This is a genomic window from Gluconobacter morbifer G707, assembly GCF_000234355.1.
Taxonomy (GTDB): Bacteria; Pseudomonadota; Alphaproteobacteria; order Acetobacterales; family Acetobacteraceae; genus Gluconobacter; species Gluconobacter morbifer.
On sequence record NZ_AGQV01000012.1, the window covers coordinates 1 to 48,414 of the forward strand.

At 60.3% G+C, this 48,414-nt stretch carries 53 protein-coding genes and 1 pseudogene; 18 read left to right on the forward strand and 36 right to left on the reverse strand.

Annotated elements, in window-relative coordinates:
- The first annotated feature begins 34 nt into the window (after positions 1-34).
- From GMO_RS14780 to GMO_RS12015, 6 genes are all read left to right on the forward strand, one after another.
- Positions 35-298, forward strand: a complete 264-nt coding sequence (locus GMO_RS14780; protein WP_082086091.1) for a transposase — start codon at positions 35-37, stop codon at positions 296-298.
- Between the two features lie 351 nt (positions 299-649).
- Positions 650-1,393, forward strand: coding sequence for an IclR family transcriptional regulator (locus GMO_RS13640; RefSeq protein WP_008852690.1), 744 nt, complete (start codon positions 650-652; stop codon positions 1,391-1,393).
- Positions 1,390-1,677, forward strand: coding sequence for a YtcA family lipoprotein (locus GMO_RS12000; RefSeq protein WP_048851986.1), 288 nt, complete (start codon positions 1,390-1,392; stop codon positions 1,675-1,677). Before GMO_RS13640 ends, GMO_RS12000 begins: the two co-directional genes overlap by 4 nt.
- On the forward strand, positions 1,677-2,696 hold the full coding sequence (locus GMO_RS12005; RefSeq protein WP_008852691.1) for an efflux RND transporter periplasmic adaptor subunit: 1,020 nt from the start codon (positions 1,677-1,679) through the stop codon (positions 2,694-2,696). Before GMO_RS12000 ends, GMO_RS12005 begins: the two co-directional genes overlap by 1 nt.
- 5 nt (positions 2,697-2,701) lie before the next feature.
- The gene (locus GMO_RS13645) at positions 2,702-4,927 is read left to right on the forward strand and encodes an FUSC family protein (RefSeq protein ID WP_082086093.1); all 2,226 of its coding nucleotides are present in this window, start codon (positions 2,702-2,704) and stop codon (positions 4,925-4,927) included.
- A complete protein-coding gene (locus GMO_RS12015; protein WP_050801482.1) occupies positions 4,884-6,464 on the forward strand; it encodes a TolC family protein in 1,581 nt (526 codons plus the stop codon). The genes GMO_RS13645 and GMO_RS12015 overlap by 44 nt, the downstream gene beginning before the upstream one ends.
- A gap of 31 nt (positions 6,465-6,495) precedes the next feature.
- Here the strand turns inward: GMO_RS12015 and GMO_RS12020 are convergent, their stop codons facing one another.
- Complete coding sequence (locus tag GMO_RS12020; protein WP_040509583.1) at positions 6,496-7,512, reverse strand: zinc-dependent alcohol dehydrogenase family protein; 1,017 nt, start codon at positions 7,510-7,512, stop codon at positions 6,496-6,498.
- A gap of 71 nt (positions 7,513-7,583) precedes the next feature.
- Between GMO_RS12020 and GMO_RS12025 the strand changes: the two genes are divergently transcribed.
- Complete coding sequence (locus GMO_RS12025) at positions 7,584-7,934, forward strand: MerR family transcriptional regulator (RefSeq protein WP_008852695.1); 351 nt, start codon at positions 7,584-7,586, stop codon at positions 7,932-7,934.
- Between the two features lie 136 nt (positions 7,935-8,070).
- Here GMO_RS12025 and GMO_RS12030 read toward each other — a convergent pair whose 3' ends face one another.
- Both GMO_RS12030 and GMO_RS12035 read right to left on the reverse strand, forming a co-directional pair.
- Positions 8,071-8,640, reverse strand: a complete 570-nt coding sequence (locus GMO_RS12030; protein WP_008852696.1) for a glutathione binding-like protein — start codon at positions 8,638-8,640, stop codon at positions 8,071-8,073.
- A 129-nt stretch (positions 8,641-8,769) separates the two neighbouring features.
- Positions 8,770-9,351, reverse strand: coding sequence for a TetR/AcrR family transcriptional regulator (locus tag GMO_RS12035; RefSeq protein ID WP_040509586.1), 582 nt, complete (start codon positions 9,349-9,351; stop codon positions 8,770-8,772).
- Between the two features lie 88 nt (positions 9,352-9,439).
- Between GMO_RS12035 and GMO_RS12040 the strand changes: the two genes are divergently transcribed.
- Complete coding sequence (locus tag GMO_RS12040) at positions 9,440-10,036, forward strand: glutathione S-transferase family protein (RefSeq protein ID WP_008852698.1); 597 nt, start codon at positions 9,440-9,442, stop codon at positions 10,034-10,036.
- Positions 10,037-10,099: 63 nt separating this feature from the next.
- The gene (locus GMO_RS12045) at positions 10,100-11,020 is read left to right on the forward strand and encodes a LysR family transcriptional regulator (protein ID WP_048851989.1); all 921 of its coding nucleotides are present in this window, start codon (positions 10,100-10,102) and stop codon (positions 11,018-11,020) included.
- Here GMO_RS12045 and GMO_RS12050 read toward each other — a convergent pair.
- The 12 genes from GMO_RS12050 to GMO_RS12105 form a co-directional block, all read right to left on the reverse strand.
- Positions 11,017-11,241 carry a DUF2274 domain-containing protein gene (locus GMO_RS12050; protein ID WP_139064472.1) on the reverse strand — a complete coding sequence of 75 codons (225 nt, stop codon included), beginning with the start codon at positions 11,239-11,241 and terminating at the stop codon, positions 11,017-11,019. The genes GMO_RS12045 and GMO_RS12050 overlap by 4 nt on opposite strands.
- A gap of 2 nt (positions 11,242-11,243) precedes the next feature.
- Positions 11,244-12,446: a TrbI/VirB10 family protein gene (locus GMO_RS12055; protein WP_008852701.1), complete on the reverse strand. Its 1,203-nt coding sequence runs from the start codon at positions 12,444-12,446 to the stop codon at positions 11,244-11,246.
- Complete coding sequence (trbG, locus tag GMO_RS12060) at positions 12,443-13,444, reverse strand: P-type conjugative transfer protein TrbG (protein ID WP_008852702.1); 1,002 nt, start codon at positions 13,442-13,444, stop codon at positions 12,443-12,445. Before trbG ends, GMO_RS12055 begins: the two co-directional genes overlap by 4 nt.
- Positions 13,441-14,124, reverse strand: a complete 684-nt coding sequence (gene trbF / locus GMO_RS12065; protein WP_008852703.1) for a conjugal transfer protein TrbF — start codon at positions 14,122-14,124, stop codon at positions 13,441-13,443. The genes trbG and trbF overlap by 4 nt, the downstream gene beginning before the upstream one ends.
- A gap of 5 nt (positions 14,125-14,129) precedes the next feature.
- Positions 14,130-15,515 (reverse strand): P-type conjugative transfer protein TrbL, encoded by a 1,386-nt coding sequence (gene trbL / locus GMO_RS12070; protein WP_008852704.1) that lies wholly within the window; start codon positions 15,513-15,515, stop codon positions 14,130-14,132.
- A 5-nt stretch (positions 15,516-15,520) separates the two neighbouring features.
- Positions 15,521-16,294, reverse strand: a complete 774-nt coding sequence (gene trbJ, locus GMO_RS12075; protein WP_008852705.1) for a P-type conjugative transfer protein TrbJ — start codon at positions 16,292-16,294, stop codon at positions 15,521-15,523.
- Positions 16,291-18,744, reverse strand: a complete 2,454-nt coding sequence (trbE, locus tag GMO_RS12080; RefSeq protein ID WP_008852706.1) for a conjugal transfer protein TrbE — start codon at positions 18,742-18,744, stop codon at positions 16,291-16,293. The genes trbJ and trbE overlap by 4 nt, the downstream gene beginning before the upstream one ends.
- Positions 18,745-18,753: 9 nt before the next feature.
- Positions 18,754-19,038 carry a VirB3 family type IV secretion system protein gene (locus tag GMO_RS12085; RefSeq protein ID WP_008852707.1) on the reverse strand — a complete coding sequence of 95 codons (285 nt, stop codon included), beginning with the start codon at positions 19,036-19,038 and terminating at the stop codon, positions 18,754-18,756.
- Positions 19,038-19,406 carry a TrbC/VirB2 family protein gene (locus tag GMO_RS12090; protein ID WP_083813681.1) on the reverse strand — a complete coding sequence of 123 codons (369 nt, stop codon included), beginning with the start codon at positions 19,404-19,406 and terminating at the stop codon, positions 19,038-19,040. The genes GMO_RS12085 and GMO_RS12090 overlap by 1 nt, the downstream gene beginning before the upstream one ends.
- Positions 19,403-20,407, reverse strand: a complete 1,005-nt coding sequence (gene trbB / locus GMO_RS12095) for a P-type conjugative transfer ATPase TrbB (protein WP_175282623.1) — start codon at positions 20,405-20,407, stop codon at positions 19,403-19,405. Before trbB ends, GMO_RS12090 begins: the two co-directional genes overlap by 4 nt.
- Positions 20,408-20,555: 148 nt before the next feature.
- Positions 20,556-20,987, reverse strand: coding sequence for a ribbon-helix-helix protein, CopG family (locus tag GMO_RS12100; protein ID WP_008852710.1), 432 nt, complete (start codon positions 20,985-20,987; stop codon positions 20,556-20,558).
- 7 nt (positions 20,988-20,994) lie between these two features.
- The gene (locus GMO_RS12105; protein ID WP_008852711.1) at positions 20,995-22,992 is read right to left on the reverse strand and encodes a conjugal transfer protein TraG; all 1,998 of its coding nucleotides are present in this window, start codon (positions 22,990-22,992) and stop codon (positions 20,995-20,997) included.
- 171 nt (positions 22,993-23,163) lie between these two features.
- Here GMO_RS12105 and GMO_RS14450 point away from each other — a divergent pair, with 171 nt between their 5' ends.
- From GMO_RS14450 to GMO_RS12120, 3 genes are all read left to right on the forward strand, one after another.
- Complete coding sequence (locus GMO_RS14450) at positions 23,164-23,316, forward strand: hypothetical protein (protein WP_007396835.1); 153 nt, start codon at positions 23,164-23,166, stop codon at positions 23,314-23,316.
- A gap of 189 nt (positions 23,317-23,505) precedes the next feature.
- Complete coding sequence (locus tag GMO_RS12115) at positions 23,506-24,168, forward strand: hypothetical protein (protein WP_040509591.1); 663 nt, start codon at positions 23,506-23,508, stop codon at positions 24,166-24,168.
- On the forward strand, positions 24,093-25,061 hold the full coding sequence (locus GMO_RS12120) for an abortive infection family protein (RefSeq protein WP_245528494.1): 969 nt from the start codon (positions 24,093-24,095) through the stop codon (positions 25,059-25,061). Before GMO_RS12115 ends, GMO_RS12120 begins: the two co-directional genes overlap by 76 nt.
- Positions 25,062-25,072: 11 nt before the next feature.
- Here the strand turns inward: GMO_RS12120 and GMO_RS12125 are convergent, their stop codons facing one another.
- The 9 genes from GMO_RS12125 to GMO_RS12165 form a co-directional block, all read right to left on the reverse strand.
- The gene (locus tag GMO_RS12125) at positions 25,073-26,815 is read right to left on the reverse strand and encodes a relaxase/mobilization nuclease domain-containing protein (RefSeq protein WP_040509632.1); all 1,743 of its coding nucleotides are present in this window, start codon (positions 26,813-26,815) and stop codon (positions 25,073-25,075) included.
- 147 nt (positions 26,816-26,962) lie between these two features.
- Positions 26,963-27,673 (reverse strand): lytic transglycosylase domain-containing protein, encoded by a 711-nt coding sequence (locus GMO_RS12130; protein ID WP_050801483.1) that lies wholly within the window; start codon positions 27,671-27,673, stop codon positions 26,963-26,965.
- Between the two features lie 106 nt (positions 27,674-27,779).
- The gene (locus tag GMO_RS12135) at positions 27,780-28,118 is read right to left on the reverse strand and encodes a DUF736 domain-containing protein (RefSeq protein ID WP_008852717.1); all 339 of its coding nucleotides are present in this window, start codon (positions 28,116-28,118) and stop codon (positions 27,780-27,782) included.
- A gap of 43 nt (positions 28,119-28,161) precedes the next feature.
- Positions 28,162-28,749, reverse strand: coding sequence for a S26 family signal peptidase (locus GMO_RS12140; RefSeq protein ID WP_040509637.1), 588 nt, complete (start codon positions 28,747-28,749; stop codon positions 28,162-28,164).
- Positions 28,746-29,222 carry a DUF2840 domain-containing protein gene (locus GMO_RS12145; protein ID WP_008852719.1) on the reverse strand — a complete coding sequence of 159 codons (477 nt, stop codon included), beginning with the start codon at positions 29,220-29,222 and terminating at the stop codon, positions 28,746-28,748. The genes GMO_RS12140 and GMO_RS12145 overlap by 4 nt, the downstream gene beginning before the upstream one ends.
- A complete protein-coding gene (locus tag GMO_RS12150) occupies positions 29,219-30,268 on the reverse strand; it encodes a replication initiator protein A (protein ID WP_008852720.1) in 1,050 nt (349 codons plus the stop codon). The genes GMO_RS12145 and GMO_RS12150 overlap by 4 nt, the downstream gene beginning before the upstream one ends.
- Positions 30,265-30,561: a helix-turn-helix transcriptional regulator gene (locus tag GMO_RS12155; protein ID WP_040509639.1), complete on the reverse strand. Its 297-nt coding sequence runs from the start codon at positions 30,559-30,561 to the stop codon at positions 30,265-30,267. Before GMO_RS12155 ends, GMO_RS12150 begins: the two co-directional genes overlap by 4 nt.
- Positions 30,562-30,658: 97 nt before the next feature.
- The gene (locus tag GMO_RS12160; protein ID WP_040509593.1) at positions 30,659-31,144 is read right to left on the reverse strand and encodes a DUF2285 domain-containing protein; all 486 of its coding nucleotides are present in this window, start codon (positions 31,142-31,144) and stop codon (positions 30,659-30,661) included.
- A gap of 97 nt (positions 31,145-31,241) precedes the next feature.
- The gene (locus tag GMO_RS12165; RefSeq protein ID WP_008852723.1) at positions 31,242-31,442 is read right to left on the reverse strand and encodes a transcriptional regulator domain-containing protein; all 201 of its coding nucleotides are present in this window, start codon (positions 31,440-31,442) and stop codon (positions 31,242-31,244) included.
- Positions 31,443-31,767: 325 nt separating this feature from the next.
- Between GMO_RS12165 and GMO_RS12170 the strand changes: the two genes are divergently transcribed.
- Positions 31,768-32,001 carry a helix-turn-helix domain-containing protein gene (locus tag GMO_RS12170; RefSeq protein ID WP_008852725.1) on the forward strand — a complete coding sequence of 78 codons (234 nt, stop codon included), beginning with the start codon at positions 31,768-31,770 and terminating at the stop codon, positions 31,999-32,001.
- A 26-nt stretch (positions 32,002-32,027) separates the two neighbouring features.
- Here GMO_RS12170 and GMO_RS14455 read toward each other — a convergent pair whose 3' ends face one another.
- The 5 genes from GMO_RS14455 to GMO_RS12190 form a co-directional block, all read right to left on the reverse strand.
- Positions 32,028-32,183, reverse strand: a complete 156-nt coding sequence (locus tag GMO_RS14455; protein WP_008852726.1) for a hypothetical protein — start codon at positions 32,181-32,183, stop codon at positions 32,028-32,030.
- A gap of 339 nt (positions 32,184-32,522) precedes the next feature.
- A complete protein-coding gene (locus GMO_RS12175) occupies positions 32,523-32,846 on the reverse strand; it encodes a DUF736 domain-containing protein (RefSeq protein WP_006560122.1) in 324 nt (107 codons plus the stop codon).
- Between the two features lie 800 nt (positions 32,847-33,646).
- Positions 33,647-34,069, reverse strand: coding sequence for a VOC family protein (locus GMO_RS12180; protein ID WP_040509640.1), 423 nt, complete (start codon positions 34,067-34,069; stop codon positions 33,647-33,649).
- A 132-nt stretch (positions 34,070-34,201) separates the two neighbouring features.
- Positions 34,202-35,137 carry a DUF2493 domain-containing protein gene (locus tag GMO_RS12185; protein ID WP_008852729.1) on the reverse strand — a complete coding sequence of 312 codons (936 nt, stop codon included), beginning with the start codon at positions 35,135-35,137 and terminating at the stop codon, positions 34,202-34,204.
- Positions 35,138-35,456: 319 nt separating this feature from the next.
- Positions 35,457-36,536, reverse strand: coding sequence for a DUF7146 domain-containing protein (locus GMO_RS12190; RefSeq protein WP_008852730.1), 1,080 nt, complete (start codon positions 36,534-36,536; stop codon positions 35,457-35,459).
- An 89-nt stretch (positions 36,537-36,625) separates the two neighbouring features.
- Here GMO_RS12190 and GMO_RS12195 point away from each other — a divergent pair, with 89 nt between their 5' ends.
- Positions 36,626-36,901, forward strand: coding sequence for an HU family DNA-binding protein (locus GMO_RS12195; RefSeq protein ID WP_040509599.1), 276 nt, complete (start codon positions 36,626-36,628; stop codon positions 36,899-36,901).
- A gap of 77 nt (positions 36,902-36,978) precedes the next feature.
- On the opposite strand, the gene GMO_RS12200 is transcribed toward GMO_RS12195, so the two are convergent.
- From GMO_RS12200 to pdxA, 6 genes and pseudogenes are all read right to left on the reverse strand, one after another.
- Entirely contained in the window at positions 36,979-38,181 is a 1,203-nt protein-coding gene (locus GMO_RS12200) for a hypothetical protein (RefSeq protein ID WP_008852732.1), read from the reverse strand.
- A gap of 159 nt (positions 38,182-38,340) precedes the next feature.
- A pseudogene (locus GMO_RS12205) lies at positions 38,341-39,295 on the reverse strand (IS701 family transposase); the annotation flags it as partial.
- A 277-nt stretch (positions 39,296-39,572) separates the two neighbouring features.
- Positions 39,573-40,361: a hypothetical protein gene (locus GMO_RS12210; protein ID WP_139064473.1), complete on the reverse strand. Its 789-nt coding sequence runs from the start codon at positions 40,359-40,361 to the stop codon at positions 39,573-39,575.
- Between the two features lie 392 nt (positions 40,362-40,753).
- Positions 40,754-41,056, reverse strand: a complete 303-nt coding sequence (locus GMO_RS12215) for a cupin domain-containing protein (protein WP_008852734.1) — start codon at positions 41,054-41,056, stop codon at positions 40,754-40,756.
- A 73-nt stretch (positions 41,057-41,129) separates the two neighbouring features.
- A complete protein-coding gene (locus tag GMO_RS12220) occupies positions 41,130-41,810 on the reverse strand; it encodes a beta/alpha barrel domain-containing protein (RefSeq protein WP_008852735.1) in 681 nt (226 codons plus the stop codon).
- Positions 41,807-42,841 carry a 4-hydroxythreonine-4-phosphate dehydrogenase PdxA gene (pdxA, locus tag GMO_RS12225; protein WP_008852736.1) on the reverse strand — a complete coding sequence of 345 codons (1,035 nt, stop codon included), beginning with the start codon at positions 42,839-42,841 and terminating at the stop codon, positions 41,807-41,809. Before pdxA ends, GMO_RS12220 begins: the two co-directional genes overlap by 4 nt.
- Before the next feature lie 48 nt (positions 42,842-42,889).
- Between pdxA and GMO_RS12230 the strand changes: the two genes are divergently transcribed.
- Entirely contained in the window at positions 42,890-43,753 is an 864-nt protein-coding gene (locus tag GMO_RS12230) for a LysR substrate-binding domain-containing protein (protein ID WP_008852737.1), read from the forward strand.
- A gap of 133 nt (positions 43,754-43,886) precedes the next feature.
- Here GMO_RS12230 and GMO_RS12235 read toward each other — a convergent pair whose 3' ends face one another.
- Entirely contained in the window at positions 43,887-44,864 is a 978-nt protein-coding gene (locus GMO_RS12235) for a LysR family transcriptional regulator (RefSeq protein ID WP_040509605.1), read from the reverse strand.
- 190 nt (positions 44,865-45,054) lie between these two features.
- Between GMO_RS12235 and GMO_RS12240 the strand changes: the two genes are divergently transcribed.
- From GMO_RS12240 to GMO_RS12250, 3 genes are all read left to right on the forward strand, one after another.
- Positions 45,055-46,164 (forward strand): MFS transporter, encoded by a 1,110-nt coding sequence (locus GMO_RS12240; protein ID WP_008852740.1) that lies wholly within the window; start codon positions 45,055-45,057, stop codon positions 46,162-46,164.
- 429 nt (positions 46,165-46,593) lie between these two features.
- Positions 46,594-46,788, forward strand: coding sequence for a hypothetical protein (locus GMO_RS12245; RefSeq protein WP_040509610.1), 195 nt, complete (start codon positions 46,594-46,596; stop codon positions 46,786-46,788).
- A gap of 12 nt (positions 46,789-46,800) precedes the next feature.
- The coding region (locus GMO_RS12250; protein ID WP_040509612.1) for a recombinase family protein at positions 46,801-48,414 on the forward strand (1,614 nt) is incomplete at its 3' end.

Below are 48,414 nucleotides of genomic sequence, written 5' to 3' on the forward strand. Positions count from 1 at the left end.
CTTAAGACTTGTCTTATGAAATCCTGGTCGCTGTATGCCACAAAGACAGCAGTCAAGAGCGAGCCACCTCCTCGCTGCTGAAGAGAGCGACTGTTCGCCGCATACGTTGAACAAATGGGTCAAAAAGGCGGAAGTCGAGACGGGCAAGCGTGCCACCGTCCCAACGAAAATTGCCGATCGACCCAAGGCGCTGGAGCGGGAAGTGCGCGGGCTACGCCAGGGCGTCATTCGTGGTAAGCCGAAACGCGCAATGATCAAGGACAGAAGCGCACCGTGCCCGCTCGACAAAGTAAACTGACAGTTCAAGGTGCTTGCACCTAACCGGCGCTCCCATTCTGCCCGATGAGAAATAGCCAGAACGAGCAGGCACACACGCATTCCTGTCAGCAACCTATGTGATCCAGAAATGGACCACAGGGCATTCAATGAGTCCAATTTTTGTCATCACTCCTTTATAAAGAAAAATTATTTTAAGTTCCCATATGAGAACAATGTAAATGTTGACGAGGCACATAACGAATAATAACATAATAAATACAACTTGTGTTCTCATACAAGAACTAACATTGATCGTCGCTAACGGTTGCCTTCCACTTGCGACAGGAACGCAGTCCCCAGTCAGGACGCGGAGATACCGGGATATTTATCAGTGCGAACAGACGTCAAATCGGCGCTCAGGACCATCAGCCTGCTGGAACTCCTGTCCCGGCCGGGAGCAGAACTGACACATACGCAGATCGTGGAGTGTCTCGATGTTCCGAAAAGCAGCCTGACGCCGTTGCTCCAGACCCTTGTCGACCATGGATACATCTCTCGGGACAGGATCACACATACCTATAGTCTGGGAGAGGCGATCGACCATCTCATGACCCCCGCCCGGCACCTGATTTTCCTGCGCGAGCGTCTGGCTCCTGTTGTCATCCAGTTGGCGGAAGATACGGACGAGACAGCGCTGTTCGGGATCCGACAGGGCCTTGAGGTCCGCGTCATCAACATGGCTCAGGGCAACACGCGTACACCCTATCAGATTCATGAGGGAGAGCACCTTCCCCTGAAGGCCAGTTCCGCCGGCAAGACAATCTGGGCACATGAGACGCGTACGGTCCGGGTCGCACTGTTCCAGGCGATCGAAGCTAATGAAGAAAACAGTCCCAGCCGTGCGGCCTTCGACCGCGACATGAAGGACGTGGCGCAACGTGGCATCGCCATCATGCGTGACAAGCTGGCGGTGGGCGTGACCAGTGTTTCCACACCGCTTTTCACTTCCGATGGACGCCTGCTCGGCGCATTGAGCGTGGGTCTGCTCAGTGCGCGTTATACCGAGGCGATGCACGAGAAAATCGTGTCCGCGCTGCAGCGCGCGGTGACTGCAGCGCAGGAACGCCTCGCATGAGCGCGCCATCCCTGTTTCGGCTCGGTCGGGTGATTAGTGGCTTGGGCCTGTGCGTCATTCCCTTTCTGACGGCGTGTACAGCCGCCCCGGCCCAGAACATCGCTGGCTCATTCTTCCCGTCATGGCTGCTTTGCGCTGCTGGTGGCGCACTCGGAGCCGTCGCCACGCGCGCAGCCCTCGGTGCGACAGGGATTGGGACAGGCGTGCCTTTCCCGTTGCTTACCTATCCAGCCATAGCGGGCAGTATCACCTTGGCGCTCTGGCTCGTGCTCTTCGGTCACTGATGATGAACGGACGGAAAACCGCTGGTATTGCGATCAGCGTAGCCGCATTCCTGTCATTGGGCGGCCTGTCCCTGCTGGCGGCAGAACGCCTGCACCACCGGCCCCGTACCGACGATGCTTACCTGTGGGCCGATGTCATACACATGGCGCCAGACGTCAGCGGTCGGGTCACGAAACTGGCGGTACGCGATAACCAGCGCGTCCATCGCAACGAGGTGCTCTACGTCATTGATCAGGAGCCATATCAGTACGCCCGTGACCAGGCGCTCGCACAGTTGCATAACCTTCAGGCCCAGCTTGCGATCGAGACTACACAGGTGGAATCCCAGGTTTCACATGCCGATGCAAGCCGAAGCGGTGTTCCGGGCGCTCAGGCGCGTCTGGATCTCGCGCAACGCACGCTGGCGCGTCTGGCACCACTGGAACGAAACGGCTTCGTAACGGTCGAGCAACTCGACCAGGCGCGTACCGAGGTCGCGACCGCAAAGGCGGCCCTTGACGAAGCGCAACAGGCCGCAACGGGCGCGCGGCAGGCGGTGCGCAGCATTGCGCCGCTTGAAGCGGCTGTGGCCGGTGCTCGCTCTGCCCTGTCCCTGGCCGAACGCAATCTCCGGGTCACGGTAGTACGGGCGCCCTGCGACGGAATCGTGACGGCGCTCGATGTCTCGGCCGGCGAATATGCCGTCGCAGGCCATCCCCTTTTCACCATCGTCAATACGGAAGAATGGTGGGCTGTCGGGAATTTCCGTGAAACCCAGCTCGCTGGAACGCAGACGGGACAGAATGCCGAGGTCTATCTGGTCGGCATGACCGGCCGCCATGTCCACGGGATCGTTGACAGCCTCAACGCCGGCGTTCTTCCCGATGAAGGCACAACCGCCGACGGCCTGCCCCGTGTTCCGCGAAGCCTGAACTGGGTCCGGATTGCCCAGCGTTTCCCTGTGCGTGTCAAACTGATTGATCCGCCGCCTGATCTTGTCCGTATCGGCGAGACCGTCAGCGTTGTCATCGACCGATAGACACCATGAGTACAGCCGACATCCGGCGGCACTTTGTGCCACCAGCATTTGATCAGGGTGATCCTCCATCAGGACTCCGCGCACTCTGGCATGAAATGAAATCCGTGCCCGGACGCGGAAAAAATACGGCCCGACTTGTGATCATTACCCTGCTCTGCACCGTTATCGGGGAAGTTTTCCGTGTCCCGTTCATCGCGGTCTTTCCCTGGATCGCCTTCCTTCTGGCAGGCAACGATCAGGGGACAACGCTAGCCGTAGCGCCCATGGGCACCGTCATGCTGGTCATTGGTATTGGCGTTACCATCCTGATCTTCATGGTGAGCCTGTCCCAGCCAGCCGTCCGACTGCCCCTGATGGTGCTCATGGCATTCGCCGCGGGCTTCCTGGGACAAGCCACTACCTTGGGCCCCTTCCTGAACATCCTGTGCTTCTGGGTCTTTTTCAATGTGACGCTCGGGGATTCGGCTATCGGGCTGGCGCTCACAACGCCAGTTTTCATCGGTGATACGACCGATTCCCTGGTTCCCGATCTGTTGCTCATGCCACCGGAAGAGGCCCTGGTGCGGATTACGCTCTGGGTCGGCCTGCTCTTCGTCATCGCGGTCACGGTCCTGGTTCTGGGAGATCGGCTGATGGGGCGAGATCCGGCGCTAGCTGTCAGGGAGGGTCTTTCGTCACGGCTGCTTGCCTGCTCAGCCTTCTGCGCTGGCAAGCCCGATGCCTATCGGGCACTTTTCATGCAGGCGCAGGCAGGGGCTGGCGGTCTGACCCGACTGCATGCCCTGTCCGTGAAGGTTCACGGCATGGCACCCTATCATGCCGCAGGACGCGCCCTGATCCGCGATGTCAGCCAGTTGGGCCTGCTCCTGCTGGCCTGGCGCCGCATCATGCCCCGGACGCCCGAAACCGAACCATACCTCGCCAGAATGGCTGCATTCTGCGAGGCCGCTGCGGCGGCGATCCGTGAAAATCGGCCGGTGAACGGTCTGACAGATACCATGCCAGACGGTCAGGCTGACGCTCCCGGTGTCGAACCGCTAACCCGTGAGCTGCACCGCGTCCTGACACTGATCGCGATGGTTCTGGCGCGCCCTGACCAGCCAGATCCAGCCATTCTCCCCGAAGTCGTCAGCAGGCCCCGCAGTCTGTTCAAGGCGGATGCCTTTACCAATCCCGCCTATGTCCGATACGCGCTCCGCCTGACGCTGGCGGTCTGCATCTGCTACGCCGTGGAACGCCTGACTGACTGGGAAGGCATCCATACCGCCATCCTCACCTGCTTTGTCGTGTCGCTGGAGACCCTGGGCGACACGCTGCACAAGATGGTGCTGCGGATATGCGGATGCCTGCTCGGCGCTGCCGCAGGGATCGGGTCGATCCTGCTGCTCATGCCTTATCTGACCGATATTGGTGACCTGCTTCTTCTCCTGCTGCCCGTCGTGACGCTGGGGGCATGGATCAAGTCGGGCAGCCTGCGCATCTCCTATGCCGGAACACAGCTCGTTCTCGCGTTCTTCATGTGCGTTCTGCAAAACTACGGCCCGACCCTGAACATGGAGGCCGGACGGAACCGTGTCGTCGGCATGCTGCTGGCCAACGTTGTCCTGTTCATGTGCAACGCCCTGATCTGGCCCCGCAGTGTCGGCAGCATCGCGCGGCGCCAGATGACAGTTGCGGCTGACCGCCTGGCTGACCTCGCCGTTCATGAAAGCCCCGCAGGTTCTCTCGTCGACCACACCCGTGAACGCCTGCTGGGCGCATTTTCAGCAGCCTCCGGAGCGGCCCGTGGCGCGCTGGTCAATGACATTCTTGAACCGGGCAAGGCACAGCATCATGCCGGACAGCCACTCGACAGCGATCTCGTCACCCGATTGCAGTTCCTCTCGGTCCCCATCCTGATGACCGCGTCCCTTCCATTCGGCACCCGCACGGACGACAGGGTACGGACGGTTTTCCATCATTATCAGACAGAGGTCGCCAACTGGCTCAGGCAGTTCGGCCACTGGATCGCAACCGGAGAGGACAGGCTCGGCTTATGGGCGACCCTCCCCATGATCCCATCTGTGATGACGGATGGCATGTCTTCCGAAGATAAGGGCCTATGCACCAGCCTGGCCGTCTGGTCGCGTGTCTTCAGCGAGGAGGCAAGGGACCTGCTGCGCTCTGTGCTTCCCCTGGCACCGGAAGATGCTGTTCCTCCCTATCCCGAAGAAAGCCACGCCCATGCGTAACAGGCTTCAGCCGTTCCTGTGCCTTCTTGGCATCATGGCGACCGCGCCTATTCTGGGCGGCTGCAACGATACGCTGGATCTGGCGCCGGATGCGCCCGATCACGCCTGGCATTCAGACGTCAGCACGCAACAGGCATCCGGCCATCATGGTCTCGTCATACCGAAGGATATAGCAGATCACGATTATTCGCTGCCAGCCGATCCTGACCTGCCTGTCCGGCAGACTGATATCCTGCCTGACAAAGGCCATCCTTATTCACTGCCCGAACTGATCGATCTGGCTGAACGCAACAACAAGCAGACCCGTATCGCCTGGGAGCAGGCCCGGCAGGCCGCGATTGGTGTCGGTCTTTCGCAGGCGTCCTACCTGCCACAGATCTCGGCCAGCATCCTGGGTGGTTACAATCGCCTTGCGCTTCCGTTGCCTTCCTATCTGTCGCAACGCGGATACATGACGTCTGATTCCGAAGCGATCTATCCCAAGCTTACGTTGAGCTACCTCCTGTTCGATTTCGGAGCGCGCGACGCCGGCGTGCGCGAAGCCCGCAATGAATCCTATGCCAGCAACGTCATGTTCAATGCCGCCCATCAGCGCCTTCTGCTCGGTGTCGCGCGCGCCTATTATGCACTTGACGCCGCGACGGCCAATCTCGCTTCCGCCCGTCAGGCCCTGGACAATGCGAACCTGCTGCTAAGGGCCGCGCAGGCCCGACGGGATAACGGGGAAAGCACCATTGTCGATCTGGAAGTCGCCCGTCGCAATGCGGCACAGACCGATTACCAGCTGCAGCAGGCCGTCGCCATGGAGCATTCGGCACATTATGAGCTGCTCGACGCAATGGGACTGCCGGCGACCACGGCGCTTACGGTCAGTGGAAGTGCCGAAAAGACACTTCCACCGGCCATACCCGGTCATATCCACCAGCTCATGGAGGAGGCGCTGAGGCAGCGTCCGGATATTCAGGCCGGTCTTGCCCGCCTGCGCGCTGCAAACGCCGCCGTGGACGTGGCCCATGCCTCGCTGATGCCCAGGATTTCCATAGGCGCGAATGTCGAAGGCTATATCGGCCAGATGCGAACGCGGGGGACCGATCTGCTCGGCACACCGACGCCTTCTCCCAACGCGGGAATCGTGCAACCGGAAGGCGGAGCTTTCATGCAGTTCGACTGGCCGATTTTCATGGGCGGCCAACGTACGAATGAAATCCGCCTTTCCGAATCCCGGGCAGCGCAGGCGAAAGACACTCTGGAGCAACAGACGGATACTGCGACACGCGAAGTTGCCACGACGGAAGACGCGCTTCAGACAAGCCTGTCACAGGTGAACGCCGCCATGGCCCTGCGCGCGGCGGCTGACCGCGCCTTTCGGGCTGCAGCACAGGCTTATGCCCATGGTGTCGGCACCCTGACTGATGCATCGAGCACAGCCAGCGCGCTACGACAGGCGCAGGCAGCCTATGCGCAGAGTCATGCTCAGGCCCTGACCAATGCCGTGGCCCTTGCATTCGTGACAGGTTCACTCACGGGCACGCCCTGAATTTCCGAATAGAGTAACTGAGAAAGACATTTTATGAAGAGACGTTGACCACGATCTTTCCAAAGTGATTCGCGCTCTGAAGATAGTCATAGGCCTCCCCTGCCTGTTCGAAAGGAAAGATCCTGTCGATGACAGGATGGATCTCCTGCTGAGTCAAAAACGCATTCATTTCCCGAAAGTGGTCACCAGAGCCCACAGTAATCCCGTCAATGCTGGCATTGGTGCTGCGGATACGATCGATATCCGGGCGCGGTCCAAAGCCGGTCAGCACACCAATCTGGGCAATGTGGCCACCGGCCCCGATCGATTTGATGGATCGGGGGTAGGTCTCCGGTCCGCCCAGTTCCAGGACATGGCTGACACCGTCTCCATGGGTAACCGTGTTGACAGCTTCATCCCAGTCCGGCGTCCTGACATAATTGATCAGCTCGGATGCACCCAGTTTCCGGGCACGTGAAAGCTTTTCGTCGGAAGACGAGATGATGATGACCTGCGCTTCCCTGGCTACGGCAAACTGAAGCGCAAACAGCGCCACGCCACCCGTTCCCTGAACAAGAACGGTATCGCCTTTGCGCAGATGTCCCCTGACCATGAGCGCCTGCCATGCCGTCACTGCAGCACACGGTAAAGTCGCGGCCTCCTCAAAGGAGAGATGCACAGGCTTTGCGATGAGCGACCCGGCCGGGACGCTGACATAGTCCTGCAGAACGCCTTCCGTGTTGGGACCACCAAAGGCCGAACGCATGTAGTCATTTCGAAAGATACCGCCGATCCAGTCCCGAAAGAACGGAATGCATACAGGATCGCCTTCCTTCCAGTCGGCTACGCCCTTCCCTACTGCTGCAACAAGACCTGCAGCATCAGAAAGTGGCACGCGGCCAGCGGCTGCCGTCATGGCCGGATCCCCCAGAAGAAGCAGATCCCGATAATTCAGGCTGGCAGCCTGTATTTTCACCAGAACCTCGTCCGGAACAGGCGAAGGATCCGGCGCTTCATCCAGAACGGGACGGACGCCATTTTCGGTATGTTTCAGTCGGTAAAGTCGCATGTGCATATTCTCCGTGCGGTGATGCGACAGGCACGCTAAGGTCTGACAGCGCTGTCAGGGTCAAGGAGAAAATGATGAAGATCGGCGAGCTGGCCCGTCGCACGGGTGTGAGTATCCGCATGCTGCGCTATTACGAACAGGAAGGCCTGATTGCGCCCGATCGACAGGAATCCGGCTATCGGGACTATTCGGAAGGCGATGAGATCGCGGTCCGGCGCATCCAGATGCTCACCGAAGCGGGCCTGAAACTGGACGCGATCCGGCAGTTGCTGCCCTGTATCCTGACCGATGACCCAAGCTTTCAGCCCTGCGATAACCTGCGCGCCATTCTGCAACGTGAACGACGGAAGATGGACGCACAGATCGACCGCCTTCAGGCCAGCAGGGATATGCTGGGGCGCTACATCGATCAGACTGGTTAACCCGCTACGCCAGAGTCAGGACGGGTTCCAACTGCTGATTGTCCTGTCTTACCGGGTGACGGATCGGGCTGTCTGACCGAACAGGATTTTCTTCCCCTCTTCCGTCACGCTGGGTCGCGCTGACAGGTCTTTCCCTTTACTCATAGGCCCGTATCGTTGCCGGGCGCGCTGCAATGGTATCAAACCAGCGCTTCAGGTTCGGAAACTCATCAAGGTTCTGCTGCTGGCGCTGCCACGGCACGACCCACGGATAGCTGGCCATGTCCGCAATGCTGTAATCGGCGCCACCGAGGAATGGCACCCGCGCCAGACGCCGGTCCATCACGCCATACAGACGGTTGGTCTCGTTGACATAGCGTGTGATGGCGTAGGGAATTTTCTCTGGCGCATACTGTCCGAAATGATGGTTCTGCCCCGCCATCGGTCCCAGACCGCCGACCTGCCAAAACAGCCATTCGGTGACCGCCGTGCGACCCCGGATATCCTCAGGCAGAAACCGGTCTGTCTTCTCCGCGAGATAGAGCAGGATTGCCCCTGATTCAAAAACGCTGATGGCCTCACCGTCATCTTTCGGGCTCCGGTCAATGATCGCGGGCATCCGGTTATTGGGAGAAATGGCCAGAAACTCCGGCCGAAACTGATCTCCCGCGCTGATATCGACAGGATGAATGGTGTATGCCAGCGCGGCGTCCGCGACTGCGCCCATCAGGCCGACGTGCCCCCCCCTCCATGAACGAGCCTGCCCCCTGGCGAGCAAGCGTCTGACCAAGCTGCTCTGCTGCGTTCTGGTACATGGGATCATTTCCATTTTCTGATCCGCAGAATACGACGACTCTCAACGCTTTTTCCTTTCCTGTTTGTTGAGAGGCGGGGAGGAAAGCAATGACGAGGTAGCGATCTCGCGGGCCTTTTCCGCAACTCGACGGAGTGGTGCCACATCTCCAGACGTCGTGATCCAGAGCGTGGCGCCCTCGAGCTGCGCCAACGTATCCGCCGCAACGGCATCCGGGTCGGGAATATCGCCAGCCTGCAATATCTGGGCCATTTGCTCACGCAGGGATACAAAGAACTGACTGACCGCTGCCTGGGCGTCAGGCGTAGCCGACGTTACGCCATAGGCTAGATGCAACCCGACGCAGCGCTGCCGCTCCTCAAAAGTCTTTTCGATGCGTCCGACCATAGTCCGCCAAGCGAGCCGCCAGTCGTCCTGCGGATCGGGGAGCCCATCAACCGTTTCTTCCAGTGTAAGAGCCAGAACTTCCGGAACCAGAGACTCCTTGTTCGGAAAACGTGTGTAAAGACTGGCCTTTTTCAGCCCGACGCGGGTCGCGAGATCCTGCATGGAGGCACCGTCGTAACCATGCTCTCGAAACAGCTCTCGGGCCTCTATCACGATATTACGCAGCGTAGTTTTCATTTTCGTCTTTACACCCGACCGGTCGGAAGTATTTTATAGTCCTGCCTGATCTCGGCGGCAAGCAGTATGGGAAGGGGGTTACAATACGATGCAGCTCTATGACCTCGAACTGTCCGGAAATTGCTACAAGGTGCGCCTATTCGCGGCCCTGACCGGAATTGAACTGGAGCTTGTCCCCATTGACCTAAGCGCAGGCGAGCAGAAGAATGCAGCCTTCACAGCACTCAATCCCTGGCAGGAATTACCGGTTCTCATTGATGGACCAACGGTCATTCGGGATTCCCAGGCTATTCTCGTCTATCTGGCTGCAAAACTGGAAACTCGGAACTGGTGGCCGGAAGATGGTCGTTCGCAAGCCCTGATCATGGAATGGCTATCAATCGCCGCTTCTGAAGTGCGGAACGGTCCAAACGCGGCACGACTGATCCGCAAATTCGGTTATCCGCTGGATATCGAGGCGGCAATCCGATGGACAAATCGGCTTCTACCCCGGATTGACGCCTATCTTACCGCCCACGACTGGCTGGCACTGGAGCGCCCGACCATCGCGGACTGTGCTGTCTTTCCTTACCTGGCACTTGCCCCAGAGGGTGGCATCAATCTGGCGCCTTACCGAGCCCTGCGACACTGGTTCGACCGGGTTCGTGCGCAGCCCGGCTTCATGCCAATGCCGGGCTTGTCATGAGAGGCGGCTTCAACCTTGCCTCATGCACCGCCAGCCAGACATGGCCACCTACCGGATAGCGTCATGCACCGGCCACCGTTCGATCTCTGGCACCTGCTCTGCGTGCGGGCTATTGCGGAACACGGCAGCATCCAAGCAGCGGCCCGCGCCCTCAGGGTCAAGCAGTCTTCGGTAAGTCGTTTCCTCCAAAAGCTGGAGCAGAGGATCGGAGTGGAATTATTCCTCCGTTCACCGTCAGGCACGACTCCTACCCCAGCGGGAATCGAATTCATCAATGCAGCCCGCGATGTCCTCAGTCGAGTCACGCATATGCGCGATATCGCCCATAAAGCCGGTCGAGGAGAACGCGGCGTAATCATCATCGGCGTCCAGAGTTGCGTGGCTCCTGGTCGCATACTGGAAATACTTCGTAGCTTCCTTAGCGATTATCCGGATGTAACACTCCAATTCTCGGAGGGGGACAGAAACACTCTGCTAAGCGATCTCGACCTGCGTCTGATCGACCTTGCAGTTGTAACCGGACCATACTCCGTCAAAAGAACCACCGCCCTCACACTCTGGAGCGAACAGATCGTCGCAGCGCTCCCAGCCTCACATCCGTTGGCCCATCAACCGAAACTTTTCTGGCACGATCTTCGTGATGATATTTTCCTGATTGGACGCGATAATGCTGGTGAAGAATTCAGTGATCTCCTGCTACGCAAACTGAGTCGTCAGGGGGACAAACCGAACCTGCAATTCCATGATATTGGCAGCATACGCATACTGGCACTCGTTGCCGAAGGTATGGGAATTGGCCTCCTGACGGATGCCTGGATACGGGTCCGATCTAGCCTTGCGCTGAAAGATATCAGAATCGTAGATATTTCAGACGGAGGCAGTCCCTCCCATCTTGATTACATGGCTGCGTGGCGTAACGACAGCACCAGCCCCGTGCTAAAGAAGCTCGTCGGTCATTTTCATGCGGAACGCGCACGCGTTTAACTGGCTTTCCGACGTCGGACTTTTGCAAACCCACGATCCGACGCCATGAACCGGGTGATCATCGGCACGATCAGCTTCGCCGGATCCACAGGACCATCCTCCGAATTCACTCTAGCGATGGCCTGTGCATAGGTCTCAAGATCGCGAAATACCGAAGCCGGGACTTCTACGGTAAGTTTCACGGGTTTTTCATCGAGAACATTCCTGATTTTCAGTTCCATGTTCATTCTCCTTCATGTGGATGCCAGGGTTTCAGAACCAGATCGCGATTGACGATCAGCGTGAACGGCAGGCCGGGCCGGTCGGTCAGCGTGGGCTGAATATCCATACTGCGGTCGATCAGGCGGTTTCCCACCATGGAAAACCCGTTGCTGGCACCGCTGCGGATCGCCTGAAGCAGGTTATTCTCACCCCATGATGTCCCGGCTTCGGACCCGACGCTCAGCATGGTTGTCACCAGTGCAGCCCTGAAAAGCTGGCCCCAATGCTGGTCCACCAGATCCTTGAGCCCGGTCTGGCCGATCGCATCGGCACCCGGGATCCTGTCGAGCACGAGGCTCTCACCATCGGGACGGATGAGACGGGTCCAGATCACCTGCGTGCGCTGCTGCCCGAACGAGACGCTGCTGTTATAAGTGCCGAACAGGGTGCTGCCCTGAGGCACAAGCAGATAGCGTCCGGTCGGACTGTCATAGACGTTCTGCGTCACATGCCCGATCAGTTGCCCTGGCAGGTCCGAACTGACCTTCGAGTTGAGCGCACCCGCGATAATCGTCCCCGCCTGAATGACGTATGGGGAAACAGGCAGCGCCAGACGATCCGGGCTGACCGTCACACGATCGGGCTGTCCCACCAGAAAGGCGCGGTTGGCGACCTGCCGGTCGTTTGTGCTCGCAGGGGCAGCCGGAGCGTCTTTCCCGGTTGAAGGCGACGCAGGGGCAGGCACGCTGTCCTGCCGCCCGGCATCCTGCGTCTGCACGAACAGCTTGCTGGCGATGGCTGCCTCGACTTCCTGTTCGGCGCGCCGGTCACCCATACCGGAAACCGGTCCGGCCCTGCCTTCCTGCTGTGCCTTCAGGATCGGTTTGCCCAGATCACCGGGCAAAGGCGACCCCAGCCTGGGCACGCCGATATAATCCTTCGGCAGGGCATCAAGCCCATCGGCCGAGGGCCGCACATCGGAATCCTGCACGGCAGACGTTGGACCCTGCCGGGCGGAATTCTGCAGCGCATAGCCCAGCGCCAAACCTATCCCGATCATACCCGTGCCCGCCAGACCCCAGACAACATAGCGCGACAGACGCACGACACGCGGTCGTTCCGCCCGCAGACGCAGATCGGGCGGCGATGGCGGGACCGCTGGGGATGCGTTTTCTGTGCCGCCCTCCCCGCTTTCGTCCCGGCGTTCTTCCTGTCCGTCCGTCATGTCCGCCGTCCATCGGTGCGTACGATGCGCACCCGCTGCTCGGAATGTTTGTCGCCCAGACGCAGTTCCGCAGCGCCAAACAGGCGATCGACGATTATCCAGTTCTGCCGCACCCGATAATTGACCAGTTCCGGCCCGCCATCGGCCCCCAGCACGAAGAACGGGGGCAGTTCCCCCTGCCCTATCCCGGCCGGAAAGGCGATGTAGACCTTGTGGCCGTCATCAAAGGCCCGGCTGGGCAACCAGGGCGGGGTCCCGCCTTTCACCGGCTGGATGGTGTAGCGGAAATTCAGGGCGTTCAGATCCAGCCCTACATCCACCGGTACAGAGTCATCGGCCGCACTGTCCTGCCGATGTAGGGCAATCAGGTCGTCCTCGGGGTAATCCCACGACACCGACGCCATGTACGTCGCCGGCGTGGAGCGCAGTTCCGCCAGATAGGTCCGCCGATCCGTGTTGACGATCAGATTGGTGGTGAGGTCCGGCCGGGTTGGTTTGACCAGGATATGGATGCGTTTTGTCGCCCCTGCCCCGCTCTCGGTATCGCCGATGATCCAGCGCACAGTGTCACCGGCAGCGACAGGCCCCGTGCCGACCAACTTTTCACCCTGCTGGAGCATGATGTCGGTGATTTCGCCGGGCGAGGTATAAACCTGATAGAGAGCGCCCGAAGAATAAGGATAGACCTGCACCGCATTGATGAACCCGGCCCGCGTGGGCTGGATGCGCGCCGCCACATTGGCCTGCGTCACACGCACTGTGGGGTCGGCGACTTCGGGGGCCGGATGGATCGCGTGTCGTGAGGGCAACGGCTTGAGCTGTCCCGGCAAGGGAAGCGGTTTCGGGACTTCCACCACCCGCACCGGTTTTGGCAGGTCCGGCAGACGTGTCGCCTGAACAGCGTCATCGTAGCGGATGACCGGCGGATGGTAATGCTGCGCACATCCGGCCAGGGGCAGGACAAGCAACGGCAGGACACGAAGAGCGCGACGAATCATTGGCCCAGCTCCTTCGACCAGTTGATGGCAGAGACAAAAACACCAAGGGGATTTTTCCGAAGATGGTCGGCATCACGGGGTGGGCTGAGCCGGACCGAGACAATGGCAGTCCAGCGCTCGGTGCTGACAAAGGCCCCGTCGCGGAAATGGCGCTCGACCCAGGCGATCCGGAAACTCGCGGGCGACGCCCGGATGACGGACGACACGTCCAGTTCGACCTGCTCATGTCCGATGCGGGCAAAGGGATCGTTCTGACGGGCATAATCGTTGAGCGCCTGCGCGCCCGACGTGGTGGTGAAAGCGTAGGCGCGCAGCCAGTCCTGCCGCACCACCACGGGATCGGAGGACAGGCTGCGGACGTCCTCGATGAACCGGGCCAGATACCAGGCGATCTGCGGGTCCGTCGGCACATAGGCGGCTGTTGCGGGCGCCACGACCTGCGCCTCGCCCAGACGGTCCACCTGCACGACCCACGGCGTGATGGTGCCGCGTGCGGACTGCCAGACCAGTCCGGCCCCGAGACCTGATGACAGAAACAGGCTGCCAAACGCCATCAGCCGCCAGTTGCGGGCCTGCACGCGGGCGGAACCGATGCGTTCATCCCATATCTGGGCGGCTTTCTGATAGGGGGTAACCGGTTCCGGCGTCGTGCCGTAGCGCACCGTGGAGCGACGGAACATCGTCCTCATTCCTTTTCCGACAGATCGATGGAGGAAGATCCGCCCCCGCCATCGGCGGAGCGGATGACATGCGCCGCCTCGGCAGCATGGGCGGCGGCATTGCGGCGCTTCATCTTCTGCGCCCAGCGCGGGGGCTCACTGGCGGATGATGCCGACGAGGATGACCCCGTTCCGCCTGCCGACGCCCCCGTCTCAGCAGCGCCACTACCCGAACCGGTTGTCCGACCACCAGTCGCGGTAAAGGCCGCCTTGCTGCCCGATGAGAAACTATCTTTCATGGCGCTGGCCGCACTCGCCGCCTTGTTCTTCACAGCGCCTGCAGCCGCAGACCCGGCCGCCCGGCCAATGCCGCCTACACCAGCAGCCATCCGGGCACCGGCACTCCCGCTGGCTGCGGTCGCGGACCCGAGCGTGTAGGCTGTTGATGCCGCGCCTGCTACAGCCGCCCCTCCCCGCGCGGCCGCTGCCGTGGCGGCCAAGGCTGCTCCACCACCAGAAACAGCCGCGCCGACGCCGGCCACGGCAGCGGCCCCCATGCCAGCCACAGCCATGCCCGTACCGACAGCGGCACCCGCGCCAAGCTGGGGCGCGCCAGCGATCAGCCCGTTGGCCAGACTGCCCCCGAAAATCGCAAGGCCCACAATGGCCAGTGAGGCGATCACCACGGACAGGGCCTGCCCGACCGTGGGCTGCACATCGCCATAGGAGGTGGTGAACTGGCCAAAAAGAGTGGCGGCAATGCCGCTGATCACGGCCAGCACCATGATCTTTACGCCCGAGGAGACGACATTGCCCATGACCTTTTCGGCAAGAAAAGCCGTACGGTTGAACAGGGCAAACGGGATCAGCACAAACCCTGCCAGCGTGGTCAGCTTGAATTCGATCAGGGCGACAAAGAGCTGCACGGCGAGAATGAAGAATGCCGCCAGCACGATCAGCCAAGAGAGGCAGAGCACGAAGATCTGCGCGAAATTGGTAAAGAAAGCGACAGGACCAAGCAGTTTATGGACTGAGTCCAGCAGCGGCTGCGCCGCATCGAACCCGGTCTGGGCCAGACGGCCGGGCCGCAGGAACTGGTCCAGCGACAGCGTGCCCCCACCGGCTTTCAGGCCAAGGGCGGCGAAACTGTCAAAGACGGTCTTCGACAGACTGGAAAAATTGCTGATCAGGAAGGAAAAGAACCCGATATAGAGCGTCTTTTTCACCAGACGCTGGATGACATCCTCGTCCGCCGCCCAGGCCCAGAACAGACCCGCCAGCGCCATGTCGAGCACGGACAGCGATCCCGCGAGCGAGATCATACTCCCCTTCACCAGACCGAATCCGGTATCGATAGAGGTAGTGAAAGTGTTCAGAAAGGTGTCGATGACGCCGACATCGTTCATCGCCATGGCGGTCAGTTCCCGCTGCTGCCGAACATGGACACCGTGCCGGGAGTGTAGGCGTCATGCTGCGCGAAATGCTGGTACTGCGCCTCACTCTCCGCTTCCGTGGCGGCATTCCGCGCCCGCTCCAGCGCCGCAGCCCGGCCGTTGGCGGCAAGCTCGGCCTGAATGTCCGAAAGCTGCCGGGACTGCAGGGCCATAAGCTGGTTGCCAGCCTGCGCCGCCTGCAGAGCACCTGTGGAATCCTGGCTGGCCGAGACAAGCTGGGTCATGGCGCTGCTGTCGGAAGGAATGTTCCCCACGACGCGCGCCTGCAGTTTCAGGGCGTCCTCAAACCCGCCTACGGAATTCTGCCACCGTGTCTGCGCCTGGCTGAACAGGACGCTGTCGGACATGCCCGACGAGACGGATGTGTAGGCCTGCTGGTATTGCTGCTCGACGGACTGGACGCTGTAAGCGATGTTCTGTGCCTGCGCGAGCAGTGCCGTGGTCTGGGAAATCGTCGATTGCAGCGTGGACAGGGTCGATAGCGGCAGGCTCGTCAGATTGCGGCCCTGATTGACCAGCATCTGTGCCTGATTGGCCAGCGAGGTGATCTGATTATCGATCTGCTGGAGGGTCCGGGCTGCAATGAGAACATTCTGGACATGGTTCGCTCCGTCATAGACCGCCCACTGCGCATGGGCGGGCACGACCGACATGAGAAAAATCAGAGCGGCTCCCACAGCTGCGGCACACCCGGGACGGAAATGTCTCGCCCGGATACGGAAAGGTTTTTCCATCATGGTACGGCTCCTTCGCGCAGGAGGTCCGCCGCCCACATGACACCCCGCGCCTCGAACCAGGCCGGGAGAAAACCGTCCCGCCTATGTTCCGCCAGCACCTGATCGATCAGACGGTGGTCATCCTTCCCGGATGCCGCGCACAGGGCGAGTGCGACCGGCCCGAGCCCCAGTTCGAACAGGCGATTGCCGCGCCGGGTCTGGCAGTAATATTCCCGCTTCGACGCGGCACGGGCGATGATGGTGATCTGCCGCTCGTTCAGCCCGAAATCACGGTAGATGGCCGCGATCTGCGGCTCAATCGCCCGTTCGTTGGGCAGGAAGATCCGTGTAGGACAGCTTTCCACTACCGCCGGAGCGATGGAGGAATTGGCGATATCGGACAGGCTCTGGGTGGCAAACACCACCGAGGCGTTCTTCTTACGCAGGGTTTTCAGCCACTCCCGGAGTTGCCCTGCGAAATCGCCGTCATCCAGAACGAGCCAGCCCTCGTCGATGACCAGCAGCGTCGGACGCCCATCCAGACGGCCTTCGATGCGATGGAAGAGATAGGACAGCACGGGAGAAGCGGCCCCAGAGCCGATCAGACCTTCGGTCTCAAACACCACGACGTCGGCCTCACCCAGCCGCTCAGCGTCCGCATCCAGCAGGCGACCATAAGGACCACCAAGGCAATAGGGAGCCAGCGCCTGTTTCAGGGCGTTGGATTGAAGCAGCGCCACCACGCCTGACAGGGTCCGTTCATGAGCAGGCGACGACGCCAGGGAATTCAGGGCCGACCAGAGGTGAGACTTCACCTCCGGGGTGAGCGCTACCCCCTCGCCAACGAGGATCTGCCCCAGCCATTCCGCTGTCCAGGCGCGCTCGGTCGGATCGTCGATACAGGCCAGCGGCTGAAGCGAGACGCCGCTGCCCTGTTTGCCTGCCCCATGATCTGCGTTTTCCTGCTCCGTCAGGCCTCCACCGAGATCATGCCAGTCCCCGCCCATCGCCAGTGTCGCGGCCCGCAGCGAGCCGCCAAAATCGAAGGCAAAGACCTGCGCGCCCGCGTAGCGGCGGAACTGCAGCACCATGAGCGCCAGCAGCACGGATTTCCCCGCCCCTGTCGGTCCGGCGATCAAGGTGTGGCCGACATCGCCAACATGCAGGGAAAACCGGAAGGGCGTGGCCCCGGCAGTCTTGCCGTAGAAAAGAGGCGGTGCGTTGAAATGCCCGTCCCGTTCAGGCCCGGCCCAGACAGCAGAGAGCGGAATCATGTGCGCGAGGTTCAGGGTCGAAACCGGCGGCTGGCGGACGTTGGCGTAGACATGGCCGGGTAATGACCCCAGCCATGCCTCCACCGCGTTCAGGCTTTCCGCCATGCAGGTGAAGTCACGCCCCTGAATGATCTTTTCGACCAGACGCAGTTTTTCTGCTGCGATCGAGGCAGAGCCGTCCCATACCGTGACGGTCGCTGTGATATAGGCCTGCCCGACATCGTCGGCACCGAGCGACTGCAACGCCAGATCGGCGTCGGCTGCCTTGTTGGCTGCGTCATTGTCCACCAGCACCGAGGCCTCGTTGGTCATGACCTCGCGGATGATGGCGACGATGGATTTCCGCTTGGCAAACCACTGACGACGGATCTTCGTCAGCACCTTCGTCGCATCGGTCTTGTCGAGCAGGATCGCCCGCGTGGACCAGCGATAGGGAATGGCGAGACGGTTCAGGTCATCCAGAATTCCGGGGAAGGTCCGCGACGGGAAGCCAGTGATCGTCAGGGTTTTGAGGAAGGCACTCCCCAGTTTGGGCTCCAGACCGCCTGCCAGGGGATGATCCACCAGCAGAGCGTCGAGGTGCATCGGGATTTCCGGCACCCGGACCCGCTGGTTCCGCGTCGAAATGGTGGAATGCAGGTAGGTGAGCGTCTCGCCATCATTCAGCCAGGCGGCTTCGGGCATGAAACCGTCCAGCAGGGCCAGCAGACGGTCAGTCCGGTCGATAAAGCCCCTGACCAGACTCTGCGGATCATGCCCGTCGCGCTCCATGCCTTCATAGAGCAGGCGCTCGGCACGGCCCGAGGTTTCCACGGGTGGCAGCCAGACCAGGGTCAGAAAATACCGGCTCTCGAAATGCACGCCTTCATCCTCGAAGGCTTCCCGGCGTTCCAGATCGACCATCTGGCTGGCGGCATCAGGGAAATCGCTTTCGGGATAGAGGGTCGCCGGGGTGCGCTGCGCCTCCACAAACACGGCCCACCCCGAACCCAGACGCCGCAGGGCGCTGTTCAGCCGCCCCGTCACGCCCACCAGTTCGGCCGGGGTGGCGCTGTCCAGATCGGGACCACGGATGCGCGCCGTGCGCTGGAAGCTGCCATCCTTGTTCAGAACCACGCCCTCCCCGACCAGCGCGGCCCAGGGCAGGAAGTCGGACAGGACGGCGACACGGCTGCGATATTCACCAAGGGACATCATGGCCCTCCCCTATGCGCGAAGCCAGGCGGGGTAGCGGAGATGTCGCCGCCCCACCTCGATGAACAGCGGGTCGCGCTTCGCCCCCCAGATCGCGAGGGTGTGCCCCACGATCCAGAACACCGCCCCGACAAGCCAGAGCCGCAGGCCGAGGGCTATGGCGGAGGCCAGCGTACCGTTGGCGATGGCCACGGCCCGTGGCGCACCACCCAGCAGGATTGGTTCCGTCAGGGAGCGATGCACTGGCACGAAATAGCCGGGCACGGCCTCGGCTTCAGGATCGAAGAGAACCGCCATCAGATTAGCGCTCCGCCCGAGAAGGAAAAGAAGGACAGGAAGAAGCTGGACGCCGCAAAAGCGATGCTGAGTCCGAAGACGATCTGGATCAGGCGACGGAACCCGCCCGATGTTTCGCCGAAGGCCAGGGTCAGACCGGTAATGGTGATGATGATCACCGAGATGATCTTCGCCACCGGTCCCTGCACGGATTCCAGTATCTCGTTGAGCGGTGTCTCCCACGGCATCCCCGTGCCGGACGCCCATGCCGATGATGCGAAAACAAGCGACAGCAGCGTGGATGTTCCGAACACACGAAGGTCCGACATACGACGGTCAGGACGTGCTCCAGCGCACACGATGGCGCGCAGACGTGAAGGCGACCTCATGATGATTCTCCATTGGCAGAGAATGATGTTTCGGAAGAAGAGAGGCTGACCGGGCGGAGGCGATAGGCTCCGGTCGTGGGATCGAGACCGTCGATTTCGGCCAGTTCGGACAGGCGCCGAGCCATGCCGCGCCCCGAGAGCACGGCGATCACGTCGATGGTTTCGGCGATCATGGCGCGTGGCACCGTGACCACGGCCTCCTGGATCAACTGTTCCAGGCGATACAGGGCAGCGAGCACCGATCCGGCGTGCAGCGTGCCGATGCCACCCGGATGGCCAGTCCCCCATGCCTTGACCAGATCAAGCGCTTCGACCCCACGCACCTCACCGATCGGAATACGGTCGGGACGCAGACGCAGGGCAGAGCGCACCAGTTCGGACAGGGTCACGACACCATCCTTTGTTCGCATCGCGATAAGATTGGATGCCGTGCATTGCAGTTCGCGCGTATCCTCGATCAGGACGACGCGATCATCGGTTTTCGCAACCTCGGCCAGGAGGGCGTTGACCAGCGTGGTCTTGCCGGTCGATGTCCCACCGGCGACCAGGATGTTTTTCCGTTCCACGACAGCGCGGCGCAGAAACACCGCCTGCACCTCCATCATGATTCCGGCGGTGACATAGTCGTCGAGGGTGAAGACGGCCACGGCGGGCTTGCGGATGGCGAAACTCGGGGCTGTCACCACTGGCGGCAGCAACCCCTCGAACCGCTCACCGGTTGGCAGTTCGGCTGACACGCGCGGTGCTGCTTCATGCACCTCCGCCCCGACATGGTTTGCGACCAGGCGTACGATGCGCTCGGCATCGGCCGGCGTAACCCTGTCGCCCGTATCGCCCAGCCCCTCGGACAGACGGTCGACCCACAGCCGCCCATCGGGATTGAGCATCACCTCAATGATGGTGGGATCAGCAAGGTGCCCCGAGATCGCCGATCCCATCGCCGTGCGCAGCATGGACATGCCGCGCTGTCGGGCTCCATTGTCAATCGGTGTAACTGCCATGGGAATCCCCGTCCGTCCGGGTCATCCGGCCTGCCCGGACGACGACGGGGATTATTAGAGCGTGTTGTTTTCTCCCGTTTTCAACAGCATTTTCCTACGATCGTACAGGATCGTAATGGATGCGGTTTTTACTTGCTGACTGCGGACCTCATGCTTCCGATGTGGGCGGCACATCCTCCGGGATCTCATGCCGGAAGAGTAGCCCTCGGCTGAGTCGCCGGCCAAGGGCGGCCACGAACGCCTCGTAGCGTTCCGCCCCCTGCGCCCGCGCCGCCGCTGCGGCCGGTTCCGGCAAGGGTGGGCTGACCGTCATCCAGTAGCGGATGAACAGGGCCAGCGTCTCAAGGCTGATCCCGAGATCGCGTTCCATGCGGGCGACCTGCCGGTCGAGGCGGTCCAGCCTGCGGCTCATCGCCGCCTCTCGCCGCTCATCGGCATCCGGCGATAGGAAGGATGCGATGGCGGCTTCCGCCACTAGGGAAAGGGACAGATCGCGCCGCGCGGCGTGCGCGGTCAGAGCATCCAGCAGCTTTGGTTCCAGATATACAGACAGCCGCGCCTTTTTCGGGGATGTCCTCATTGCGCCCTCACAGCCCAAGGTCATTGCCACGGTCGAGTCCTGCTTGCCGGGCAATCCGTGTCAGGTCGGCACGATCCCGTGCTTCCCAATCCGGTGGCAGTTCCTCGCCAAAGAGGTCAGGTGCCGCACGCCGCTTGCGTTTGTCGGTCTCCGCCGGATCATGCTCGCGCGACCATTTCCGCCCCGCGCCGAGCGATTCATCGCTGTCGGCATCGTCGGCCTTGTCAGGTTCCGCCGCCGACGTTTTCTCTGGCGGCGGGGTGGCAGGAAGCGCGCGGCCACTCCAGTCATCAGGCCGGACAGACCGTGGCAATTGCGCGGGATCTGGCGGCGGCAGGACGCGCTCGACAAACCAGCGATCCCGGAAATACCGCGCCTTCCGCGCACGGATCGGCGGACACCCCGCCACCATGACCACTTCCTCCCGGGCCGGGATCTGCATGACTTCGCCCACCGTCATCAGGGGCCGCGCACTCTCCTGCCGTGATACCATGAGATGCCCGAGCCAAGGCGACAGCCGGTGCCCGGCATAGTTCTTCTGCGACCGGATCTCGGTGGCCACCCCCAGACCGTCGGACACGCGCTTTGCTGTACGTTCATCGTTCGTGGCGAAACTGACCCGAACATGGCAATTATCGAGAATACTGTTGTTCTGACCATAAGCCTTGTCGATCTGGTTCAGGCTCTGGGCAATCAGGAACGCCTTGATCCCGTAGCCCGCCATAAAGGCCAGCGCGCTCTCGAAGAAATCCAGACGGCCGAGGGCAGGAAACTCGTCGAGCATCAGCAGCAGGCGACGCCGCCCCTCCCGACCAGACAGATCTTCCGTCAGCCGCCGCCCGATCTGGTTGAGGATCAGGCGGATCAGCGGCTTGGTGCGGCTGATATCCGAGGGCGGGATAACGAAATACAGCGAGACAGACTGGTCGCCCTCCAGCAGATCACTTATCCGCCATTCGCAGCGACTGGTCACGGTGGCTACCACGGGATCACGGTAGAGACCGAGAAACGACATGGCGGTGGACAGTACGCCAGAGCGTTCATTGTCCGACTTGTTCAGCAATTCCCGTGCGGCCGAGGCCACGACGGGGTGAGGCCCCACCTTCCCGAGATGGAGTGTACGCATCATGGCGGACAGGGTCGCCTCGATCGACCGCTTCGGATCGGAGAGGAATTTCGCCACCCCGGCGAGGGTCTTGTCGTCCTCGGCATAAAGCACATGCAGGATCGCTCCGACCAGCAGGGCATGGGAGGTCTTCTCCCAGTGGTTGCGCCGTTCCAGCGAACCCTCGGGATCGACCAGGATGTCGGCAATGTTCTGCACGTCACGAACTTCCGACGCCCCGCGCCGGACCTCCAGCAGCGGGTTATAGGCCGAGGACGCCGGATTGGTCGGATCGAACAGCAGCACCCGCCCGAAGCGATTACGGAAACCGGCGGTGATCTGCCAGTTCTCACCTTTGATGTCATGGATGATGGCGGAACCCGGCCAGGTCAGGAGCGTGGGGATCACCATCCCCACACCCTTGCCGGTGCGCGTCGGCGCGAAGGTCAGGACGTGCTCGGGACCGTCATGTCGGAGATAGGCCCGGCGGTATTTGCCCAGCACCACGCCATCCTCGCCCAGCAGTCCGGCCGCGCGGATTTCCGCATCCTCCGCCCAGCGGGCGGAGCCATAGGTCGCCGCGCGCTTCGCCTCGCGGGCGCGGTGAACGGACAGCGCCACAGCTGCGGCAAAGGCCAGCACCCCGCCCGAACCTGCGATCCAGGCGCCGCGCGCGAACACTGCCGGGGCATAGGCGTCGAACTCGTACCACCACCAGAAGAACAGCGGCGGGGCATAGACTGGCCAGCGGTGCAGGATCGTGAACCACGGTCGGCCGAGTTCCGGCTGGAACCCCAGTTCCCAGGCCGTCCACTGTGTCGCCGTCCACCAGGACAGCACGATCATGGACAGGACCACGAGAGCCTGTCCCCACTGGATACGTGTTCCCGGCTGGTCCATCGAGTCCTCCTCTGCCATCGGAGACAGCGAAGAACCGGGATTTTCCGGGAAGCAAGCGTCCTGTGTCACCTGTCGTACCAGTGCGTACAGGAGCGAAAAAATACTTGCACGTTGCGGACTACAGCCAAACCCGCACATCATGCGCAGAATAACCCCGGAAGGAGTCGAGCCATGACCGGATCATCGCCCCTCTTCCCCCCGTCTGACGATACCGTCGATCAGCAATGCACGGAGGAACAGCGGAAGCTCGACCATGTGATTGATGCGGTGAACGCATTGCACACAGGGCACGGCTTCCTGAGCGATGAATTTCCAACGCTTTAAACTGCCCGCCATAGTCACTCTGGCCAAGGCGCTTGACGGGCAATATAAAGAAAAAGGCCCGCCTTTCGGCGGGCCTTAATATATCCTTGGACGATGAGGGGGGGCATAAGCCCGCGTTCTCAAAGCCGCTGCGTTCTTATATCGTGGCTCTGATGCCACCGTCAATATCGTGCCTACAGGAACTCCTCATTGCCTTTCTCCCCGGCCGAGATACGGGATCTGCCCGTCGTCATTTCCGCACCACGCTTTGCAACATACCTGCAAGCCATGGGCAACGACCGGGAAAAGGCTCTCGTGCTTTATGAGTGGAATCTCGACGTTTCATCGGCGCTGATCATCCCGCTTCAGGTCTGCGAGGTTGCTGTCCGCAATGGCATCGCTGAAGCGATTGAGCACGTCCATGGTGCCAACTGGCCATGGAACAATGGTTTCATCCGAAGCCTGCCTCGCCCGAAGGGTCGGGCACGATATAACCCGGCGATCGATCTTCAAGCTCGCGCCGCGATACTGCCTACCACCGGCAAAATTATAGCCGAATTAAAGTTTGCATTCTGGGAGAACATTTTCACTGCTGGTCAGGACAGTCGCATCTGGAACACACATTTGCGTAACTGTTTCCCCGGAGCCCCATCAGGACAAACGATACCGCAATTGCGGGCAGCGGCCTATGCGGACCTCCAGATCATTCGACGTCTGAGGAACCGGATCGCACATCACGAACCAATCTTCACTCGCAATATCGCCGATGATTATCAACGGATCCATGACATGATCGCATGGCGCAGTCAGGTGGCCGCCGCCTGGATGGACCGAAAGCAGACCGTTCTCACCCTGCTCGCGATGAAGCCATGACCAACAAGTTCTCTCCGTTTGTCATCAAAGCCTTGGTCGACACAATCACGGGTGGTGCTGGAAACGATAATACACCCCCAATCGGGGTCTATCGCTCAGGCCCCCAAATCGAGCAGTTCTTTCTCAACTGTGGCCTCGACATGCGTATTGGCGCGAGTTCGCGCGTCCCGGCCACAACTGACTTCCTCCGCAAGGTCGCCAACCACCCTGATGGTAACGCTGAGGTCTATCTCACCCGGATTATCGAACAGGTCTGTGACCCCCGCACCTATCTGGAGCATCCTGACAGAGCGACCGCTGTACGCGAGCATCTCAACAAGGCTCTTGGAGCTGACCAGTTGGCCGTCGTTATCGTCGGCGGGAAGGCTGTTCTGACAGAGCGTCAGGGAGCCGGCGGAATTGTCGAACCATTTATCAAGAAAGTGGCCACGCTGGATTTCGACACGGTCCAGATGGAAATCGCAAGGGCTCTCCCCAATCTGGAAAGCGATCCGGAAGATGCGGTGACAGCGGCCTGTTCCCTGATTGAGGCGGTGTGCCGTTCGATCCTCGTGGAACTTGCCCTGCCACTGCCGCCCAAAAAGGATATTGATGGGCTGATCCGCGCTGTGCAGATACCCCTTGGCCTATCTCCTGGGCGTACCGATCTCCCGTCGGAAATAGAAGCGGACATCCGTCAGACGCTCAGTGGTCTCACCTCCGTTGCCAAAGGCATTGGCGCATTACGAACGCACGGTGGAGATGCGCATGGTCGCGAAAAAGGTTTCCGGCGCATTGACGCGCGGATTGCTCGGCTTGCCATCAATGCGGCGAGTTCGTTGGCACTGTTCCTGATCGAAACCTGGGAACGCCAGGAACATCGCACCCTGCCCCAACATGCTGAGCATCTCTGAAGATTCGCCCATCACAATCCAAGTCTCCGCTTCCGCGCGAACGACCAATCGATCCCTCCATCCCCGCGCATGATGCCCGACACCTCCCGCCCCCGCTGTTTCTCCAGCGACGGTGACCATGGCACCAGTTCGAAGCCTAGCCCGTCGTCGATCATGGCGAACCGCCCCGACGCCAGGTTGAAACGCTGGCGATAAGTGCCGGTGACCGGGTCGCCCTCGCCGCTCCGCCGGAACGGCATCCCCAACGTCCCGGTGAGGTTCCTTCCTACCATCTCCAGTTCCCGCTGGCGCAGCGTGGCGATCAGGTTCCGGGCGTAGCGGACGCTTCCGCCGTCGCGGCTGGCCAGCCCCTGTTCCACCAGATGATCCGTGCGTTTTTCCATCGCCTCTTTCACCTCGGCGCCGAACCCGGTGTACGCGAGAGGGAGAGGCTCCCGTGCGATGGTCTGCCGGTCGAGCCAGGTCGCGGCGTCCGCCGTCACCTGCCACTCCAACGTGACGTCCGAGCGCACGGCCAGCGCGACACGGTCACGTCCCTGTTTGTCGGTGAAACGTCGCAGTTCGACGATGGAACCGACCGGCCCATCGCCAGCGGCCTCGAGGTTCGGCAGACGGACATGGTGCGTGCGTCCATCAATCCCGTCGACCACCGCATAGGCCGTGCCGCGCAGCTCGTCATCCAGGCCACGATCGACCAGCCGGCCGATGACGGGGTCGGTGGTGTCCTCTCCCGCCAGTACCCAGGATGATGCGGCGCGGTTAATCTTCTGTTCCGCCAAGCCCCTGTGGATGCGCTTGATGATGTCGTTGCGCTCGCTGATCTCCCGCAAGGTCGCCTCCGCGCTCTCGCCCATCTGCCAGCGATCCGGCCCGACCTGGTGCGCCAGCCCCATCGTTTCCAGGCGGCGCAGGCGACCCAGTTTCACCGTCGCGAAGGCGTCCGGCGTTGCGCCCGGCGCGCGTCCGAGATCAATGACACCATCCTGCCCCGCGTCCCTCTGAAGCTGGCGGTCCAATTGAGTCCAGCGGTCGGCGTTCACCTGCCGCTCGACCGCCTGGTGGATGTCGTGATCCGTGCGTGGTCCAAGTTCCAGCGTCACCAGATCCTGCGCACGGGCGCGCATGCCCTCGCGGATGTAATCGCGCGCGATCACGAGGTCGTTGCCATCTTCCGCGACACCCCGGACGATGACATGCAAATGGGGGTGTGCGGTGTTCCAGTGATCGACGGCAACCCAGTCGAGTTTCGTGCCGAGATCGGATTCCATCTGCCCCATCAGATCGCGGGCAAAGGCCCGCAGGTCCGACATCTCCGGCGCATCCTCGGGAGAGACGATAAAACGGAAATGATGGCGGTCGCCATCGCATTGTTCCGCGAAGTCCGAAGCGCGGATGTTATCGCTGTCCTTGCCGAACAGGTGGTGGGCATCCTCCCCGTCCCGCATCACGCCCTCCCGACGGAGATAGCGGAGATGTGCCGCCAGTGGTGTGGCACGAGGCGCGTGCCGCACAACGCGGGCCTTGATGACAACGCCCCGCGAACGGCTGGTCAGCAGGCGATTGGCAGCATAGGCAGCGGCCCGCCCACGGCCGAAACTGGAGCGACGCCCGGAACTGATTTTGCCGACGCGAGAGACCCGGCCACCGGCCCGCTGCACCGACGCCAGCACCTGCGTCACGAAGGGTCGCGCTTGACGGGCGTGGGTAGAGCGGATGCGCCCCGGTCGAACCCGGACTTCCTCGTCCCTGTTCATGAAAAATGCCTTGCACCGCGCGAAAGATCGCGCCGGATCAAAGAGATGATACGTCAGCGCGATGTGCACAAAATCCACGCACCTCGCAATAAGACTTCAAAAATCCCGGAAAACCGCCATCCCGACCGAGCCGCGAGGTGCGGCCTTTTATCCAGCCCTCCCTTTTTTCGGATCTTTCGCTGTCCCCACCCACGATTTCCGTCCCTCTTGAACCGACAAAGGTGAGATATTGGGAAGGCCGCTGAAATGTCCAACGAACAGCGTCCGTACTGCATTCTCACTACCATTCCGCTGCACGATTTCAGCACGCGGTATGATGATGTCCAGATGATCGGAAGGCGCAATGAAGAGCGAGGCGGCCTGCCACTCACGCCCGGGCCATGCCGTCCGCGATGTTTCCTGCCCTGCGAGCAGACTATCGCCACGCAACCGTGCCATGACCGCTTCCACGTAAGCCAGTGTTTCCTGCGGTAGCGGTCGGCCCGTCACCAGATGTTCGTCGTAGCGGCCCGGCCCCGCATTGTAAGCTGCCAGAAAACCAGCATCGCCGTAACGCTCATGCAGCATGCGGAGATAGGCAGCACCAGCAAGAATGTTGTCATGCGCATCAAACGGATCGGCACCAAGAGCGAGCACCCTGCGTAAATCCGTCCAAGTCGCAGGCATCAGTTGCATGAGTCCCATGGCACCTTTCGCGGATACGGCCTTCACGTCACCAGCGCTTTCGGATTGCAGGACAGCAGCAATCCATTCTGGTGGAACCTGCATCCGCGCGGCTGCCTCCGTGATCAGCAAATCATACGTTTTAGCCTGCGCTGACATGGGCACACATACCACCCACCCCAAGGCGAACAGCATGCCGGCCGTCTTCGCTGTCACTCTCCGGAATCTGCTTACGACACCACGAAGACAGACCGGAAAGAGAAAAGACATCCAGCCGTGTGGCACTGCTCCGTGAACACGATCAGCGCCGGTCATCGCGTTTCACCTGACGGTTCCAGACCAGTAGCCAGTCACGCCCTCCGCGACCGACCTGAAACAGGCTGGCGCGAACGGGTTGCGTGAAAATTGGATCATCCAGCAGCACGGAGACATATTCGCCCGCTCGTTCGCCGGTACGTGTCCATCCTGCGCCGACCTCATGACCGGCATCCCCGTTGCCGAGATGAATACGATAATCCGGCGCGTTTTCTGCCATTCCTGCCCCAACCGACAGGAAGGTGAGTTCTGCATCCAGCGCCAGTGTCCGCAGCCTGCCTGCAAATCCGTCAGGCGTGCGTATAAAAGATCCGATCTGGGTCATGACAAAGATTCCCCTGTTTCGAAGTCAATTGAAGAATGAGCCGTCATTCGATTGGCGATTCATGGCGGGGCACAAAACTGCGCGATGACATGAACAATGGTTCGGGCGGCGGAGGCTCAGGATCGCCCGTCGTAATCCACAAAGGGATGGCGCGCCCAAGCACACTGTCGGCAGGAAGTGGACCAAAATACCGCCCGTCGAGACTGGCCGGGACTGCCGGGTTCATGACGAAAACCTGTCCCGCCACAAGATGCTGACAGCCCTGCCAAACCGGTAGAACCCGTCCCCGATGATCAGCGGCTCTGGCCTCGCCGACCAGATGCCCGTTGACCGTCACGCTGTTGCCCAAACGACAGACCGTCTGCCCCGGCAGGGCTGCCACGGGCTTGAGCAGCGGCACGCCGAACGGCAGATAGCCGCGCTCGGACAGCAATAGCGCTTGCTGCTCCGGCAGGCGGATGGCAACAATATCGCCAACATGCAGAGCACTCCCGGGACGCAGGCGATACAACCCGGTCGGCACACTCGCCGTTTCGTTCCAGATCAGACGGGGTGATACATGAATCGCAGCGGAAATACCGATAGCCACCGTCGCGAAATAGGTTGTGAAAAACCACGCACGACGGGTCATGACAGTGCCCTCCGCCGCAGCCATGCTTCATGTCGTTCGCGCGTATACGGTCTGTGCACCTGCCCTGCTGTCATCCGCTGGTGCAGATGTCGCCAGTGATCGGGACAGACCATGCATGGATCGATCTTCTGTGCTTCGACGCCGTCAATGACTTCCAGCACCTGCCGGACCTTCGGCCAGCCATTTTGTCGCAACAGGCTTTCCGCCCCGGGACGCACAAACGGCACGGTCTGGCGTGCTTCATGGGCCTCAACAGCACGCACGATATCGATACATGACACGACGGTGCCAAAATCATTGGCGGCCCAGCGGATGAACGCAAAGACATTGCCCGACGCAAAGCTCAGCAGCCGCCGACGACGATCAAGGATACGGTCCTCGACCGGATGTCCAAAGCGGATCCAGTGCTCGATCCGCTCCTCGATCCATGTCAGTTCAACAGTGGTCGTGACGGCACTGCGGGCGGCGCTCATGACGTCCTCCGGACGGGTTTTCCACCGTTTCTGGGCACCTCTACATCAGCACAGTTAGATTCTTTATAGTTAGATTCTAAGTTAAGGGTGCCATAACCTGTTGATCCGGCGGTTTGAATCGGCCCTTGTTGGGACTGATGGCACGCGGTCATTCCGACTGATGGCATGTGGTAACTCACATCCAATGGCACGTGGTGTTTCACATATCGCCCACCACCACCTGTGGATAATCCACGAGGCCGGAAAACCAATAGATCGTCGTTTTTTGCACCCGTTTCGATGGCAAGCTGATAGCCGGGCAAGCTCTGCCGCCTGACCAGGTCGTGCAACTCAGCGGTGAAGCGGGAAAACCCGGACAACGTGGCGGATTTGGCATGCAGGTGGGTGAAGGCGAAACGCCAGCCCCGGCACTGCTGACCAGCGTGCTTGCGCACCAGCCGGTAAAGCCAGCGTTCCAGACCACCGGTCAGGCGAAAATAGGCCGGATCAATTCGTAGCACGAGGCTGTCCTCCAGCAATCCGGCGTAAAACCATTCCGGAAGCGTGATCTCGACCCGGCCGGCCTGACCGTTGGCTGCGGCATGCCGTTCCTTCCACTGGTTCAGCCAGGAAAAGGCCTGCAGGTATCCACTCTGTCGCCGCAGGGTCGTCCGCACGGTCGTTGCCTGCAACCGTGCCAAGCTCGCCCGCAGCCGGTCATAGTCGCGTGCGCCCGTCCCGCGCCCGATGAATGTCAGGATTTCGCGCGGGGTGGCGCTCATGAAGGGCGAGGTGCGCAGCCCCGTATCACGGGCCTCGATGATCTGGCTAGCGGCCCAGATCAGGATATCAGCGTCCCAGATGGTCGCCATACCCCGCTCGTGGGACGCCTCCACCCGGATCGAGACTTCGCCCATGGTGAGGTCAATCGGCACGAAACGCGGAGACTTGGCGAGGCTGAAAAATGGCCATGCCATGAGATCCTGGACATCACGCGGCGGAAAGTCTCCGGGCAACGCCTGGAACAGGCCTGTCGTCCGACGGGAGATTGAGAACAGGGCGGTCATGCGCGCTGTCCTCTCGTGGCTGAAACGTAACGGGGCTGGAAACGCGCCATGACGGTACGCCGGTTATGCGGCAGATCCACCGCACCATCTTCGGCGGTCGACAGGCGCACATTGAGATCGGCCCAGGCGCAGAGGTCTTCCACGGCGTAGACAATGCGACCGCCAATCTTGCGATAGAGCGGGCCAGTTCCAAAGGTACGGTGCTTTTCAAGGGTTCGTCCTGACAGCCCGAGGAAATTAGCGGCATCCGGCGTGCGGAGATAGTGGGGTGGCAGTGTCGGCAGGACACGCATATCGGCCTCCATGTCGTCCTAAAGGACCGCCGCGCAGACCCGGCGGTTTCTGACGACAGGGTGCAGGAAGAGACCCGGCAGGGAGGGATGACAAAGTTCAGGGAGAGAAACTGTCACCACCTCGCATGCGACCCTGCAGAAGGGCCAGATACCCGCCATTCAACCAGATCTCTCCATCGCGCAAGAGACGATAGAGGGCTTTGTAGTAAGCCGTTGCCCGCCATTCGTCGGCCGACATTCGGGTTAGATCGACATGGAAAAGCGCGCTGGCAATACGCCGATAAGGAAGCCCTGCCTGCCTGCCATCATGGGCACAGAGCATACGTACCTGCCGCTGGCGCTGCTGGGCGCTCAGCTGGAGATGGTTTGACGAGAAACCCATGGGTTCACCAGCCAGAAAGCGGCGCATACGGACCACGCACTCCATCCGGACGTCAAAGAACGCATCGTCAGTCAGGATGAAGGATCGCCCCTCTCCAAGGTGCCCTGCAACCAGCAGACAACGGAGCCGTTGTCCCTGCACATCCAGCACTGCATGACGCCCGTCTGGTACATCGTGCGTTGCCACGATATGGGGTGCCATTAGGGCATGCGTCCGTGCGTCGGCCCGCAGGAGAACAATCTCCGGGGCGATTTCAGGCCGCCAGAACGCAGGTGACGTGAATGCAGGCTTCTCCGGGTCAACAGGGGAAATCCAGCCCCCATCGTCGCGCCATGGCGATCAGAAGGTCCGGATCACCCCGCGCTCGGGGAACCGTCCGGTCATAATCGTCATGATAGCGGGGATTGCGCCGCAGCCATTCCTGCGCGAACCCGGCAGGATCAAGGGGTTCCAGAGCACGTCTGAGCGACGTCGCATCCCAGGAATAGATGGCCGACACGCGAGCCTCCAGGCGGTTTTTCGGGAGTCAATCCACTATCCGCAGGGAGGAAAAGGTCGGGTAGCCCCAAATAATCGAGCACGTGATACCTGACAAGACACGCTACCATCAGGTATTAACAGAAATATTACCAACGAGTACAGACAAAAATATCATTTTATCAGCAGTCTTTTCAGGTAAGGAAGACCTGTCTGGAAAGGTCGGGACAATGCATCAAAAGCATCACCTGATCTTCTGGCAGCATCACGCGTTCGGAGCACGATACGATAATAGTGTGTATTATAATACGTAGCATGATAATACACAAATCGTTCCTATCCTGCGGATGGACATTCGCAGGATCTTCGGCACCAATGTACGACATCACCGGTTGGCGGCAGGGCTGAGCCAGGAAGCGCTTGCCGTGCGCATGGGCGTTGATCGCGCCTATATCAGCTGGATTGAAACAGCGCGGCAGAACGCCACCCTGCTCACTGTGTGGCAGGCGTCGCAGGCCCTTGGCGTCAGACCCGCCGACCTTCTGGATGAAAGCCATTTCCCGACGGACGATCAGAAATAGGCTTCCTCACCCTACCGTATCCGCCCTCAATGGGGCGGTGGCGGCCTGTGTGATTCGATACGGGTCTGTTGTGCAAGCGCCTCTTTCAGTTCTCGCTCGATCTGCTGGCGCTCGCGACGGCTGAGATGAAAGCTGCTCAGTTCGGCGCGCAGCATCTGGATATGGTCATGTAGCGTGGTCATCGTCCCGCTCCTTTCGTTTCTCGAAGACAGGACGGACGGCTCATGCCGGGGCGGACCGGGTCAGGGATCGCCGCAGGCGACCGGCTTGCCGGCGCGTGGGGGAGCCGATTTTGTCTGGCGCGCCCGGCACGGGTGCGTCTGGCAAAATTGGGGGCACCGCGCGTCCTTGACGCGGTTTGCCCTCGCGCATGGTACAATGGGAAGGCTGAGGGAAAGCCTCGTGTTCCTCCTGCGTCTCACGTCGGGCGACCAGCACGATCGCCCGCGCCCTGGAAGATCCCTCCAGAAAACCCGGAAGGCCCCGCCCGGAGAGACCGGGCGGGGTTGGTCGTGGGAGGTTCAGTCCCCGTTCCGGCTGCGGGGCCGGGTCCAGATAAGGGAGTAGCCCTCGCCTTCCTCGTCGGTGAACAGGTTGGCGAAGATCGGGGCGGCGAAAGAAGGATCGTCCAGCTTCAGGCTCAGATAGGTGCGGCCTTCGCTGGAGCGGCGGGTCCATGCGGCGCCCAGTTCCACGCGCCCGAGATAGACGCGGTAGTTGGGGGCGTTGTCGTTGGCGCGGTTGGTCTCGGCCACCAGACGGACGTTGCGGGCCTGCAGGGCCAGGGTGACGATTTCGCCTTCGAAGCCTTCACCCACCTTCTTGAAGGAACCGATGTTAGCCATTGTCGTATCTCCATGCTGTTATCGGGCCGCGACCACCGTGGCCTCGATGGCGATCGACCAGCCGGAGGCGAGCGGCAGAGCACCCCGCAGGGGCCACAGCGCAGCGGAGGACGGCAGGGCCGGAACTTTCTTGTCCCGCGAGGAATGACGGCGCAGCCGTCAAGGGAAGAAAGTTCAGGAACGCCGTTGCGGCCAGCCGATCGAGGCGTAGCCGGACTTCGGCTAGATCAGCCATCCGACAGAGGCCATGGTGTGTGGATCCGACAGCCCCCGGAGATACGATGCCGGCATGACCGGTCCACAAAGGTGGAATCATGCTGGCTGGAGCGAAATTTGCCTGCTAAAGGACACCGCATAGGCTGGTGGTCATCTCCACAGCCTTCCGGCATTACGACCATCATCCGCGACAGTTGATGGGCCGGTTCCCGCCGCACTGCATGCACCCGCCCCCGGCATAAAGGCGCCCCATCAAAGCGGCCTGGATGATCCCTCTTTCGCCCCTGCCGTCCCGGCCAGTTCACCGACGACGAAAGCAGGTTAGCTTCCCCCATGGACCATACCCACAGGCACATGGAGGTAACACCTGAACCCATCTCGCCGGTTCTCCGGGTGGGGCCTTCCAGGCGCGGGCAAATATGCCTCCGTCCATCAGGCTCGCGAGAAATGGGAAGCCCGACGTGTTTGTCTAATTCGTGGAATGCGGATGTCAGAAATTTCCTGCGTTCATTTATGAATTTGGCAATACCATCTCATAATCCGAACTGCCTGTTTTCACCTCAGCCGCCACGACAACAGAGCGTCTACACATCTTTCTTCTCAAATATCTTCTGGTTTTCTAACGGATTTTCCATGTAGTATCGCAATCGTGTTTCAATATTACCCATGTGTATTTCAAGCTTATGTCCATCCGGATCAAGAAAATAGACTGACGCCCCTTCGCTCTTGTCTTCCTTCCATATCACACAATTTGATGACAATTTTTCGCTGACAGAGGCAAAATCGTCGTCTGAAATACTGAAAGCGATATGGGTATAGTCAGGACGCGGTGTAGATCGCGCGTTGTCATCGCGGGACAAACAGAGCCATACCGTTCCTGCTTCCAGATAAGCTCCATCAGGCCACACGGCACGAACCACGCACCCCAGAACATCTCGATAAAATGCAAGAGAGCGATTAATATCGGCTACCGCAAGCGTAATGTGATTCAACCCTACAATTGTCATGTCTGACACTACCAAATTATGGACAAGAATCATTGCCAGCTTTCAGGATGCGGCCAAATAATGCAATTGCTATAAACAACGACACAAACCGATCATGTCACCTGTGACTACCTGCAAAAGAGAAACCGGCGCTCACGCGCCAGCCTCCCTGTGGAACCGCCAGACCGGGATGCCCATCTGTTTGGCCTTGTCGGCCAGATTGTCCTGAATGCCCGATCCGGGGAACACCATGACCCCGACGGGCAGCACTTTCAGCAGGATATCATTGCGCCGGAACGGGGCGGCCTTGCCGTGCCGGTTCCAGTCGGGCTTGAAGGCGATCTGAGCCACCTGACGATGATCGGCCCAGCGGGAAGCAATGAATTCCGCGCCCTTCGGTGAACCGCCATGCAGCAGTACCATGTCGGGATGCTTCTCACGCACCTTGTCCAGACGGTTCCAGATCAGATGATGGTCCTCGTAATCGAGTCCGCCGGTGACCGCGACCTTCGGTCCGGGAGGCACAAGCAGTTCCGTTTCAGCCTTGCGGCGGGCGTTGAGGAAATCGCGGCTGTCGATCATCGACGCCGTCAGGATGCTGCGACTGACCAGCGAGCCGGAACGTGGCCGCCAGGGCGACATGGTCAGGCGTTCGAACTGGTCGCAGGCGAGGTCGCGGAAGATCTCGTAAGCGTTGCGTCGCTCCAGCAGGGTCAGCCCTTCGGCAATGAGGCGTTCCAGTTCCACCGAGCGGATCTCGCTGCCATCCTGTTCCTGCTGGCTGCGTTTCTGCGCCTGCTCGTTGCGGTCAAAATCACGCTCCACCTGCCCGACCATGCGGTGAAAGACGTTGACGGTAGACCAGAGCAGCGGTTCGAGATCGGGCTCCAGCCGGGTTTCGGTCAGTGTGGCGGACAGGGCGTCGAAGATGTCAGCGACCGCGCCCTCGATCTGGCTGGCGTCGGGCAGCGGCCTCGGGTCCGGCTCGTCCTCGAAGGGACGGTGGCCGTAAAGCTGGAGTTCGGCCAGCACATGGGCGGTGGAAGAAGTGGCGTGTGCGGGTTCGAAATCGTCCTGTGTGCGGGTCATGGGTCTGTCCTCCGGTTCTGGCCGCGCCCCTCGCGGCCTTTCCGGGGGCGGATAGCGGCAGACGAAGGCCGGGCCGGAACCGCGCAACGCGCGGCCGGAACGCAGTGGAGGATGGCAGGGAGACGGCTATTTTGCTTCGCGATGCAAAACGCGGACGCAGTCCCGCGCGGCGGAAAATAGCCGTCTCCGCCATTGCAGGCCCGGTCTGGCTGACGCCCGCTCCCCTTCCTGAAAGGCCGAGGGCGCACCTCATCCGGATACAGGACAACCCCGCGCCACACCGGAAAGAAGAAGACCCTCCCCCCCTTCCCGGCCCGCCTCAGTGCGTGACCGGATGCAGAAACCGCGCCACGTCCTGCGGGGCAAGCTGGGAATGCAGGATCGCCCGCATTGCGCCACGCCCGAGGTAGCGGAGATCATCGTTGAAATCTGCCAGACGCGGTGACAGCACAAGGCACTCGATCCCGGCCTCGTGCGTCCGGGTCTGCAGGGTCGTCACCGCATGGTCCCCGGCGGGATCGTCATCGCGCAGCACGTAAAGGCGCCGCAGCGTAGGCGGAAACACCATGGCGCCGAGATGCGCCGAGGACAGGCAGGCGGCCAGTGGCAGATCCGGCATGACCTCATGGAGCGACAGCACCGTCTCGATCCCCTCGCCTGCCGCCAGAACGTCGGACACCGCGCCAAAGCGCACGGCGTGGCCGAGCAGATCGCCCATCGCCCGACGGGGCATGGCGACGGGGGCCTTGCCCTTTCCGTCGCGCGCCAGCCAGGTCCGGTGCACGCCGGTGACGCGGTCCTCAAGGTCGGTGACAGCGGCAATCAGCGCGGGCCAGGTCTCGATCGGACTATCCGCATCTGCGCGGTAGTAGCAGTCAGGATGGAAACGCAGCGATGGCAGGTCCGTCAGGCGAGTCAGGTCACGATGCCGCAGCCAGGTTTCCACCAGTGTGCCCGCAATCGGGCGTGATATGGCCCAGAGCCGACGTGCGGCGTCTGCGGTGCCAGATGCCTGTCCCGAAATATCGTGGCTGAACGCATGGGAGCGGCCGCGATCAGGGGCCGATCGTGGCTCGGACCGCGGCAGACTGAGGAAACGCCGGGCCTCATCGGCGACATCGCGAAAATCCAGCAGCCCGAGGCTTTCACGGATGATGTCAAGCAGATCGCCATGCTGCCCCGTCGCGCCATCCGTCCATTTGCCCGCGCGGCCACGCCCGTCCGGTCCACCATGCAGGCGGACATAGAGCGACCGCCCCGGGGTGTTATGAACATCCCCGACCAGCCAGTAATTGCCATGCCGTCGCCCGGCGGAGAGGTAATGCCGACAGACCGCCTCGGCGTTTTCGGCCAGCCTGCGGACCAGATCGCCAGCATCCCATGACTGCGTATCTGTCATCTCACCCTCCCTGCAGACTTGATGCCGCCATGATTCCCCCGTAACGGCAGAGGCAACGGGCACAGGCCCGAATGCAAAAGGATAGTTTCATGAAGATTGCCGATCTGGTCGATCATATCGCCACCACCACCGACACGAGCAAAACCGATACCCGCAAGGTGCTGGACGCCCTGATCGAGGCGATGACCGCCGCCGCCAGGGCCGGTGATGAAATCACCCTGCCGAACTTCGGCAAGTTCAAGGTCAGGGAAGTCGCCGCCCGCGAAGGCCGCAACCCGGCCACGGGCGCGACCATCCAGATCGCAGCCTCGCGCAAGCTGGCCTTCACGCCCGCCAAAGCGCTCAAGGACAGCCTGAACGACTGACCTGCCGACAGGCAAAAGGCGGCGGACCCTGTCCGCCGCCCCTTCCCCACCACGCCACTTTCTGATGATGGGCGCGTTCATCCGACCTTCTCCATCAGCTTTCGTGCCCTGCCCTCCAGATCCAGCCGCGTGTCCTGGTTGGTCTTCGTTCGCGCCAGCGCCGTTATCCCCTGCACGAAATCGAACACGCTCTCGGGTTTGCGCCCCTCCTCGTGCAGTACCGTCTCGATGATCCTGTTGGTTTCCGGTTTCGAGAACCCGCGACGACGCAGGAAACTTTCCCGATCGTCATCGGTTCTGGCCACCAGCGCCTTGCGCGAGGCCTGAATGCCGGAGACGAACGACGCCGGGCTGGCCGTGGCGAAATTTCGCAGGGCCGGTGTCGCCTGATGTACGAAACGCGAGGCGGCGAACTTGCTATGCCGGATCGTGATCTGTTCGAAATTTTCCACGCCCCACAACATACGATTTTGACACACTCCGCGCAGGTAGAATGACGCAATGCCGAGGCTCTTGCTGCCGACTTCCGAGTTCCAGGCATAGAACCCCCGGAAATAAAGATCGGGATCGCCGTTGGGCAGGCGGCCCGCCTCGATCGGGTGCGTGTCGTCCACAAGGAACAGGAACACATCGCGGTCCGATGCATAGAGCGTCGTGGTCTCCTTCGTGATGTCGACATAGGGATTATGGGTCATGGTGGCCCAGTCGATCACACCGGGCACCTTCCAGTTGGTATCACCTGTGCCGTCACCGGCGATCTTGCGCACCGCGCCAACCAGTTCATGATCCCAGATGCGGCCGTAATCCGGCCCCGTGACGGCGCGTAGCTCGACGCGGCCGTCCTCGGTTTCCAGCGTTTTCACCAGTTCGGCGCGGTGCGACAGCAGACCGTGCTGCAGGTTGATCGCCGCCAGTGGGGCCGGCAGGTTACGCAGGTATGACGATGGCGCACCGACCAGGCTGCACATCTGGCCAAAGGACCAGTGCGTGGGCGCAATCGGGTCATTCTGTCCCGGCACGGTCAAAGTCAGGCGCTCGGCATTATCGCGCGAGGCTTCCACGCGGATGGCGCGGCTCTCCACGGTGCGGGCCGTGGCCCGGTCCGCCCGCGCCAGGGTCGCAGCATGCAGGTCGGACAGAGACAGGTAGCGCTCGTCATCGGGGCGCGAGAACCATTCGGACGATACGCGGGCGCTCCGTTCGCCACGGGAGAGATCAATCCGGAAGCCGCCGGACGCGGCGCCACGGGACGCAGGGGGCAGGATGGTGGTTGAGGTCATGAAAAACTCTCCTCTTATACCGGTTATTCGGCACCAGAGGCGAAGCCGACCTCCCCCTCTTTTCGGGGCGCCAGACATGAAAACAGCGCCTTCCAGGCACCGGAAGCCGCTGTCTCACTATTCCAAAAACCCATTGCACTATTCGGCAGCGATGGCCTCCATATGCTGGGCCCTCCGGCCACCGATACGCTGGGCTGGACCATCTGCAACGCGTATCCGCATGGCTGCAAAGCGGGCCGCCAGGCCACCTTTGGTCCCGCGACGCCAGCTGACCCTGCGCCATGTTGCAGTTTCCAGTATCTTATGGGCAGGGACAGATTGCTGGTCCGGTACCGGATGCATCCGGGATGGGCCGCGCTTTCTGGCCGGAAACACCAGCTCCACATCGGCGGAATAGACTTTCTGATGACGTGGTATCCCGACTGCCCAGCGCAGGTTCCGCGCGCTCAGAGCCTGACGGAACGGGGAGGACAGGCCATAACCGGCATCCGCAAGAACACAGCCAAAACGGACACCGGCGGCACAGAGGCGATCAATCTCTTCGATTGCCATCTCCGGTTTGGTCCTGGAGCCCTGATGTTCCAGTGGAACACCAGCCCGCTTCAGGCGTGCCGGATCTGCTGTCCAGGTATCGGGCAGGAACAGACGGAGTGACAGCATCAGTGGCACTTCACGCGAAGCCAGTGTCACGGACACCAATGTCTGACAATTCGCTTTCCTGCCCAGGGTCGAAGCATATTGGGGCGCTACACCAACAGAATGTTCTCCCTTTTTGGGAAGGGAGGTATCATCGATGATCAGCCATGAATGCTCGCCGCCTACCAGATGGTCAGCATGACGCCACAGAGCAGCCTCAAGTGGCGCACTGTCCCACGCACCGGTACTGACGAAATGATGCAGTCGGTCATAAGGGATATCGCCATTGCGTGCAGCCATGGGCTGCACGCTCTTGCGGTCACCAGGTCCGATCAGGCCTGCAATATAAGCCGGACACATCGCCCGCTGCGCTTTGTGACCCAGGGCCGCCAGAAATGGCGCAAGCCATACTTCCAGATCCGATCGCCAGTCGGTGTTCATCGCCAGCTCCCGCTACAGCTGGTCTTCCATGAATCACCGATCGCACCCGTTGGGAATCCTTATTCCAAATTTTCTGCCAAAGTAGTGCTAGGCAATAACTTCGCGCCAATCTCGCACGCTCAATAATTTGGTCTGGCATCTCGAAACCGGATGCCAGACAGAAGAGAAGGATACAAGAACCCGAGGTGACTGTGCAGATAATAATAGAATCGAGTAAAGTCTCAAAATACGATTGAAAAAAATTCAGTATATTATCATTTTATTATTATATTTTTTGAATATTATTTCAAAAAAAGGGTTATTAATTTAGATACTTATAATTGTGTTAAATCGACGCAAGGAAGATTAGGAACCAGAGATGTAGCCTCTGTAAATTCCTTCGAGTTTAGATCAAGCATTCCGCGCCAGTAATGCACTTCGCCATCCTTAACTTCCGACACCCCACGAGGGCGAAATCTATTTCCATCAAGATCGCCGTATTGGATATTACCACCCACAGTATCCACTGTAGTATTATCGATGACGGATTTAAGAACACCAAATATCGTCTTCGGGTTTAGCGGTTGATCCTCAAGTAGACGTTCAGCCTCTTCCTTCCCGCTTCCCATCACCTCAATACTATTCGGCTCAACAAGAACCTCAGTTAATGACGGCGATATCTCCTTTGTCACTTCCATTTTATAAATCCGGTGCTTACGCGTTGCTTCACACCAGCCGCCGAATATAATACCGACATCAAATGCATCATACGTTTTAAAATTTGCATCTCTCACTATGATCTCGAATGCATGGAAAATAAGTTTTGATAGTGCATCCATGTCGTAGTGAGACCATCCCGGAACAGCTTGGACTCTATAAAGAATTTCGGCTAAGGTCTCCTTAATCATCAACGGGAAGATACTGTGGCCTGCAAATGTAATTGCGATATCGCCACATTGGAGTAGAGTTGGAGGATGTCCACCTGTTCCAGGACCATAGATGTTATAAGGCATTCTAGTTACCTTAATGCCAAAATCACTTGTTACATTTCCTAAATTGACACGCGAGTCTGAAAAAAAATGGACGCGTGAACCAGGATCTCTCCAAACAATGTTTAGGGTCATCTCGTTGCCTCCAAATAGGTTTCCATACAGAATACATATAATCTGCCATCATTGAAATGTGCATTTCCTGGCGACACTTCGGAGAGTTAGCTTTATAGTGCTGAGTGATAGACCACTCAGCATCTAAGTTCTTGACAAAATATGCAAGAGATCATTTACTTTGTCTTATCCGATATGCGGAAAGCCATTTAAGAAAATGTATGCCCGATATGAGGCGAGTTCAGCCTCTCTGTTTCCATTCGTTGAAAAGACAGGCTGTTTAAGCCAGAGGAGCAGAAAGTCCGGTTACGGGTTATCAAAGGCATAGCCAGATGTTTGGCTGGCCAGTCTCACGCAAAGACAGTCGTCAGCTTCTCAAAGCAATATCAAAAAGCCCTAGGTTGGGTTTCAAACTATATCGGGAACAGCGCGCGTACAGTATGGTCGCGGGTCACATTACCGGTATTAAGGGCCGTATTCGGTTCCAGCAGAACAATATGGCATTCGTCACCCAAAGCTTCGGGGCAATATTCCACCCCATGCGGCACAATGATAAATTCGCCAACATCGACATCAATGTCACGATCCTGGAAATGCATGCATAACGTCCCGGAGATGACCAGAAACAGTTCGTCTTCATACTCGTGATGATGCCAGTCGAACGCGCCCCTGAATTTCGCCAGCTTGATCTGGAATATGTTGATACCATCAGCCACATGGGGGCTCCACTAATCGGGGAAATGTCGTAAAAGCCTGAGCCAAGTTGATTTTTTCCATTGGGTATCTCCGTCAAAGTTGCCGAACGGTCATCCGGACATAGGCGATCTGCCGCGCCAGATCGGGTAACGTTGGGAACGCACCATCAAAAAGCGCCGTGCCGACCGTAAAACCGGCTGCCCCTGCCGAGGCGGTGGCGCGGATACGCTCCGCCCGATCGAGCGAACCGGCCACGATGACAGGCTTGCCTGCCACAGCGGTGCAGACCTGCCGCATCAGGCCGGGCGCATCTCCCGCGAACCGATAGGCCAGCAGGTCCAGCCCATGAACGCCGGGCCGGGAGGCGAGATCGACCGCGCTGCGCACGATTGCGTTTTCGGTCCCTTCGAGAATGCTCGGATGCCCGCTGATTTGGCCGGGAAAAGGGTAATAGCGGATCGTCGTGCCTTCCAGCAACCTCAGCGCATCATCGACATGGGTGCCACCCAGCAGATAATCGACACCCAGCGCGATCCCGGCCTGCACCGAACGCAGTTCGCTATCGCGATCGAGCGAGACGACTTCCAGATAGACCTTCGCCCCGGCCTGGCGGATGGTGCTGGCAAGCGCCTGGAGTGCGGCAAACGGCAGGCCGATATCCTTGAACCCGATATGGCGGATGCCTGCCATACGGGCAGTTTCGACCAGATCGGCAGCGTTCTCCACCGTCCGGTCATGACGGGTCAGCATGAAAATGAAATCGGGTCGGGTCATGTCGTCGCTCCGGTCGTGAGGCGAAGGGCGTAATCGAACGCCGTCTCCAAGCTCGAGGGGTCAGCAATATCCTGCCCCGCAATATCGAAAGCCGTACCGTGGTCGGGGCTGGTACGGACGAAAGGCAGGCCGAGCGTGATATTCACACCCTGCGCCAGACCCATATATTTTACTGGAATCAGTCCCTGGTCATGGTACTGCGCAACCACGATATCGAAGCGCCTCTCGCGAGCCTGCATGAAAACCGTGTCACCGGGCCAGGGACCGGAGGCATTGATGCCCTCTCTGCGCGCCTGTGCGATGGCGGGCCCGATGATGCGGGTCTCTTCGTCACCAAACAGACCGCCTTCCCCGGCATGGGGGTTAAGGCCAGCCACGGCGACGCGCGGATGTTCGATACCCAGTGCGCGTGCGCCTGCATGGGCGAGGCGGATCGCCGCCATCTGCGCGTGACGATCGGCGCGCAGGATCGCGTCCCCGAGTGAACAGTGGATGGTCACCAGCACGACCCGGATGTCCTCGTTCGCCAGCATCATGGCAACACGCGCGCCGTCAGCCTGCTCGGCCAGGATTTCCGTATGGCCGGGATAGTGTAGTCCGGCGGCGGCGAGCGCCTCCTTGTGGATCGGTGCGGTGACAATGCCCCGGATGGTGCCCGCCTTCGCCAGCCGGATCGCACTCACGATTGCCGCATAGGCTGCGCGGCCACTTTCGGCGCTGACCTGCCCCACCTGCGGCAGGGCTACGCATTCCGACGACACCAGCACATTCAGTGCCCCGTCATCAAACCGGGCATCGGCTGGCGTCGTGATCCGGCGCATGCGGGCCGACGGGTCAAGGGCTGCCAGTACGTGGCGCATCACCAGCGGATCGCCCACCACGATCCAGCGCCGTTGGGCCGGTCGCCGCAGGAACATCCGGACCACGATCTCCGGGCCAATCCCGGCGGGATCGCCCATCGTGACAGCCAGCGGCAAGGTGGGACGGTTGGTTTCTTTGATCATTCCGGTGAGAATAACGAAACCATCCATGAGGAAAATCGATATGAACTGACCTGTTCTGGTGATAAAAACTGACCAATGAAACGCTCAGACATGCCATCGCTGGACGACCTGCGTGCCTTTGCCGCGGTTGCACGCCTCGGCTCGGTGCGGGCAGCGGCCACGGAATTGGCTCTGACACACGGGGCCGTCAGCCGCCGGGTGTCCAAGCTGGCCCATGACCTGAAACTCCAGCTTCTGGAACCTGACGGGCGCGGCGTGCGACCGACGCGGGACGGCCTGCGTCTGGCAGAAGCGGCAACCGATGCGATGCAAGGGATCGCGGCAGCACTGGCCGAGATCCGGTCGTCATCCGGTGTGCAGCCGATCGTGCTGTCGTGCGAGCGCTCGCTGGCGATGCGCTGGCTGATCCCGCGTCTGTCCGACTTTCAGGACCGCCATCCGGGGATCGATGTGCATCTTTCGACCGGCGGCGGCGCGCTGGATTTTGCGCGCGACCGCGTCACGCTGGCAATCCGGCGCCTCGACTTTCCACTCGATCCTGACTGGACAGTGACGATCCTTGCGCAGGAGACGGTGGGGCCGGTCATGCGCCCTGACAGGGCGCAGCGTTTCGCCAGCGGGGATTATCTGGCGCTTGGCGCGCGTACCCGGCCCGAGGCATGGAAGAACTGGCTGGCATCCCGGCCCGACATGCCCACGCCGCGCGACATCCGTCTGTACGACCATCATTTCATGATGCTGGAAGCCGCTGCTAATGGTCTGGGCGTCGCCCTGTCGCCCTATATCATCGCTACGGACGATCTCGCAACCGGCCGGCTAGCAGCGCCGGTCGGGTTTGATGCGGATGGAACATCTTACGGGCTGATCTGGCCTGGCAGGATGGAAATGACGGAAAACGTCAGGGCCCTGGAAGAATGGATCATCAAACACATGCCATAACTCGTGATGGACATGACCTTGCTGCATCCAAACAACTCCCATCCGGTAGGGCAATTGTTCACCATTACCAGATAGCTCAGCGTGCCGATGCCTGCACCCGGTTAGGTAGGAAGCATCCATCATCCATCATCCATCATCCATCATAAAGTGCAGACAGTGGCCCAGATGGTATCTCTGCAAACCTATTTTTCCCGTAACCGTCCCGAAAGGGCATGAACGCTTCAGGCATTGCGGCAAAGCGTTCAAGAACGAAATCCGCAAAAGCGCGAACCTTGGGAGAGAGCGTGCGAGCGGCAGGCCAGATGATCCAGAGTGATCCAATAGGCATGCAATATTTCTCAAACAGAGGAATCAGATGCCCGGAAGCAATCGCATCCCGTGCCACATAAACCGGCAGATGAACCAAGCCCAGACCGTCAGCGGCAGCCCGGAGTGCCGCATCGCTGTTGTTAAAAATCATGGTTTCGGGAAGCCGGACCTGATCATGTGGTGGCCCGTAGACCCACGGAGCAAACAGGCCGGTATTGGGATAGCGATAACGCAGACAGCGATGGTTCTGAATTTCCGCAGGCAGGAGCGGTCGGCTGCTCGCTTCCAGATAGGAGGCGCTGGCACAGGTAATGAAATGCTGATCGCCCAGACGTCGGGCGATCAGGCGCGAGTCCGGGAGGTTACCGCTGCGGATGACAACATCAATATCTTCCTCGATCAGATCGACAATCCTGTCTTCCAGCGCAATGTCGAGTTCGATCTCCGGATAGCGGCTCACAAAATCCGCAATGAGCGGCATGAGCAGGTGCCGTCCCACGATATGGGGCACATTGACGCGTAGGCGTCCTGACGGCGAGCCTTTCGCATGATGCAGCGTCGCCTCGGCATCCCGTATGACCTCCAGAGCCTGACGGCAGCGTTCATAAAATACCACTCCGGCTTCCGTGAGTCCGATGCTGCGAGTGGTCCGGTTCAGCAACTGGACTCCCAGCCGGGCTTCAAGTCTTGAAACACTTTTCGCGACGGCCGAGGAAGAAATCCCAAGATGTCGGCCAGCTTTGACATAACTCCGAAATCGGGCTGCAAAAACGAATGGTTCCAGACCTGACAGAGCATCCATGGCCACGCTCGCCTTTCAATACAGGACATAATATCCGTTTAATGCGGACATGATGTCATTTCTCTAAAAATTAGAGATATTATATCCGTAATGAATGGCTGATACACGCTCTCTTCCCACAGCGACCGACTTCAACCTGAGAACCGCAATCTTTCGACCCGTTCTGGCCATTGGGACAGGAACCAGTGCCATGGGCCTTGCCCTCTCTGCGCTGCCTCCCGTCCTTCAGGCACGGTGGTCCCTGTCCGTCGCAACAATCGGCTGCATCATGGGAACACAGTCCGTGGCGACACTCCTGTCCCGGCTGCATGCCGGGCGATTGAGCGACAGACTGGGAGGCGACCGGGCACTTACGCTTGGTCTGTCTGCGGCTGTGTTGTCCGGACTTTGCTACGTTGCGGCACTTCTCCCCATCTGGTCGCGACCAATCGCTCTTGCGCTGGTGTTTCTGGGCCGTCTTTTCATGGGGTTGAGCGAAGGGCTCATGGTGACAGGCGGGGCTGTCCGGATCATCGGGGCTGTCCCTCCTGACAGGGTCGGGGCGGGCATGTCATGGCTGGGGCTGGCCATGTTCGCGGGCCTCGCGGCGGGTACAGCGGCAGGCGCGGTCATCGAGCAGAACGCCAGCTTTGACACGGTTGCCATCATGGCCTCGATCCTGCCTGTCGCAGGGATGCTTCTGTCGGGCTGGTCATTACATCCGGCTTCCCATTCCGCCGCTCATGGCGCCGTCCCATGGAAACAGCTTTTCCGGATGGTTCTGCCGATGGGATTGCTGCTCGCCCTGTCGTCCGTAGGTTTTGCCACGATCTCATCGTTCCTCGTTCTTTCTTTTGCACAGGAACATTGGGCATTTGGTGGATACGCACTCGCCGCATTCTGCGTTGGCCATGTGGCAGCGCGGTTTGCCGGAAGCCACAGGATCGACCATTATCCAGTGGCCATCTCCGGTTCGGTCATGTTGCTGACGGAAACCCTTGGCTTTGTCATGGTGTGGCTGGCACCTGATCCGGGTGTCGCAATCGCTGGTGCCTTCATCGGCGGAGCCGGATTTTCCCTGACCTATCCGGTTTTTGCCATTCCGCTTGCCCGATCTGTACCTTCCGCTTTTACCGGCGCAGCCATAGGACTTTACGACATGTTTTTTGATGTCGCCCTAGGAGCAGGATCTGTCATTGGTGGCCTGCTAGCGCAAACATTTCCGCTCCGTACTGTATTTCTGATGGCGGCGCTTTCGTCTGGAGTGGGTCTGATCGTGCTCACTATGTCCCATCACTGTGCTCGAATAAAGACGAAGTAAGTAGTCGTATCTATTATCTGCTTTTCCGCAACATGTTTTGACGGCGCAATCAGTAACAAAGCATCCACGTTTTGTTTTGTATTAGGAGAAGAGTGTTCACATAAAAAAACAGCCAACTTGAGTCACGCAATATTTACTCTGAAGCGCCCTTATAAAATGCTGCCCACGCATCCGAAATAGACCGACATCTGCGTCTTGGGCTTCCATCCGATTCGAATACTATCTCCTGCCAGCTCCCCTTTTACATGCCTGATATCACCTTCTTGTGATATGATCGCCCCGATTACGCTTGGCTACTCATCGCTATCCTACGATCCGTTCCTCAAGATCCATCTCTCTGTTTCCGTGTATTTTTCTGTTCACGCACAGCGTGACCATTCTCCATAGTGTCTCACGACTTCCAGCGCCCCACTAAAAAAGGACGGGAAGATGGCACGCCAACGCGATACGATAGCTGGCAAGCTGCGGCTCGTTCTCGACGCCCCGGACGCCAACGTGAAACCATTACGCAGTGGAGGCGACCCGCGGCTGGTCAGTCTGGTCCGGCTTCTGGCCCGTCAGGCCGCACGGGATTTCGTCAATGCTGAAGTGGAGGCCGCGAGGCGACGCGATCTCCAGGATTAGGGAGATGGGATTGTGAAGGTCGCGCTCTACGCCCGCTATTCGTCCGAAAACCAGCGTGATGCCTCGATCGAGGATCAGTTGCGCCTCTGCCGGCTTCACGCGGAGAAACAGGGCTGGACGATCGTCGACAGCTACACCGACCGGGCGATCTCCGGTGCCTCCCTGCTCCGCCCCGGCATACAGGAACTGATCCAGGACGCCACGCGCGGTCGCTTCACGATCGTGCTGGCCGAAGCCATGGACCGGCTGTCGCGCGACCAGGAAGATATCGCGGGCCTGTTCAAGCGGATGACCTTCTCCGGCGTGCGGATCATCACCCTCTCCGAGGGCGATGTCACACACCTGCATATCGGCCTCAAGGGCACGATGAACGCCCTGTTCCTCAAGGATCTGGCCGAGAAGGTCCGGCGAGGGCTGCGCGGACGCGTCGAGGACGGCAAGTCCGGCGGTGGCAATTCCTATGGCTATGACGTGGTGCGCCAGTTCGATGCGAAAGGCGAGCGCATCCGGGGCGACCGTACCATCAATGAGGAGGAGGCCCGCACGGTCAGGCGGATCTTCACCGATTACACGCGCGGCAAGTCCTCGCGCACGATCGCGATGGAACTGAACCGGGACGGCGTTCCGGGTCCGCAGGGACGCGAATGGGGGCCATCCACCATTCACGGCAATCGGGAACGCGGCACCGGCATCCTCAACAACGAGATGTATGTGGGCAAGCTGGTCTGGAACCGGCTGCGCTATCTCAAAGACCCGGATACCGGCAAGCGCGTCTCACGCCTCAATCCTGAAGCCGAATGGGTGATTCAGGAGGTGCCGGAATTGCGGATTGTCGAGCAGGATCTGTGGGATGCCGTAAAGGCCCGCCAGGTCGAGACGACCTTCAGCCAGCCGGAACGAGGAAACGAGGCCCTCAATGACCGGCGCCGTCCGCGCCATCTCTTTGCGGGACTGATCCGCTGCGGTTGCTGTGGTGGTGGTTACAGCATGATCTCGAAGGATCTGCTCGGCTGTTCGACATCGCGCAACAAAGGCACCTGCGACAACCGGCTCAACATCCGTCGCGACGCACTAGAAGCATCGGTCCTCAGTGGATTACGCACGCATCTGATGGAACCGGACCTGTTCAAGGAATTCTGCAACGAGTTCACCCGTGAGGTGAACCGGCTGCGTATGGAGCATGGCGCCGATCTGGTTGCCATGCGAGAAGAATTACCTCGCATTGATCGGGAGCTGACAAAACTTCTAACGGCGCTCAAGGCTGGTGGACCAATCCAGGCAATCGTCGACGACATGAAGCGGTTGGAAGCACGTAAGGCCGAAGTGACAGAGCGTCTGGCCAACACGGAGGAGCCGCCTCCCCTTCTCCATCCGAACATGGCAGAGATCTACCAACAGCGGATCGCGTCTCTCTATGAGAACCTTCAGGCCGAGGAGACGAAGACCGAGGCGGCCGAGCGTCTGCGCACACTCGTCTCAGAGATCATGCTCCAACCGGCCGACGGGGAACTGGCGATCATCCTGCGCGGCGATCTGGCGGCGATCCTGCAGTTCGCGGCGTACAAGAAAAACGCCACGGTCCATCCGGACGGTGGCGTTCTTGATGCGTTCGTATCGCAAGTATCG

Coding starts and splice junctions, on each gene's coding strand:
- GMO_RS14780 (WP_082086091.1), top strand. CDS start 35: ATGCCACAAAGACAGCAGTCAAGAGCGAGCCACCTCCTCGCTGCTGAA.
- GMO_RS12000 (WP_048851986.1), top strand. CDS start 1,390: ATGAGCGCGCCATCCCTGTTTCGGCTCGGTCGGGTGATTAGTGGCTTG.
- GMO_RS12005 (WP_008852691.1), top strand. CDS start 1,677: ATGATGAACGGACGGAAAACCGCTGGTATTGCGATCAGCGTAGCCGCA.
- GMO_RS13645 (WP_082086093.1), top strand. CDS start 2,702: ATGAGTACAGCCGACATCCGGCGGCACTTTGTGCCACCAGCATTTGAT.
- GMO_RS12015 (WP_050801482.1), top strand. CDS start 4,884: ATGCTGTTCCTCCCTATCCCGAAGAAAGCCACGCCCATGCGTAACAGG.
- GMO_RS12020 (WP_040509583.1), bottom strand. CDS start 7,512: ATGCGACTTTACCGACTGAAACATACCGAAAATGGCGTCCGTCCCGTT.
- GMO_RS12025 (WP_008852695.1), top strand. CDS start 7,584: ATGATGAAGATCGGCGAGCTGGCCCGTCGCACGGGTGTGAGTATCCGC.
- GMO_RS12030 (WP_008852696.1), bottom strand. CDS start 8,640: ATGGGCGCAGTCGCGGACGCCGCGCTGGCATACACCATTCATCCTGTC.
- GMO_RS12035 (WP_040509586.1), bottom strand. CDS start 9,351: ATGAAAACTACGCTGCGTAATATCGTGATAGAGGCCCGAGAGCTGTTT.
- GMO_RS12040 (WP_008852698.1), top strand. CDS start 9,440: ATGCAGCTCTATGACCTCGAACTGTCCGGAAATTGCTACAAGGTGCGC.
- GMO_RS12045 (WP_048851989.1), top strand. CDS start 10,100: ATGCACCGGCCACCGTTCGATCTCTGGCACCTGCTCTGCGTGCGGGCT.
- GMO_RS12050 (WP_139064472.1), bottom strand. CDS start 11,241: ATGGAACTGAAAATCAGGAATGTTCTCGATGAAAAACCCGTGAAACTT.
- GMO_RS12055 (WP_008852701.1), bottom strand. CDS start 12,446: ATGACGGACGGACAGGAAGAACGCCGGGACGAAAGCGGGGAGGGCGGC.
- trbG (WP_008852702.1), bottom strand. CDS start 13,444: ATGATTCGTCGCGCTCTTCGTGTCCTGCCGTTGCTTGTCCTGCCCCTG.
- trbF (WP_008852703.1), bottom strand. CDS start 14,124: ATGTTCCGTCGCTCCACGGTGCGCTACGGCACGACGCCGGAACCGGTT.
- trbL (WP_008852704.1), bottom strand. CDS start 15,515: ATGGCGATGAACGATGTCGGCGTCATCGACACCTTTCTGAACACTTTC.
- trbJ (WP_008852705.1), bottom strand. CDS start 16,294: ATGATGGAAAAACCTTTCCGTATCCGGGCGAGACATTTCCGTCCCGGG.
- trbE (WP_008852706.1), bottom strand. CDS start 18,744: ATGATGTCCCTTGGTGAATATCGCAGCCGTGTCGCCGTCCTGTCCGAC.
- GMO_RS12085 (WP_008852707.1), bottom strand. CDS start 19,038: ATGGCGGTTCTCTTCGATCCTGAAGCCGAGGCCGTGCCCGGCTATTTC.
- GMO_RS12090 (WP_083813681.1), bottom strand. CDS start 19,406: ATGAGGTCGCCTTCACGTCTGCGCGCCATCGTGTGCGCTGGAGCACGT.
- trbB (WP_175282623.1), bottom strand. CDS start 20,407: ATGGCAGTTACACCGATTGACAATGGAGCCCGACAGCGCGGCATGTCC.
- GMO_RS12100 (WP_008852710.1), bottom strand. CDS start 20,987: ATGAGGACATCCCCGAAAAAGGCGCGGCTGTCTGTATATCTGGAACCA.
- GMO_RS12105 (WP_008852711.1), bottom strand. CDS start 22,992: ATGGACCAGCCGGGAACACGTATCCAGTGGGGACAGGCTCTCGTGGTC.
- GMO_RS14450 (WP_007396835.1), top strand. CDS start 23,164: ATGACCGGATCATCGCCCCTCTTCCCCCCGTCTGACGATACCGTCGAT.
- GMO_RS12120 (WP_245528494.1), top strand. CDS start 24,093: ATGGCGCAGTCAGGTGGCCGCCGCCTGGATGGACCGAAAGCAGACCGT.
- GMO_RS12125 (WP_040509632.1), bottom strand. CDS start 26,815: ATGAACAGGGACGAGGAAGTCCGGGTTCGACCGGGGCGCATCCGCTCT.
- GMO_RS12130 (WP_050801483.1), bottom strand. CDS start 27,673: ATGCTGTTCGCCTTGGGGTGGGTGGTATGTGTGCCCATGTCAGCGCAG.
- GMO_RS12135 (WP_008852717.1), bottom strand. CDS start 28,118: ATGACCCAGATCGGATCTTTTATACGCACGCCTGACGGATTTGCAGGC.
- GMO_RS12140 (WP_040509637.1), bottom strand. CDS start 28,749: ATGACCCGTCGTGCGTGGTTTTTCACAACCTATTTCGCGACGGTGGCT.
- GMO_RS12145 (WP_008852719.1), bottom strand. CDS start 29,222: ATGAGCGCCGCCCGCAGTGCCGTCACGACCACTGTTGAACTGACATGG.
- GMO_RS12150 (WP_008852720.1), bottom strand. CDS start 30,268: ATGACCGCCCTGTTCTCAATCTCCCGTCGGACGACAGGCCTGTTCCAG.
- GMO_RS12155 (WP_040509639.1), bottom strand. CDS start 30,561: ATGCGTGTCCTGCCGACACTGCCACCCCACTATCTCCGCACGCCGGAT.
- GMO_RS12160 (WP_040509593.1), bottom strand. CDS start 31,144: ATGGCACCCCATATCGTGGCAACGCACGATGTACCAGACGGGCGTCAT.
- GMO_RS12170 (WP_008852725.1), top strand. CDS start 31,768: ATGGACATTCGCAGGATCTTCGGCACCAATGTACGACATCACCGGTTG.
- GMO_RS14455 (WP_008852726.1), bottom strand. CDS start 32,183: ATGACCACGCTACATGACCATATCCAGATGCTGCGCGCCGAACTGAGC.
- GMO_RS12175 (WP_006560122.1), bottom strand. CDS start 32,846: ATGGCTAACATCGGTTCCTTCAAGAAGGTGGGTGAAGGCTTCGAAGGC.
- GMO_RS12180 (WP_040509640.1), bottom strand. CDS start 34,069: ATGACAATTGTAGGGTTGAATCACATTACGCTTGCGGTAGCCGATATT.
- GMO_RS12185 (WP_008852729.1), bottom strand. CDS start 35,137: ATGACCCGCACACAGGACGATTTCGAACCCGCACACGCCACTTCTTCC.
- GMO_RS12190 (WP_008852730.1), bottom strand. CDS start 36,536: ATGACAGATACGCAGTCATGGGATGCTGGCGATCTGGTCCGCAGGCTG.
- GMO_RS12195 (WP_040509599.1), top strand. CDS start 36,626: ATGAAGATTGCCGATCTGGTCGATCATATCGCCACCACCACCGACACG.
- GMO_RS12200 (WP_008852732.1), bottom strand. CDS start 38,181: ATGACCTCAACCACCATCCTGCCCCCTGCGTCCCGTGGCGCCGCGTCC.
- GMO_RS12210 (WP_139064473.1), bottom strand. CDS start 40,361: ATGACCCTAAACATTGTTTGGAGAGATCCTGGTTCACGCGTCCATTTT.
- GMO_RS12220 (WP_008852735.1), bottom strand. CDS start 41,810: ATGACCCGACCCGATTTCATTTTCATGCTGACCCGTCATGACCGGACG.
- pdxA (WP_008852736.1), bottom strand. CDS start 42,841: ATGGATGGTTTCGTTATTCTCACCGGAATGATCAAAGAAACCAACCGT.
- GMO_RS12230 (WP_008852737.1), top strand. CDS start 42,890: ATGAAACGCTCAGACATGCCATCGCTGGACGACCTGCGTGCCTTTGCC.
- GMO_RS12235 (WP_040509605.1), bottom strand. CDS start 44,864: ATGGATGCTCTGTCAGGTCTGGAACCATTCGTTTTTGCAGCCCGATTT.
- GMO_RS12240 (WP_008852740.1), top strand. CDS start 45,055: ATGGGCCTTGCCCTCTCTGCGCTGCCTCCCGTCCTTCAGGCACGGTGG.
- GMO_RS12245 (WP_040509610.1), top strand. CDS start 46,594: ATGGCACGCCAACGCGATACGATAGCTGGCAAGCTGCGGCTCGTTCTC.